This is a genomic window from Micromonospora sp. WMMA1363 (assembly GCF_030345795.1).
GTDB lineage: Bacteria > Actinomycetota > Actinomycetes > Mycobacteriales > Micromonosporaceae > Micromonospora.
Genome location: NZ_JAUALB010000001.1, coordinates 2621144 through 2678814 on the forward strand (window position 1 = coordinate 2621144; position 57671 = coordinate 2678814).

Annotated in this window: 54 protein-coding genes and 1 riboswitch (2 of these 55 running past the window's edge); of the genes, 19 read left to right on the forward strand and 35 right to left on the reverse strand. The window is 72.3% G+C overall.

What is annotated here, in order from left to right:
* The 5 genes from dnaG to QTQ03_RS11980 all read right to left on the reverse strand — a co-directional run.
* Positions 1-1053, reverse strand: the 5' portion of a protein-coding gene (gene dnaG / locus QTQ03_RS11960; protein ID WP_289280784.1) for a DNA primase. Its footprint begins 813 nt before the window's first position; only the first 1053 of its 1866 coding nucleotides appear in the window; its start codon is at positions 1051-1053; its stop codon lies beyond the left edge, outside the window.
* Between the two features lie 102 nt (positions 1054-1155).
* Complete coding sequence (locus tag QTQ03_RS11965) at positions 1156-2793, reverse strand: BCCT family transporter (RefSeq protein WP_289278072.1); 1638 nt, start codon at positions 2791-2793, stop codon at positions 1156-1158.
* Between the two features lie 123 nt (positions 2794-2916).
* Positions 2917-3747 (reverse strand): siderophore-interacting protein, encoded by an 831-nt coding sequence (locus QTQ03_RS11970; protein WP_289278073.1) that lies wholly within the window; start codon positions 3745-3747, stop codon positions 2917-2919.
* Between the two features lie 9 nt (positions 3748-3756).
* On the reverse strand, positions 3757-5040 hold the full coding sequence (locus QTQ03_RS11975; protein WP_289278074.1) for a deoxyguanosinetriphosphate triphosphohydrolase: 1284 nt from the start codon (positions 5038-5040) through the stop codon (positions 3757-3759).
* On the reverse strand, positions 5037-5390 hold the full coding sequence (locus tag QTQ03_RS11980) for a VOC family protein (RefSeq protein WP_289278075.1): 354 nt from the start codon (positions 5388-5390) through the stop codon (positions 5037-5039). Before QTQ03_RS11980 ends, QTQ03_RS11975 begins: the two co-directional genes overlap by 4 nt.
* Positions 5391-5587: 197 nt before the next feature.
* On the opposite strand from QTQ03_RS11980, the gene QTQ03_RS11985 reads away from it, so the two are divergent.
* Positions 5588-6064 carry a roadblock/LC7 domain-containing protein gene (locus QTQ03_RS11985; protein WP_289278076.1) on the forward strand — a complete coding sequence of 159 codons (477 nt, stop codon included), beginning with the start codon at positions 5588-5590 and terminating at the stop codon, positions 6062-6064.
* 47 nt (positions 6065-6111) lie between these two features.
* Here the strand turns inward: QTQ03_RS11985 and ppdK are convergent, their stop codons facing one another.
* Positions 6112-8874, reverse strand: coding sequence for a pyruvate, phosphate dikinase (ppdK, locus tag QTQ03_RS11990; protein WP_289278077.1), 2763 nt, complete (start codon positions 8872-8874; stop codon positions 6112-6114).
* 335 nt (positions 8875-9209) lie between these two features.
* On the opposite strand from ppdK, the gene QTQ03_RS11995 reads away from it, so the two are divergent.
* Positions 9210-10991, forward strand: a complete 1782-nt coding sequence (locus QTQ03_RS11995; protein ID WP_289278078.1) for a beta-N-acetylhexosaminidase — start codon at positions 9210-9212, stop codon at positions 10989-10991.
* 538 nt (positions 10992-11529) lie between these two features.
* A complete protein-coding gene (locus QTQ03_RS12000; RefSeq protein WP_289278079.1) occupies positions 11530-12159 on the forward strand; it encodes a C39 family peptidase in 630 nt (209 codons plus the stop codon).
* Positions 12160-12250: 91 nt separating this feature from the next.
* Here QTQ03_RS12000 and dusB read toward each other — a convergent pair whose 3' ends face one another.
* From dusB to QTQ03_RS12020, 4 genes are all read right to left on the reverse strand, one after another.
* On the reverse strand, positions 12251-13417 hold the full coding sequence (gene dusB, locus QTQ03_RS12005; RefSeq protein ID WP_289280785.1) for a tRNA dihydrouridine synthase DusB: 1167 nt from the start codon (positions 13415-13417) through the stop codon (positions 12251-12253).
* Positions 13418-13497: 80 nt separating this feature from the next.
* A complete protein-coding gene (locus tag QTQ03_RS12010) occupies positions 13498-14877 on the reverse strand; it encodes a glycine--tRNA ligase (RefSeq protein WP_289278080.1) in 1380 nt (459 codons plus the stop codon).
* A gap of 114 nt (positions 14878-14991) precedes the next feature.
* Positions 14992-15570, reverse strand: a complete 579-nt coding sequence (locus tag QTQ03_RS12015; RefSeq protein ID WP_289278081.1) for an Rv0361 family membrane protein — start codon at positions 15568-15570, stop codon at positions 14992-14994.
* A 24-nt stretch (positions 15571-15594) separates the two neighbouring features.
* Complete coding sequence (locus tag QTQ03_RS12020) at positions 15595-15936, reverse strand: antibiotic biosynthesis monooxygenase family protein (RefSeq protein ID WP_289278082.1); 342 nt, start codon at positions 15934-15936, stop codon at positions 15595-15597.
* 26 nt (positions 15937-15962) lie between these two features.
* Here QTQ03_RS12020 and QTQ03_RS12025 point away from each other — a divergent pair, with 26 nt between their 5' ends.
* The 6 genes from QTQ03_RS12025 to QTQ03_RS12050 all read left to right on the forward strand — a co-directional run bounded on the left by QTQ03_RS12025 (position 15963) and on the right by QTQ03_RS12050 (position 19955).
* The gene (locus tag QTQ03_RS12025) at positions 15963-16220 is read left to right on the forward strand and encodes a hypothetical protein (protein WP_289278083.1); all 258 of its coding nucleotides are present in this window, start codon (positions 15963-15965) and stop codon (positions 16218-16220) included.
* A gap of 54 nt (positions 16221-16274) precedes the next feature.
* Complete coding sequence (locus QTQ03_RS12030; RefSeq protein WP_289278084.1) at positions 16275-17234, forward strand: metal ABC transporter substrate-binding protein; 960 nt, start codon at positions 16275-16277, stop codon at positions 17232-17234.
* A complete protein-coding gene (locus tag QTQ03_RS12035) occupies positions 17231-17992 on the forward strand; it encodes a metal ABC transporter ATP-binding protein (protein ID WP_289278085.1) in 762 nt (253 codons plus the stop codon). The genes QTQ03_RS12030 and QTQ03_RS12035 overlap by 4 nt, the downstream gene beginning before the upstream one ends.
* A gap of 2 nt (positions 17993-17994) precedes the next feature.
* Positions 17995-18879 (forward strand): metal ABC transporter permease, encoded by an 885-nt coding sequence (locus QTQ03_RS12040; RefSeq protein ID WP_289278086.1) that lies wholly within the window; start codon positions 17995-17997, stop codon positions 18877-18879.
* 37 nt (positions 18880-18916) lie between these two features.
* On the forward strand, positions 18917-19243 hold the full coding sequence (locus QTQ03_RS12045; protein ID WP_289278087.1) for an ArsR/SmtB family transcription factor: 327 nt from the start codon (positions 18917-18919) through the stop codon (positions 19241-19243).
* Positions 19244-19349: 106 nt separating this feature from the next.
* Positions 19350-19955: a hypothetical protein gene (locus QTQ03_RS12050; protein WP_289278088.1), complete on the forward strand. Its 606-nt coding sequence runs from the start codon at positions 19350-19352 to the stop codon at positions 19953-19955.
* Between the two features lie 246 nt (positions 19956-20201).
* Here the strand turns inward: QTQ03_RS12050 and QTQ03_RS12055 are convergent, their stop codons facing one another.
* From QTQ03_RS12055 to QTQ03_RS12070, 4 genes are all read right to left on the reverse strand, one after another.
* Positions 20202-22205 carry an acyl-CoA dehydrogenase family protein gene (locus tag QTQ03_RS12055; protein ID WP_289278089.1) on the reverse strand — a complete coding sequence of 668 codons (2004 nt, stop codon included), beginning with the start codon at positions 22203-22205 and terminating at the stop codon, positions 20202-20204.
* 252 nt (positions 22206-22457) lie between these two features.
* On the reverse strand, positions 22458-23282 hold the full coding sequence (locus QTQ03_RS12060) for an alpha/beta fold hydrolase (protein WP_289280786.1): 825 nt from the start codon (positions 23280-23282) through the stop codon (positions 22458-22460).
* Between the two features lie 28 nt (positions 23283-23310).
* Positions 23311-24072 (reverse strand): TIGR03943 family putative permease subunit, encoded by a 762-nt coding sequence (locus tag QTQ03_RS12065; protein WP_289278090.1) that lies wholly within the window; start codon positions 24070-24072, stop codon positions 23311-23313.
* Positions 24069-25127 carry a permease gene (locus QTQ03_RS12070; RefSeq protein WP_502889748.1) on the reverse strand — a complete coding sequence of 353 codons (1059 nt, stop codon included), beginning with the start codon at positions 25125-25127 and terminating at the stop codon, positions 24069-24071. The genes QTQ03_RS12065 and QTQ03_RS12070 overlap by 4 nt, the downstream gene beginning before the upstream one ends.
* 165 nt (positions 25128-25292) lie before the next feature.
* A riboswitch (TPP riboswitch) is annotated at positions 25293-25397 on the forward strand.
* 77 nt (positions 25398-25474) lie between these two features.
* On the opposite strand from QTQ03_RS12070, the gene QTQ03_RS12075 reads away from it, so the two are divergent.
* The 4 genes from QTQ03_RS12075 to gnd all read left to right on the forward strand — a co-directional run bounded on the left by QTQ03_RS12075 (position 25475) and on the right by gnd (position 30410).
* Positions 25475-26062: an ECF transporter S component gene (locus QTQ03_RS12075; RefSeq protein WP_289278091.1), complete on the forward strand. Its 588-nt coding sequence runs from the start codon at positions 25475-25477 to the stop codon at positions 26060-26062.
* A 98-nt stretch (positions 26063-26160) separates the two neighbouring features.
* Positions 26161-27576 (forward strand): ABC transporter ATP-binding protein, encoded by a 1416-nt coding sequence (locus tag QTQ03_RS12080; protein ID WP_289278092.1) that lies wholly within the window; start codon positions 26161-26163, stop codon positions 27574-27576.
* Between the two features lie 31 nt (positions 27577-27607).
* Positions 27608-28408: an energy-coupling factor transporter transmembrane component T family protein gene (locus QTQ03_RS12085; protein WP_289278093.1), complete on the forward strand. Its 801-nt coding sequence runs from the start codon at positions 27608-27610 to the stop codon at positions 28406-28408.
* A 556-nt stretch (positions 28409-28964) separates the two neighbouring features.
* Positions 28965-30410, forward strand: a complete 1446-nt coding sequence (gene gnd / locus QTQ03_RS12090) for an NADP-dependent phosphogluconate dehydrogenase (protein WP_289278094.1) — start codon at positions 28965-28967, stop codon at positions 30408-30410.
* Between the two features lie 230 nt (positions 30411-30640).
* On the opposite strand, the gene QTQ03_RS12095 is transcribed toward gnd, so the two are convergent.
* Entirely contained in the window at positions 30641-31417 is a 777-nt protein-coding gene (locus QTQ03_RS12095) for an isoprenyl transferase (RefSeq protein WP_289280788.1), read from the reverse strand.
* A 32-nt stretch (positions 31418-31449) separates the two neighbouring features.
* Positions 31450-32271, reverse strand: coding sequence for a DNA repair protein RecO (gene recO, locus QTQ03_RS12100; protein WP_289278095.1), 822 nt, complete (start codon positions 32269-32271; stop codon positions 31450-31452).
* A 102-nt stretch (positions 32272-32373) separates the two neighbouring features.
* On the opposite strand from recO, the gene QTQ03_RS12105 reads away from it, so the two are divergent.
* The gene (locus tag QTQ03_RS12105; RefSeq protein ID WP_289278096.1) at positions 32374-33147 is read left to right on the forward strand and encodes a DUF4097 family beta strand repeat-containing protein; all 774 of its coding nucleotides are present in this window, start codon (positions 32374-32376) and stop codon (positions 33145-33147) included.
* Here the strand turns inward: QTQ03_RS12105 and QTQ03_RS12110 are convergent.
* The 11 genes from QTQ03_RS12110 to hrcA form a co-directional block, all read right to left on the reverse strand.
* Positions 33134-34276 (reverse strand): acyltransferase family protein, encoded by a 1143-nt coding sequence (locus QTQ03_RS12110; protein ID WP_289278097.1) that lies wholly within the window; start codon positions 34274-34276, stop codon positions 33134-33136. The two genes, QTQ03_RS12105 and QTQ03_RS12110, sit on opposite strands and share 14 nt — an antisense overlap.
* A gap of 425 nt (positions 34277-34701) precedes the next feature.
* On the reverse strand, positions 34702-35604 hold the full coding sequence (gene era / locus QTQ03_RS12115) for a GTPase Era (RefSeq protein WP_289278098.1): 903 nt from the start codon (positions 35602-35604) through the stop codon (positions 34702-34704).
* Positions 35601-35978: a cytidine deaminase-like protein gene (locus tag QTQ03_RS12120; protein WP_289278099.1), complete on the reverse strand. Its 378-nt coding sequence runs from the start codon at positions 35976-35978 to the stop codon at positions 35601-35603. The genes era and QTQ03_RS12120 overlap by 4 nt, the downstream gene beginning before the upstream one ends.
* Positions 35971-37383: a hemolysin family protein gene (locus tag QTQ03_RS12125; protein WP_289280789.1), complete on the reverse strand. Its 1413-nt coding sequence runs from the start codon at positions 37381-37383 to the stop codon at positions 35971-35973. Before QTQ03_RS12125 ends, QTQ03_RS12120 begins: the two co-directional genes overlap by 8 nt.
* Positions 37359-37832: an rRNA maturation RNase YbeY gene (ybeY, locus tag QTQ03_RS12130; protein ID WP_289278100.1), complete on the reverse strand. Its 474-nt coding sequence runs from the start codon at positions 37830-37832 to the stop codon at positions 37359-37361. Before ybeY ends, QTQ03_RS12125 begins: the two co-directional genes overlap by 25 nt.
* Positions 37833-37851: 19 nt before the next feature.
* A complete protein-coding gene (locus QTQ03_RS12135) occupies positions 37852-38844 on the reverse strand; it encodes a PhoH family protein (protein WP_289278101.1) in 993 nt (330 codons plus the stop codon).
* Positions 38845-39138: 294 nt separating this feature from the next.
* Positions 39139-40512 carry a serine hydrolase domain-containing protein gene (locus QTQ03_RS12140; protein WP_289278102.1) on the reverse strand — a complete coding sequence of 458 codons (1374 nt, stop codon included), beginning with the start codon at positions 40510-40512 and terminating at the stop codon, positions 39139-39141.
* Complete coding sequence (locus QTQ03_RS12145; RefSeq protein ID WP_289278103.1) at positions 40509-40871, reverse strand: histidine triad nucleotide-binding protein; 363 nt, start codon at positions 40869-40871, stop codon at positions 40509-40511. Before QTQ03_RS12145 ends, QTQ03_RS12140 begins: the two co-directional genes overlap by 4 nt.
* A 56-nt stretch (positions 40872-40927) precedes the next feature.
* Positions 40928-41662, reverse strand: a complete 735-nt coding sequence (locus tag QTQ03_RS12150; protein ID WP_289278104.1) for a 16S rRNA (uracil(1498)-N(3))-methyltransferase — start codon at positions 41660-41662, stop codon at positions 40928-40930.
* Positions 41663-41830: 168 nt separating this feature from the next.
* The gene (gene dnaJ / locus QTQ03_RS12155) at positions 41831-42976 is read right to left on the reverse strand and encodes a molecular chaperone DnaJ (RefSeq protein WP_289280790.1); all 1146 of its coding nucleotides are present in this window, start codon (positions 42974-42976) and stop codon (positions 41831-41833) included.
* Between the two features lie 69 nt (positions 42977-43045).
* Positions 43046-44068: a heat-inducible transcriptional repressor HrcA gene (gene hrcA, locus QTQ03_RS12160; RefSeq protein ID WP_289278105.1), complete on the reverse strand. Its 1023-nt coding sequence runs from the start codon at positions 44066-44068 to the stop codon at positions 43046-43048.
* Positions 44069-44292: 224 nt separating this feature from the next.
* Between hrcA and QTQ03_RS12165 the strand changes: the two genes are divergently transcribed.
* Positions 44293-44904, forward strand: coding sequence for a DUF4870 domain-containing protein (locus QTQ03_RS12165; protein WP_289278106.1), 612 nt, complete (start codon positions 44293-44295; stop codon positions 44902-44904).
* Positions 44905-44975: 71 nt separating this feature from the next.
* Here QTQ03_RS12165 and hemW read toward each other — a convergent pair whose 3' ends face one another.
* Complete coding sequence (hemW, locus tag QTQ03_RS12170; RefSeq protein ID WP_289280791.1) at positions 44976-46196, reverse strand: radical SAM family heme chaperone HemW; 1221 nt, start codon at positions 46194-46196, stop codon at positions 44976-44978.
* Positions 46197-46215: 19 nt separating this feature from the next.
* Between hemW and QTQ03_RS12175 the strand changes: the two genes are divergently transcribed.
* Complete coding sequence (locus QTQ03_RS12175) at positions 46216-46998, forward strand: enoyl-CoA hydratase-related protein (protein WP_289278107.1); 783 nt, start codon at positions 46216-46218, stop codon at positions 46996-46998.
* Positions 46999-47173: 175 nt separating this feature from the next.
* Positions 47174-48037, forward strand: coding sequence for a hypothetical protein (locus tag QTQ03_RS12180; RefSeq protein WP_289278108.1), 864 nt, complete (start codon positions 47174-47176; stop codon positions 48035-48037).
* Between the two features lie 62 nt (positions 48038-48099).
* On the opposite strand, the gene QTQ03_RS12185 is transcribed toward QTQ03_RS12180, so the two are convergent.
* From QTQ03_RS12185 to QTQ03_RS12200, 4 genes are all read right to left on the reverse strand, one after another.
* Positions 48100-48738: an MOSC domain-containing protein gene (locus QTQ03_RS12185; RefSeq protein ID WP_289278109.1), complete on the reverse strand. Its 639-nt coding sequence runs from the start codon at positions 48736-48738 to the stop codon at positions 48100-48102.
* A gap of 240 nt (positions 48739-48978) precedes the next feature.
* Positions 48979-49260 carry a GlsB/YeaQ/YmgE family stress response membrane protein gene (locus QTQ03_RS12190; RefSeq protein WP_289278110.1) on the reverse strand — a complete coding sequence of 94 codons (282 nt, stop codon included), beginning with the start codon at positions 49258-49260 and terminating at the stop codon, positions 48979-48981.
* Positions 49261-49576: 316 nt separating this feature from the next.
* Positions 49577-51454: a translation elongation factor 4 gene (gene lepA, locus QTQ03_RS12195; RefSeq protein WP_289278111.1), complete on the reverse strand. Its 1878-nt coding sequence runs from the start codon at positions 51452-51454 to the stop codon at positions 49577-49579.
* A 151-nt stretch (positions 51455-51605) separates the two neighbouring features.
* Positions 51606-52142 (reverse strand): DUF4240 domain-containing protein, encoded by a 537-nt coding sequence (locus QTQ03_RS12200; RefSeq protein ID WP_289278112.1) that lies wholly within the window; start codon positions 52140-52142, stop codon positions 51606-51608.
* Positions 52143-52501: 359 nt separating this feature from the next.
* Between QTQ03_RS12200 and QTQ03_RS12205 the strand changes: the two genes are divergently transcribed.
* Both QTQ03_RS12205 and rpsT read left to right on the forward strand, forming a co-directional pair.
* Positions 52502-53656: an aminoglycoside phosphotransferase family protein gene (locus tag QTQ03_RS12205; RefSeq protein WP_289280792.1), complete on the forward strand. Its 1155-nt coding sequence runs from the start codon at positions 52502-52504 to the stop codon at positions 53654-53656.
* A gap of 217 nt (positions 53657-53873) precedes the next feature.
* Positions 53874-54140: a 30S ribosomal protein S20 gene (rpsT, locus tag QTQ03_RS12210; RefSeq protein WP_289278113.1), complete on the forward strand. Its 267-nt coding sequence runs from the start codon at positions 53874-53876 to the stop codon at positions 54138-54140.
* A 173-nt stretch (positions 54141-54313) separates the two neighbouring features.
* Here rpsT and QTQ03_RS12215 read toward each other — a convergent pair whose 3' ends face one another.
* The 3 genes from QTQ03_RS12215 to QTQ03_RS12225 form a co-directional block, all read right to left on the reverse strand.
* Positions 54314-54775, reverse strand: a complete 462-nt coding sequence (locus tag QTQ03_RS12215) for a hypothetical protein (protein WP_289278114.1) — start codon at positions 54773-54775, stop codon at positions 54314-54316.
* The gene (gene holA, locus QTQ03_RS12220; protein WP_289280793.1) at positions 54772-55752 is read right to left on the reverse strand and encodes a DNA polymerase III subunit delta; all 981 of its coding nucleotides are present in this window, start codon (positions 55750-55752) and stop codon (positions 54772-54774) included. Before holA ends, QTQ03_RS12215 begins: the two co-directional genes overlap by 4 nt.
* 124 nt (positions 55753-55876) lie before the next feature.
* Positions 55877-57671 carry the 3' portion of a ComEC/Rec2 family competence protein gene (locus QTQ03_RS12225; protein ID WP_289278115.1) on the reverse strand. The gene runs 671 nt beyond the window's last position, so the window shows 1795 of its 2466 coding nt (coding positions 672-2466); its start codon lies off the right edge, out of view; its stop codon occupies positions 55877-55879.

Consider the following 57671-nt stretch of genomic DNA (forward strand, 5'->3'; position numbering starts at 1 on the left):
CGGGCTGACGGCGATGAAGGTACGCCCGACAAAGCGCTGGTCGTCGTCGAACGCGCGCAGCGCCGCCTTCTGCCCGGCGGCATCCCCGTCGAAGGTGAAAATGATCTCACCGGCGACCGCGTCGGTGTCGAGCAGCAACCGGCGCAGCACCCCGATGTGGTCGACGCCGAACGCGGTGCCGCAGGTCGCCACGGCGGTCGGCACCCCGGCCAGGTGACAGGCCATCACGTCGGTGTACCCCTCGACGACGACCACCTTGCCCTGCTTGGCGATCTCCCGCTTGGCCTGGTCGATGCCGTAGAGGACGTGCGACTTCTTGTAGATCGGTGTCTCGGGGGTGTTCAGGTACTTCGGGCCGTCGTCGTCGTCGAAGAGTTTGCGGGCGCCGAAGCCGATCACGCCACCGGTCAGGTCGCGGATCGGCCAGAGCAGCCGCCGGCGGAACCGGTCGATCAGGCTACCCGAACGGGCCGGGCGGGACAGCCCGGCAGTCACCAGCTCGTCGTGGCTGAAGCCCCGCTGGCGCAGGTGCTTCGTCAGCAGGTCCCACCCGTCCGGGGCGAAGCCGCAGCCGTACCGCTCGGCGGCGGCCCGGTCGAAGCCGCGGCGGGCCAGGAACTCACGGGCCGGCCGGGCACCGGGCGTGGTGAGCTGGGCCCGGTAGAACTCGACGGCGGCGGCGTGCGCGGCGACCAGCCGCTGCCGCTGTCCCTGCTGCGGGCGGGAGCGCGGGGTCGGAGTATCGGCCGCCACGTACCGCAGCTGGATGCCGGCGCGGGCGGCGAGCCGCTCGATCGACTCCACGAAGGTGAGGTGCTCGGCGTCCATCAGGAACTTGATCGCGTCCCCGCCGGCGCCGCAGCCGAAGCAATACCACACGTTCCGGGCGGGCGAGACGTTGAACGACGGGCTCTTCTCGTCGTGGAACGGGCAGAGCCCCTTCAGGTTGCCGCCGCCGGCGGACCGGAGGGTGACCGACTCGGAGATGACGTCGGCGATCGAGGTGCGCTCGCGGACCAGCGCGATGTCCTCGTCCCGGATCCGCCCCACCATCTCCGCCACCCCCTCGGTCTCCGCCACCCCCTCGGGTCTACATCCTGCCCTGTCCGGCCGACAACGCGCCGCCGGGGGACACGGGTGTGGTGCCCCGCCCGGTCAGTGGAGCCGGCGGCGCAGGTAGCGGCGGACCGGCGGCGGGTCCTCCTCCTCGTACGAACGGGCGGTGCGGACCGCGGCGGCCAGCCCGTAGCGGGGGTTGCGCGGCGGCGGACTGGCCGCCGGATCCCGGGACATGTCCTTGACCAGCGCGGCGGCCAGCCCCAGCATCACCACCACGAACGGCAGGGCCACCAGGATCGTGGCCTGTTGCAGGGCGCTCAACCCACCGGCCAGCAGCAGCACCCCGGCCACCGAACCGATCAGCACCCCCCACGTCACCACGAGCGCGCGGTGCGGGCGCAGGGCGCCCCGGGAGGTGAGCGACCCGAGCACCAGTGAGGCCGAGTCGGCGCTGGTCACGAAGTAGAGCGCGATCAGCGTCATGGCCAACACGCTGGTCAGCGCCGCCAGGGGCAACGCGTCCAGCAGGCCGAAGAGCGCCTGCTCGGAGCTGGCGTCCACGTCGGCGACCAGGTCCCGGACGCCGGTGGCCTGCACACGCAGCGCGGTACCGCCCATCACCGCGAACCACACCGCGCTGGCACCGCTGGGCACCAGGAGGACACCGACCAGGAACTGCCGGACGGTCCGTCCTCGGGAGATACGCGCGATGAAGGTGCCCACGAACGGCGCCCACGAGATCCACCACGCCCAGTAGAAGATCGTCCAGGAGCCCAACCAGGCGGGGTCGGAGAACGCACCGGTGCGGGTGGACATGAAGATCAGATTGGTGAGGTAGTCACCAACCGAGGCGGGCAGCACCTCCAGGGCGTAGATGGTCGGCCCGACCACGAAGACGAAGAGCATCAGCAGCACCGCCAGCACCACGTTGGTGGTGGACAGCCACTTGATGCCCCGGTGTAGGCCGGAGAAGGCGGAGAACACGAAGGCCAGGGTGAGCGCACCGATCACCACCAGCTCCACGGCGGTGGTGTTCGGGACGCCGGCCACCAGGTCCAGCCCGGCGGCGACCTGGAGCGCGCCCAGACCGAGGCTGGTCGCCGAGCCGAAGACGGTGGCGAAGACCGCCAGCAGGTCGATGGTGCGTCCGGCCGGCCCGTCGGCCCGGTCGCCGAGCAGCGGCCGGAAGGCCGCCGAGATCCGGTTCTCCCGTCCTTTGCGAAACGTCGAGTACGCCAGCGCGAGGGCCACCACCGCGTAGATCGCCCACGGGTGCAGCGTCCAGTGGAAGAGCGTGTACTGCATCGCCGCCGAACCGGCCGCACCGGTCTGCGGCTCGACCCCGGTGGCCGGCGGCGGCGTCGCGTAGTGCTGGATGGGCTCGGCCACGGCGAAGAAGACCAGGCCGATGCCCATCCCGGCGCTGAACATCATCGCGACCCAGGCCAGCGTGTTGAACTCCGGCTCGTCCGAGTCGGCGCCCAACCTGATCCGGCCGAACCTGGTCGCCGCGATCACCACCGCCAGCACCAGGAAGGCATCGGCGGCCAGCACGAAGAACCAGCCGAACGTGCTGATCGCCCAGGTCAGACCAGCCTCGCCGAAGCCGGCCAGGGAACCGCGGGCCAGCACGCCCCAGGCCACGACCGCCAGTACGCCCCCGACGCCGAGCGCCAGCACCACCCGGTCCACCCGGCCGGCGGTCCGCGACCCCTCCCCCACCCGCTCGCCCATAACCACCCCCTTGCCCATCCTGCTGCCGGTCGGGGGGACGTGCGGGTGAAATCGGTCGAGGCGCATTCCCCGGCCGGGAACGCGCGGGCCGGCGTGGCTGCCGGATTCGCCGGCGGCCGCCGGTCAGGACACCACCGTCTCCTCCGCCTCGAGCTGACGATTCCAATCCGGCTTGCTGGCCCGCCAGCCCTCGTCGTCCATGCCCCGCCGCCAGTAGCCGGAGATCGAAAGCCGTTCCCGGGGGATGCCCCGGTCGACGCGCAGCAGCCGGCGCAGTTCCCGGACGAAGGTCGCCTCGCCGTGGACGAAGGCGTGCACGTCGCCGGGCGGGAAGTCCAGCGCACGCACCGCCGCGACGAGCGCCTCGCCGACCGGCCGGTCACCGCGGTGCAGCCAGGTCAGGTCCAGCCGCCCCGGGCTGGGCAGGTGCTGCTCCTCCGTCGGGTCGCCGATCTCGGCGAGGACGATGGCCGGCGCGCCGGCCGGCAGCCGCTCCAGCGCGACGGCGATGGCGGGCAGCGCGCTCTCGTCGCCGACCAGCAGGTGCCAGTCGGCGTCCGGGTTGGGGGCGTACGCCCCACCGGGGCCGGTGAAGTGCACCGGGTCGCCGGGACGCAACGTCGCCGTCCACGGTCCGGCCAGCCCTTCGTCGCCGTGGTGCACCACGTCCACGGTCAGCTCGCCGGCGACCGGGTCGTACGCCCGCACGGTGTACGCGCGCAGCCGTGGCCACTGCGCGGGCGGCAGGTCACGGCGGATGCCGGCCAGATCGATCGGCTCCGGGTACGCCACCCCGGGCACCGGAAAGAGGATCTTGATGTAGTGGTCGGTGAATTCACCCACCGGCAGCTCGGCCAGCTCGTCGCCGCCGAACACCAGCCGGACCAGGTGCGGGGTGGGCCGCGTGATCCGGACGACCCGGGCGGACGTGACCTTCTTCGGACGCTCCGTCATCCGGTTAGGCTAACCTAAGTCACGCGGTCCGCCCATCACCGGTCGCGGAGCACCCGCGCGGGCGCCGCCGACCAGCCGGGCGTGCCAGTCCACCGCCGCCGGGTCGGTCAGCGACGCGACCTGGTCGATCACCACCCGCAGCCGGGCCACGTCGTCCGTGGCGGCGTGCCAGAGCGGCGCGAAGACCGGGTCCAGCCCGTCCGGCGCCCGGTCAGCCAGGACGCCCACCAGGCCGGCGAGGATCCCGCGCTGCCACTCGTAGCGGTCCCGGAAGCCGGGCCGGCGCATCACGTACCGCAGGGCGATGCCCTTGAGCAGCGCGCACCGCGCACGGATCCGGCGCGGCACAACCAGGTCGGCGGCGTACCGCCGGTGCGGGCCGGGACCGAACCGCTCCTCGGTGGCGGCCACCGCGCCGGAGACGAAACGCCCGGTCAGCACGCTGGTGGTCGCCTTCAGGGCGGACTGCGCCCGGTGACTGCCGTCGTAGTCGGCCAGCGGCGCGAGGACCGGATCGGCGAGGAGGTCGACCAGCACCTCCGCGAGGTCGGCAGGCGACTCACCGGAGTACGTCGCGGCGACGTCGGCGCAGAGCGCCGCCCGCTCGGCCGGGTCCACCAGCAGCGGCCGCAGCGTCAGGTACCCGCCGTGGATGCCGTCCTCGACGTCGTGCACCGAGTACGCGACATCGTCGGCCCAGTCCATCACCTGCGCCTCCAGGCAGCGCCGAGGCCCCGCGACGCCAGCCCGCAGCCAGTCGAAGACCGGCCGGTCGTCGGTGTACACGCCGAACTTGCGCTCGCCCGGCCGGCGGGGCCAGGGATACTTGCTGACCGCGTCGAGCGAGGCCCGGGTGAGGTTCAGCCCGGCGGAGGCGCCGTCCGGGCCGATGACCTTCGCCTCCAACCGGGTGAGGACGCGCAGCGTCTGGGCGTTGCCCTCGAAGCCGCCGCAGGCGGCGGCCAGCGTGTCCAGCACGTCCTCGCCGTTGTGCCCGAACGGCGGGTGCCCCAGGTCGTGGGCCAACCCGGCGGCGTCCACCACATCCGGGTCGCAGCCGAGCCGCGCCCCCATCTCCCGGGCGATCTGGGCGACCTCCAGCGAGTGCGTCAGCCGGGTGCGCAGAAAGTCGTCGGTGCCGGCCGTGTGCACCTGCGTCTTGACGGCGAGCCGCCGGAACGCCGCCGAGTGCAGCACCCGGGCCCGGTCCCGTTGGTACGGCGACCGGCCGTACCCGCTGTCCTTCGGCGGTTCCTCGACCCACCGCCGCAGGTCCGGCTCGGGCGCGGTCACCCCCCACCCGGCCGCAGGACGCAGAACTCGTTGCCCTCCGGGTCGGCCAGCGTTGTCCACGTCACGTCGCGCCGGCCGACGTCGACGTGCCGGGCGCCCATGTCCACCAGCCGCTCGACCTCCGCCTCCTGGTCGTCCGGGCGCAGGTCGAGATGGAGCCGGTTCCTGCCGTCCTTGCCGCGCGCGGCTGGCACGAAGACGATGCCGGGCGACCGGTCTGGCGCCTGCCGGATCTCCACCTCGCCCGGCCTCTCCGTGACCACCTGGTAACCCAGCGCCTCGGCCCACCAGCGGGCCAACCGAGCCGGGTCACGGGCGTCGACGGTGAGGCTCTCCCAGGCGCTGCTCATCCCGACAGGTTACGCCGGGCCACACCACGCGGCGTACCGACGACAGCGTCGCACCGGTGCCGCAACCCCCGTTCAGTCCGGAGTTGTCGGCCGATCGCCGACGGTTACGGGATCGCGGACGAAGGTGGGCCAGCGGTAACGTTCCCGACGCGGATCGTCACCAAACAGGCAGGGCCGACCGGTGGGAAAGGACGCTCGTGGACGTTGACACGATGGTGGGTACGGAACTGCTCCGGCTACGGCGCCGCCGCCCGGAGGTGACCGGCGGAGTACTCGCCGGCACCGACGGCATGGTCATCGGCAGCGACCTGCCGGGGACGGATGCCACCCACCTGGCGGCGCTCGCCGCGGCCGGCTTCGGGGTGGCCAGCCGGGTGGCGGCGACCGTGCGACGCGGCGAGTTCCGGGAGGCCATGGTGTGCACCGCCACCGGGACCGTGGTTACCTACCCGGCCGGGCAGGACGCGCTGCTCACGTTGGTCGCCGACAGCACCGATGATCTGGAGGGGCTGCACGCCGAGGCTCGCGCGGTCGCCCACCGGGCCGGCTCGGCGCTCGACGCGCGGCCCCGTGTCACGGCACCCGCGCTCGACGCGCGTGCCCCACACGTCGTGACGACCACGCTGCCGCGCCGAACCGGCGCCCCCACCTGGCGTCGCCCGCCGATCCGCTGAACCGGCGGCGGGCCCGCAAACCGGGCTCGCCGCCGTGCCGTGTTGCGTCAGCGGCTGTCGGAGCCGGCGGTCTCCACCGCCGCACGGCCCGCCTCCAGCCGGGCGACCGGCACCCGGAACGGCGAGCACGACACGTAGTCCAGACCCACGTCGTGGAAGAAGTGCACCGAGTCGGGGTCACCGCCGTGTTCGCCGCAGACACCGAGCTTCAATCCGGGTCGCGCCGCACGGCCCTCCTCGGCGGCGATCCGCACCAGCCGGCCCACGCCGTCGGCGTCGATCGACTCGAACGGCGAGATGCCGAAGATGCCCAACTCCAGGTAGCGCCAGAAGAACGCACCCTCCACGTCGTCCCGGGAGAAACCCCAGCCCATCTGGGTCAGGTCGTTGGTCCCGAACGAGAAGAACTGTGCCGCCTCGGCGATCTGGCCGGCGGTCAGTGCCGCCCGCGGCACCTCGATCATCGTGCCGATCAGCACCTCGACACCACTGCCCCCGACCACCTCGGCGATGATCTTCTCGGCCTCGGTGCGTACGGTCTCCAGCTCCTGCACCGCGCCGACCAACGGGACCATGATCTCCGGGCCGGACCCGAGGCCCTGCTTCGCGCACTCCACCGCGGCCTCGGCGATCGCGCGGACCTGCATCGCGAACAGGCCCGGGATGACCAGACCGAGGCGCACGCCGCGCAGGCCCAGCATCGGGTTCTGCTCGTGCATCCGGCGGACGGCCGCCAGCAGCGCCTCCTCCTTCGCCACGTCCTCACCGCGCTCCTGGGCGACCGCGACGTTCACGGCGAGCTGCTCGAGCGGCGGTAGGAACTCGTGCAGCGGCGGGTCGATCAGCCGGACGGTGACCGGCAGCCCGGCCATCTCCCGGAAGATCTTCACGAAGTCGGCCCGTTGCAGCGGCAGCAGCGCCCCCAGGGCGTCGTTGCGCTCGGTCTCCTCGCGGGCCAGGATCAGCCGCTCGACCAGTTCCCTCCGGTCGCCGAGGAACATGTGCTCGGTGCGGCAGAGGCCGATGCCCTCAGCCCCGAAGCGTCGGGCCCGCGCGGCATCCGCGGCGGTGTCGGCGTTCGTCCGGACGCGCAGCCGCCGCCGGGCGTCCGCATGCGTCATGATCCGGTGTACGGCCCGGACCAGCGCGTCGTCGGTCCGCTCCGGGTCCAGCTCGCCCTCGAAGTACTGCACCACCTCGGACGGCATCACCGGTACCTCGCCGAGGTAGACGTTGCCGGTGGTGCCGTCGATCGACACGACGTCACCCTCGCCGATGGTCTGCCCGGCGACCGTGAACCTCCGTCCCGGGATGTCGATGTCCAGCTCGTCGGCGCCGGAGACACAGGTCTTGCCCATGCCCCGGGCGACCACCGCGGCGTGGCTGGTCTTGCCGCCCCGGGAGGTGAGGATGCCCCGGGCCGCGATCATGCCGTTCAGGTCGTCGGGGTTGGTCTCCCGGCGGACGAGGATCACGGCCTCGCCCTCGCCGGCCAGCTCCACGGCGCGGGCGGAGGTGAAGACCACCTTGCCGACCGCCGCGCCCGGGGAGGCGCCGATGCCCCTGGCCACCGGCTGGAACTCGTGGTCGAGCTTGAAACGCGGGAACATCAGCTGCGCGAGTTGAGCACCGTTGACCCGGTGCAACGCCTCGTCCAGGTCGATGAGGCCCTCGTCGACGAGCTGCCCGGCGATCACGAACGCCGCCGCGGCGGTGCGCTTGCCGACCCGGGTCTGGAGCATCCACAGCTTGCCGCGCTCGATGGTGAACTCGATGTCGCAGAGGTCTTTGTAGTGGCCCTCCAGGCGGGCCATGTAGTCGAGCAGTTCGTCGTAGGACTTCTCGTCGACTCGTTTCAGCTCCTGAAGCGGCACGGTGTTGCGGATGCCGGCGACCACGTCCTCGCCCTGGGCGTTCGCCAGGTAGTCACCGTAGATGCCCTGGGCGCCGCTGGCGGGATCGCGGGTGAAGGCGACACCGGTGCCGGAGTCCGATCCGAGGTTGCCGAACACCATCGCCACCACGTTGACGGCGGTGCCGAGGTCGGCGGGAATGCGCTCCTGACGACGGTAGACCACGGCCCGCTCGGCGTTCCACGACTCGAAGACCGCCCGGATCGCGAGGTCGAGCTGTTCCCGCGGGTCCTGCGGAAACTCCCGACCAGTGTGCTCGCTGAAGATCCTCTTGTACGCGTCGACCAGGCCGCGCAGGTCGTCGGCGTCCAGGTCGAGGTCGTTGGTGGTGCCCTTGGCGCGCTTGGCGTCGTCCAGCGCGTGCTCGAAGGCTTCGCCCGGCACGTCGCAAACGGTCTTGCCGAACATCTGGATCAGCCGGCGGTACGAGTCCCAGGCGAACCGGTCCGCATCGCCGGAGGGGGTCGGATCGGCCGAGCCGCCGGAGGGGGTCGGATCGGCCGAGCCGCCGGCCTGTCGAGCGAGTCCCACGACGCTGCGGTCGTTGAGGCCGACATTGAGGACGGTCTCCATCATGCCGGGCATCGAGAACTTGGCCCCGGAGCGGACGGAGACCAGCAGCGGGTCGTCCGGGGCACCGAGCCGCCGGCCCATGGCCTGTTCCAGCCTGCCGAGGTGGACGCTGAGCTGTTCGGCCAACCCGGCGGGTTCCTCGCCGGTGGCGAGGAACGCCTTGCACGCCTCGGTGGTGAGGGTGAAGCCTGGCGGCACCGGCAGGCCGAGGTTCGTCATCTCGGCCAGGTTGGCGCCCTTGCCTCCGAGTAGGTCCTTCTGGTCCTTGTTGCCCTCGGCGAAGGCATAGACGTACTTGTGATCGACCGTTCCTTGCGCTGCCACCAGAGCCTCCCACGCGCGCCGGAATTGACACCTAACGAAGGTTCAGCTGACACGTACCCTCCGAGGTCGACCATCGGTAGTCCCAGGGCACATGCCGATCGGTGGGCGAAGGTTAAGCGAACATCGCGCGCCCTGGGACCGTTCGGTGACAATGGGCACAGGTATCACGACCATCCGCGTTCGCGACGTTCGTTGGGAACGCTTCCATGCGCACGATCACGCAATCGCCGACTCCCTCGTACTCTTGACGGCACCACCTGCTCATGACGGCACCACCTGCCGGTGGACCTCCCTTTTGCCATAACCGCCGCGAATACACCCCTCGGAGCCATCCCGTGCCCCCCACCGCCGCCACCCCGCAGCAGCAGCCGGAGTCCCGGCCCACCGGGCGACCGACGCCGGCCACGGACAGCACACCGGCCCTGGAAACCGCCGGCTCCGGGACGGAGCCCGACACGCCCACCCTCACGACCCAGTCCATCCCGACGCCGGACGTGACCAGCACCGAGCCGACGGTGGCCGAGTTGGCCCGGCTGGCGGCCCGCTCCGCCGGAACACGACTCACCCCGGCCGCGGTCCGACTGGGTGACGTGGTGCCCGTCCCCGAGCAGGTCCTGCCGGCGCCGGGCCACGACTTCACCCTGCCGCCCGACGCGGCGATCCGGGCCACCCCCGACCCGGCCGTGCGGGGCGTCGCCGAACGGCTCGCCCACCTGCTGCGACCGGCCACCGGATACCCGCTGCCGGTCGTCGACACGGCACACACCGAGCCCGCCGGCGGGATCTCGGTGGTGCTCCGCGACGACCCGACCCTCGGCCCGGAGGGCTACCGGCTCGACGTGACGCCCGCCGGGGTCCGGATCAGCGCCGCCGCCCCGGCCGGACTGCACCACGGGTCGCAGACGCTGCGCCAACTCCTGCCCGCCGCGATCGAGCACGGTACGCCGGTCGACGCCAGCTGGACGATGCCCGGCGGGTCGATCATCGACCGGCCCCGGTTCGGGTACCGGGGTGCGATGCTCGACGTCGCCCGGCACTTCTTCGGCGTCGACGACGTGCTGCGCGTGATCGACCACCTCGTCCGGTACAAGCTCAACCACCTGCACCTGCACCTCACCGACGACCAGGGCTGGCGGATCGCGGTCGACGCCTGGCCCCGGCTGACCACCGTCGGCGGGACGACGGCAGTGGGGGGCGGCCCGGGCGGCTGGTACACCAAGGCAGACTACCGGCGGATCGTCGCGTACGCCGCCGAACGGCACATCACGGTGGTACCCGAGATCGACCTGCCGGGGCACACCAACGCCGCGCTGACCGCGTACCCGGAGCTGGCCCCGGACGGGGCGACGCCGCCGCCGTACACCGGCACCGACGTCGGCTTCAGCTACCTGGACCCGGCCAACCAGCGGACGTACGACTTCGTCGCCGACGTGCTCGGCGAGATCGCCGCCCTCACTCCCGGACCGTGGCTGCACGTGGGCGGCGACGAGGCGTTCAAGGTGAAGGGAGCGGCGTACACCGGATTCGTCGAGCGGGTGCAGCGGATCGTGGCCGGGCTCGGCAAGACGGTCGTGGGGTGGCACCAGCTCGCCCCGGCGGCCCACACCGAGGGACGGGTGCTCCAGTGGTGGGGCACCGACGCCGCCGACCCGGTCACCGCACAGGCGGTACGCCGGGGCGCCCGGCTGATCCTCTCCCCCGGCGACCACGCGTACCTGGACATGAAGTACGCCCCGGACACGCCGATCGGACACGACTGGGCCGGCCTGATCGACGTACGCCGCGCATACGACTGGGACCCGGCGACGCACGTCGCCGACGTGCCGGCGGAGGCGGCGCTCGGCGTCGAGGCCCCGCTCTGGACCGAGTCGGTCAGCTCCCTGGCCGAGATCGAACTCATGCTCCTGCCCCGGCTGCCCGCCCTCGCCGAGCTGGGCTGGTCGACGCGGGCGAGCCACGACTGGGCGGCGTTCCGCGAGCGGCTCGCGGGGCACGGGCCGCGCTGGACGGCAGCCGGCATCACCTACCACCGCTCCCCCGAGGTCCCCTGGCCGACGGACGAACCCACCACCCCACACATCCCGGCCCAGACCGGCGTCAGCACCCCGACCACCTGACGCTCCCGTGCGTCCCGCGGCACCGGCCGAGCCACTCCCGGCGGCGACTGCCACCCCGTCCGAGATCTTGGACCGTCTGATCCGTCTGCCGGGCAGGTCCGTCCAGGATCTCGACGTGCTGGTCGCCACGCCGTCGGTAGGTGTGACCCTGTCTGGGCGGGATGTCCGGTCCGGTGATGGCCTCGCTGGCGCGGATGTCGGGTCGGGGGTGGATGTCGTGTGGCCGGGGTCTCGGTGCGGGTGGAATGGCCGGGTGGGCCCGGTCGTTGTGCCTACCGTGACCGCAGGGCGTCGGCGCGTGCGCGTCGGGGTTCTGGACGTCGCCCGCGTCGGGTGGCCGTGAGCCGGAATGGTTCCGGGCCCGGCTCGGTTACACATCCCGGACCCCCCGAGCGGCACGCCGGGTCGGTCCCCGCCGGACGCCCGAGCGGGCGCCGTTGCCGAAACACCTTGTTGCCGAAACACCTTTCCTACCGCGCCGGGCGCATCCCCCATGCGCGCCGCGGCGTGTCCCCCGAGCGAAAGGGCTTCGATCATCATGCGTACCGATCTTCTGCGTAAGACCGCTCTGACCGCTGCCGGCCTGATCGTCACCGGCGGTGCCGTCGCCGGCCCGATCAGCACCGCGTACGCCGCCGAGAAGCCGGCCGAGCGCACCGGCCAGCGGGAACTGGGCGTGGCCTACGAGGCGCAGCCGAACTTCTACTACTGTGGTCCGGCCGCCGCCCGTAACGCCCTGTCGGTGCAGGGCAAGAACATCGACATGGACGCGATGGCCGAGCGGATGCGCACCACCGAGGCCGGCACCGACTCGATCAACGACATCACCCCGGTGCTGAACACCGAGACCGGCGAGGACGTCTACCGCAGCGTCGAGATCAGCGACGCCGAGGCCGACGACAAGCAGACCGACAAGCTGCGTGACGACGTCGTGCGCACCGTCGACGAGGGTCGCGCCGTGGTCGCCAACATCGCCGGCACCACCACCGACACCGACGGCGGCGTGCACTCCTTCGAGGGCGGCCACTACGTCTCGGTCACCGGCTACCGCCACGACGGCGACGAGGTGAAGATCGCCGACTCGGCGAACCCGAACACCGCCGAGTACTGGGTGACCACCGGCGCCCTGGCCGACTGGATCGCCACCCGCGGCTACTCCACCAGCTGACCCACCACGAACGGGCCGGCCCCCACCGGGGCCGGCCCGTTCGCCGTCCCCGACGACGGTGGCCGGTCAGGGTCGGCGCCCGAGTCAGGGGTCAGCCGCCGGAGTCGGCCAGCTCCGCGCCCTCGGGGACGGTGTCGTCGTCCCGGCTGGCCAGCCAGCCGTCGGGCAGGAAAACCTTGCCCGGCGAGTTGGTCCGGCCGCGCGGCTGGCCCAGTGTCGCAACTGGGAACGGCACCGCCGGGTCGAGCCGGCCGAGCAGATCGTCGAGCTGGGCCAGACTCTCGATCATCGCGAGGGACCGACGCAGCTCGCTGCCGACCGGGAACCCCTTGAGGTACCACGCGACGTGCTTACGGAAGTCGGTGCAGCCGTCCCGCTCGCCCCGGGCCGAGTTCCGCGCACCCGCGGTGAACTGGTCGACCAGCAGCTCCGCATGCCGGCGCATCGTCACCGCCACCTCGCCCAGGGTCGGCAGTCGTCGCTCCGGCGAACCGTTGAATGCTGCCTCCAGGTCGGCGAAGAGCCACGGGCGGCCAAGGCAGCCCCGCCCCACGACGACCCCGTCGACGCCGGCGTGCGCCACCATCCGCAGCGCGTCCTCCGCCTCCCAGATGTCGCCGTTGCCGAGGACCGGCACGTCCAGCACCGCCTTGAGGGCGGCGATCGCGTCCCAGTCGGCGGTGCCCGAGTAGCGCTGCGCCGCCGTACGCCCGTGCAGGGCGACCGCCGCGACGCCGGCGTCCTGCGCGGCAAGGCCCGCCTCGACGTACGTCAGGTGGTCGTCGTCGATGCCCTTGCGCATCTTGACCGTGACCGGCACCCCGGCGGGCGACGCGGCGTCCACCGCCGCCTTGACCAGCCGGGCGAAGAGGCGGCGCCGCCACGGCAACGCCGAGCCGCCGCCCCTGCGGGTGACCTTGGGAACCGGGCAGCCGAAGTTGAGGTCGATGTGGTCGGCGAGATCCCGCTCGACGACGATCCGCACGGCGGCGGCGGTGGTCTCCGGGTCGGTGCCGTAGAGCTGGAGGCTGCGGGGCCGCTCCTGCTCGCCGAAGGCGATCATGCGCAGCGTCTTCGGGTTCCGCTCGACCAGCGCGACCGTCGTGATCATCTCGCAGACGTAGATGCCGCCGCCCTGCTCCCGGCAGAGCTGGCGGAAACCGACGTTGGTGATGCCCGCCATCGGCGCGAGCACCACCGGCGGCCACACCCGGTGCGACCCGATCGTCAGCGGGCGCAGCGCCGGAGCGGTCGTCATCGTCACCGCACAAGTGTACGGAGGGTGTCCTTGTTGACGTCGCTCCGGTAGCGCGGGGAGCCGCAGCCCTTCGTCACACCTCAGCAGCCGGGAAGATGATCGATGAGGTAACGCTCGATCTGGTCCAGGGGGATCCGCTCCTGGGCCATGGTGTCCCGGTTCCGCACGGTAACCGCGTTGTCGTCCAGCGTGTCGAAGTCGACCGTCACACAGAACGGGGTGCCGATCTCGTCCTGACGGCGGTAGCGGCGGCCGATGGCCTGCGAGTCGTCGAACTCCACCACCCAGCGCTTGCGCAGCTGCGCCGCGAGGTCCTTCGCCTTGGGCGACAGCGCCTCGTTGCGCGACAGCGGCAGCACCGCCACCTTGACCGGGGCCAGCCGCGGGTCGAAGCGCATCACGGTGCGCCTGTCCACGCCACCCTTGGTGTTCGGCGCCTCGTCCTCGTCGTACGCCTCCAGCAGGAACGCCAGCACCGCGCGGGTGAGCCCGGCGGCCGGCTCGATGACGTACGGCATCCACCGCTCGCCCTTGGTCTGGTCAAAGTAGGACAGGTCGACGCCGGAGTGCTTGCTGTGCGTGGACAGGTCGAAGTCGGTGCGGTTGGCGATGCCCTCCAACTCGGCGAAGTCGGTGCCACCGAACCGGAACCGATACTCGATGTCGACGGTGCGCTTCGAGTAGTGGGAGAGCTTCTCCTGCGGGTGCTCGTAGAAGCGCAGGTTGGTCTCGGAAAGTCCGAGATCGAGATACCAGTTCCAGCGCTCCCGCAGCCAGTACTCGTGCCACTGCTCGTCGGTCCCCGGCTCGACGAAGAACTCCATCTCCATCTGCTCGAACTCGCGGGTCCGGAAGATGAAGTTGCCCGGGGTGATCTCGTTGCGGAACGACTTGCCGGTCTGCGCGATGCCGAACGGCGGCTTCTTGCGGGCAACCGTCTCGACGTTCTTGTAGTTGACGAAGATGCCCTGCGCGGTCTCCGGGCGCAGGTAGTGCAGGCCCTCGTCGCTCTCCACGGGGCCGAGGAAGGTCTTCATCAGGCCGTTGAACATCTTCGGCTCGGTGAAGGTGCCCTTGTTACCGCAGTTCGGGCAGTTGATGGCCGTCAGCGAGGCGAGCGGCTTGCCGTGCTTCGCCTCGTACGCCTCCTCCAGGTGGTCGGCGCGGAAGCGCTTGTGACAGGACTGACACTCGGTCAGCGGGTCGACGAAGGCGTCCAGGTGGCCGGAGGCGGCCCACACGTCCCGGGCCAGGATCACCGCGGAGTCGAGGCCCACGACGTCGTCGCGCTGCTGGACCATGGTCTTCCACCACTGCCGGCGGACGTTCTCCTTCAGCTCCACGCCGAGCGGACCGTAGTCCCACGCCGAACGGGTGCCCCCGTAGATCTCACTCGAGGGGAAGACGAAGCCCCGGCGCTTGGCGAGGCTGACGACGGCGTCGATACGGTCGGCTGGCATGTTTCTCCTCGTACGCCGGCTGGTTGTCGGCGGGACACGGTGGGATGCACGGTTCGGTTCGGGACAACGGTACGACCAGCGGGGCCCCGGGCCCAGCACAATACCGGTGGCGGGTCAGTTGACCCCGCACACCTCCAGTTCGCCGGTCTGCCGGTCCTGTTCGAGGGTGACCTGCTGGCGGTCGCGGTCCCCACCGGTGAACCTGACCTCGACCGGCACGGTCAGGGTGTTCGGGTCGACATCACCGACCCGGAAGGACGCGATCTGCGGCTCGCCGGCCGCCCGCTGCTCGAACTCCCGCCGCGACTCGCGTCGCTGGGCCTGGTCACACAACTGGTCGTAGGCGGCACCGTACTTCCGATCCGCCAATGCCCGGTAGTAGTCGGTGGAGACGGCGCGCCCCTGCTCGTCGATCGCCCGCACGCCGGTCACGGCAAGCCCGATCACGGCCGCGCCTCCGCCACCGCAGCACAGCAGCAGGGCGAGCGCGCCGGCGCCGAGCCCCAGCCAGAGACGGGTGTTACGCCCTTCGACAGGAGGCGCGGCGAACGGCGGGGCGACGCCGGGACCGGCCGGCGGGGTGGGGACGCCCGGGTCCGCCGGCGAGCCGGATACGGCCGGCGGTTGCGCGCCGCCCTCCCGCCCGGGCACGGAGGGGTACGGCGAGGAAGCAGCCGGTCCGGGAGCGGTCATAAGAGCAATGTAGTGCCCGCAGGCTCACCGGTAAGGACCGGCAGCCCGATCGCTCGCCGCCACGACCACCTCGCCGCCGGGCGTGGCGTCGGCCAGCGCCTCGTACGCCGACGGCTCGTCCACCGATTCGGCGAGCAGCGGAATCGCGGTGATCTTGACGTCGAAGTCCCCGAGTGCCCGCCGGTAGGTACCGACCGACTCCCACTCGGTGAGCAGGCACCAGTGCCGGGGGTCGTCCAGGGCGCGGACCAGTTGGCCCCGCAGGTACCCCGGACGGGCCGCGAGCGCGGCGAGGGCGGCGTGCGCCCGGGCGGTGAAGTCGTCGGCGACATCGACCTCGACCACGAAGCGGTTGGTCACCAGCACCGTTTCCTCCTCGTAGAGTCTGTGGGATGCAGCGTACGCAGAGCCGGTTCGCGGCCCGGTTGGCTCGGGCGAACCCGACGGCGGTGTTCCTGGTCACCCTGGTGCTGGTGCTGGTCGCGTTCTTCACCCCGGGCGTGGTCGGTGGACTGCTCACGCTGGCGCTCGCGTCGGCGGTGGTCGCCCTGCTGGTCACCACGTGGGCGGTGCAGACACCGCAGACCCGGGCGATCCGGTTGCTGGTGTTGACGCTGCTGGTCACGGTGGCCCTGGTGAAGCTGCTCTGACATGCACTCATGCGTTTTTGACAATCATTATCGTTGTTGCGGACAGTTGAGTTCATGAACTTCCGCTCCGCTCCACGCACCCTGGCGGCCACCGCGACCGCCCTGTTGGCCCTCGGCGGCGTCGCGGCCTGCTCCGACGACCAGGCCGGCGCCGACCCGCAGCGGGTCGACGTGGTGTCCGCGTTCTACCCGCTGCAGTTCCTCGCCGAGCAGATCGGCGGGGACGCGGTGACGGTGAGCAACCTGGTCAAGCCCGGCGTCGAGCCGCACGACGCCGAACTCAACCCCAGCCAGGTCGGCGAGGTGGCGCGCGCCGAGCTGGTCGTCTACCTCAAGGGATTCCAACCGCAGGTCGACCAGGCCGTGGCGCAGAACGCCGCCGACCGCGCCTTCGACGTGGCCACCGTCGCGCCGCTGCTCGACGCCGCCGCCGGCGGACACGACCACGAGGGCGAAGAGCACGAGGAGGAGCCCGGCCACGAGGAGGAGACCGGCGGCAAGGACCCACATCTGTGGCTGGACCCGACCCGGCTGGCGGCGGTCGGCGACCAGCTCGCCGAGCGGCTCGGCACGGCCGACCCGGAGCGGGCCGGCGACTACGCCGCCCGGGCGACGGCGCTGCGCGCCGAGTTGGAGAGGCTCGACGCCGAGTTCGCCGGCGGTCTGAAGACCTGCCAGCGGCGGGAGATCGTGGTCAGCCACACCGCCTTCGGGTACCTGGCCGAGCGCTACCACCTGGAGCAGATCGGCATCACCGGGCTCAGTCCGGAGAACGAGCCGTCGCCGCAGCGGCTGGCCGAGGTCGCCGCGGAGGCCCGGGAGCACCAGGCCACCACGATCTTCTTCGAGACGCTGGTCAGCCCGAAGGTGGCCGAGACCATCGCCGGCCAGGCCGGCGCGCAGACCGCGGTGCTGGATCCGCTGGAGGGACTGTCCGCCGACGGCGGCGCGGACTACCTTTCGGTGATGCGCGACAACCTGGCAGCCCTGAGGACGGCGTTGGGCTGCTCGTGACACCCTCCGTTCTCACCGTCACGCGCGGGGTGGTCGGCTACGACGCCCGCCCCGTCCTGCGTGACGTCTCCCTGACCGTGACCGCCGGTGAGGTCGTCGCCGTGCTCGGCGCCAACGGCACCGGCAAGTCCACGCTCATCCGTGCCGTGCTCGGGCTGGTCCCGCTCAGCTCCGGCTCGGTCACCCTGTTCGACCGCCCGCTGCGGCGCTTCCGGCAGTGGCACCGCATCGGGTACGTGCCGCAGCGCCTCGGTGCCGGCGGCGGCGTGCCGGCCACCGTCCGCGAGGTGGTGTCCGCTGGCCGGCTGGCCCGGCGGGGCGTCCTGCGCCCGCCGGGGCGCGCTGACCGGGCCGCGGTGGACGCGGCGCTGGCGTCCGTTGGTCTCGCCGACCGGGCCGGCGACCCGGTCGCCACCCTCTCCGGCGGCCAGCAGCAGCGGGCACTGATCGCCCGCGCGCTGGCCGGCGAGCCGGAACTGCTGGTCCTCGACGAGCCGACCGCCGGGGTCGACGCGGCAAGCCAGGAGGCGTTCGCCGGGGCACTCAAGGACTTCGTGGCCCACGGCGGCACGGTGCTGCTGGTCGCACACGAGCTGGGGCCACTGCGGCCGCTGATCTCCCGGGCCGTCGTCGTGCACGCCGGCGGGATCGCCCACGACGGCCCGGTGCCGGAGCCCGCCGGCCATCACGCCGACCCCGACCACGACCACGTGCACCCACACGGTCCCGACGAACCCGCCGGGCTCTGGAGCAGCTGACCATGGAACTCTTCCAGTACCCGTACATGCAACGCGCCCTGATCGGCGCGCTGGTCATCGGCCTGGCCGCCCCGGCGCTCGGCATCTACCTGGTGCAGCGCCGGCTGGCGCTGATCGGCGACGGGGTCGGGCACGTGGCACTCACCGGTGTCGGCGCCGGCCTGCTGCTCAACCGCTCCCCGGTGCTGGTGGCGGTGATCGTGGCGAGCCTCAGCGCCGTCGCCATCGAGATGGTGCGGGCGCGCGGACGCACCTCCGGCGACCTGGCGCTCGCGCTGCTGTTCTACGGCGGCATCGCCGGCGGGGTGATGCTCGTCGGGCTCTCCGGCAGCACCAGCGCAGACCTCAACGCGTACCTCTTCGGTTCGTTGATCACCATCTCTCCCGGCGACCTGACCACCATCACCGTGCTCGGCGCGGCGATCCTGGTCACCATGCTGGCGCTGCGCCCGGCGCTCTTCGCGGTCTGTCACGACGAGGAGTACGCCCGTGTCTCCGGCCTGCCCGTCCGGGCGCTCAACCTGCTGATCGCCGTCGCGACCGCGGTGACGGTGACGATCGCGATGCGCGCGGTCGGCGTCCTGCTGATCAGCGCGCTGATGGTGGTGCCGGTGGCCACCGCCCAACAGGTGACCCGGGGGTTCCGCAGCACGATGGGGGCGGCGATGGCGCTCGGCCTGTTCGCCGCCGGGTCCGGCGTGTACGTGGCCGCCAACGCCGACACCGCCCCCGGCGCGTCGGTCGTGCTGATGGCGATCGCCTCGTTCGCGGTGGTGGCGCTCGGCGGCGCGGGCTGGCGGGTGCTGCGGCGCCGGAGGCTGGCCGCCGGTACGCCGGTCGCCGCGCCGGAGACCGAGCCACACGAGGTCGTGCTGCACCGATCCTGATCAGCGGTACGCGCCCGGAATTGGTTACCGTTACACGGTGAACAGCGGATCGGGCTACGACGCCTTCGAGGGTGCGAGTGAGCTGCTGCGCGCCCTCTCCGCACCGATCCGACTGGCCATCGTGAACGAACTCGGCGACGGCGAGCGGTGCGTGCACGAGCTGGTCGACAAGCTCGGCGCACCGCAGCCGCTGGTCTCCCAGCACCTACGGGTGCTGCGCGGCGCGGGCGTGGTGCGCGGCTCACGGCGGGGGCGCGAGATCGCGTACGCGCTGGTCGACGAGCACGTCGCGCACATCGTGGCGGACGCGGTGAGCCACGCCGGCGAGGGCACCGTCACCGCCGCGCCGACCACCCACCCCTGAGCCGGCGCTCCTCTCCCACCACCGCCGGTCACGTCGTCGTCCGCGCCCAGCCGCCCGTGACGTTCACGGGGTGCCCCGGGCACGGCGACGTGGCACGCTGGCCGACGTGAAAATCTATGCCGATCGTTCTTCGACCGCCACCCGTCAGTTGCTCACCGACCTGCTCGTCGTCGCCTGGGTGTACCTGTCGGTGCGCGGCGCGCTCTGGCTGCACGACCTGGCGCGGGCGCTCGCCGTACCCGGGCAGAAGCTGGCGGACGCCGGCGACGGCCTGGCCGACAACCTGGCCGAGGCCGGCGGTGCGGTCGGCCGGGTCCCGTTGGTCGGTGACGAGCTGACCGCGCCGTTCGCGCGGGCGGCTGGCGCCGCGGGGTCCCTCGCCGAGGCCGGTCGGGAACAGCAGGAGTTGGTCGACCAGCTCGCTCTGGCGCTCGCCGTCGCTGTGCTGATCTTCCCGCTCGGGGTGGTGCTCCTCGGCTGGCTGCCGCTGCGGGTGCGCTGGATGCGCCGTGCCAGTGCCGCCGCCAGACTGGCCACCGCGCCCGCCGGCCGAGACCTGCTCGCCCTACGGGCCCTGGCCACCCAGCCGCTGGGCCGGTTGACCCGGATCGCCCCCGACGTGGCCGAGGCGTGGCGGCGCGGCGACGACGAGGCGGTCGAGGCCCTGGCCGCCCTGCAGCTGCACCACCTCGGCCTGCGTGGGAAACGCTGACCGTGCCCGCTCCGGCCACCGCCTGCCCTGGTTCTCGCCGTGATTCGCGCCGTGATTCGCGCCGTGCTGAACGGCCTGATCCTCGCGGGGTACCGACCGGCGCCACCACTGACGCTGGACCAAGCCACTGAGGACAACCTGTTTGGGGAGCGGTATTCCTGAGAGGCATAAATATGCCTCTCAGGAATACCGCTCCCCACCGACATCACGAGCCCACCGGATGACGAGCGTCTGCGGCAGTAGACCCTAGTTCGGTGGCGGGATGCGGCGACGGACGTCCGTGGCGGTCGACGGGCCGGGCCGCCAACGGGCCACCCACGGTAGGTCGGCCGCGGGCGTGATCACACCGTCCTCGAGGGCGGTGTAGCGACCGGCGACGATCCGCTTCGCGGCCGCCACGTCGATCGAATCGGTGTTCTCCCAGAGGGCGGTGAAGAGTGCCTCCACCCGGACCCGCGCCTGCCGGCAGAAGAGGTCGGCCAGCTCGACGTTCTCCGGGCGGGTGTCGCGTTCGGCCGTCGCACGGACGCACACCGCCGACATCGCGAAAAGCTCCGCGCCGATGTCCACCACCCGGCCGAGGAACGCCTGCTTACGCTCCATCTTCCCCTGCCATCGGGACATCGCGTAGAAGGTCGACCGGGCCAGCTTCCGCGAGGAGCGCTCCACCTGGCGCAGGTGACCGGCGAGCGGACCGAACTCGGCGTACGCCCCGGGCGCCTGCCCGCGACCGACCGCGAGGGTCGGCAGCCACTTCGCGTAGAAGGCGCCGGCCCGGGCACCGGCGCGAGCCTTGCGGCCGAGCCCCGCATCCGGGTCGATGATGTCGCCCGCCACGGACAGGTGCGCGTCCACCGCCTCCCGGGCGATCAGCAGATGCATGATCTCGGTAGAACCCTCGAAGATGCGGTTGATCCGCAGATCGCGGAGGAGTTGCTCGACGGCGGCCGGACGCTCACCGCGGGCGGCGAGGGAATCGGCCGTCTCGTACCCGCGCCCGCCCCGGATCTGGATCAGTTCGTCGGCGATCCGCCAGGCCATCTCGCTGGCGTAGAGCTTGACCAACGCAGCCTCGATCCGGATGTCGTTCCGATCGTCGTCGGCGAGCAGGCAGCACAGGTCGAGCATGGTCTCCATGCCGTACGTGGTCGCGGCGATGAACGCCAGCTTCTGGGCAACGGCCTCGTGCTCGCCGAGCGGCCGGCCCCACTGGACCCGCTCGGCCGTCCACTCCCGGGCCACGTTCAGTGCCCACTTGCCGGCGCTGACGCACATCGCGGGCAGCGACAGACGTCCGGTGTTCAGCGTGGTCAGGGCGATCTTCAGGCCCTTGCCCTCACCGCTGATCACGTTCTCCTTCGGCACGAACACGTCGTGGAAACGGGTGACGCTGTTCTCCAGGCCGCGCAGGCCGAGGAAGGCGTTGCGCCGCTCGACGGTGATGCCCTCGGAGTCACCCTCGACGACGAAGGCGGTGATTCCGCCCCGCCGCCCCTCGCCGGCCGGCACCCGGGCCATCACCACCAGCAGAGTGGCCACCGTACCGTTGGTGGCCCAGAGCTTGACGCCGTTGAGCCTGTACCCGGTGCCGTCCGGGGTCGGCTCCGCGGTGGTGGCCAGCCGCGCCGGGTCACTGCCGACGTCCGGCTCGGTGAGGAGGAAGGCGGAGACCTCGCCGGCGGCCAGCCTGGGCAGGAAGCGCTGCTTCTGGTCGGCGGTGCCGAACATCTTCAACGGCTGGGGCACACCGATGGACTGGTGCGCCGAGAGCAGCGCGCCGATCGCGGGACTGACCGAACCGGCCAGCGTCAGGGCGTGGCAGTAGTGCAGATTGCTCAGTCCGAGCCCACCGTACGACCGGTCGATCTTCATGCCGAACGCGCCGATCCGGCCCAGCCCTTGGAACACCTGGTCGGGGATGCTTGCGTCCCGCTCGATGGCTCCACCGTCCACGTCGGAGGCGAGGAAGCCGCGGAGCCGGCCCAGAAACTCGTCGGCTCGTGCGACGTCCTCCGGCGCCGACCGCGGCCAGGGGTTGATGAGGTCGAGCCGGAACCGGCCGAGAAACAGCTCCTTGCCGAAGCTCGGACGATCCCAGGAGGACTCCCGGGCCGCCTCGGCGACCCGGCGCGCCTCCTTCTCCGAGACCTGCCCGGCCTCGCCGGGCAGCGGGCCGGTCCCGCCGGACTCGGTGGACTGCTCGGGGCCGGTGTCTCCCGGCGTGGGGCGGTTGTCCTGCGTCGTGGTCACGGCTGCCTCCTCGAACCTCGGTCCGGATGCGTCGACGTGCTCGACATCTGTCACGCTACCCTCGCGTGTTACCCAGGGGTAGCGTTCCGTAAAGATCGAATTCCATGGACCGGGAGCGTTCGGTCACCGACCAGCGACGGCGGGCCGTCGTCCACGTCGATCGGACGCTGATGCCCCACCGCGCCTACCCTCAGGCGCCGCGGCGGATCCGGCGTCACCCGTTGACCGGGACGTCAGTCGTTGACCGGGACGTCAGTCGTTGATCCGGGCGAGGATCGCCTCGGTCAGCGGCGCGGGCGCCTGATCGGGGATCCAGTGGCTCACCCCGGTCAGTTCGACGAACCGGTAGTCGCCGGCCACCTGCGCGGCGCAGGCTTCGGCAGCGGTCCGGCCGATCGCGACGTCCCGATCGCTCCACACGTACGTGGTCGGCACCGACACCGGGCCGACGGCTGCCAGGTCGCTGCGGGACATGGCCCGGTACCAGTTCAACGCGCCGGTGAGTGCGCCCGGGTCGCGCATCGGCCTGGCGTACCGGGCGACCCGGTCGGCGCCACCGACGCCGGACAGCAACCACCGCAGCCCGGTCGCGTGGAACGCCAGCAACGCCTTCTCCGCCTTGCCGGGCTGCCGGAACAGCAGCATGTAGGCCGAGCGGGCCTTCTGCCGCGGGTCGGTGGCGAGCGCGTGCGCCATCGCCGCGGGATGCGGCACGGAGACCGCGGTCAGCGTCCGCACCCGCTCCGGATGACCGGCCGCCAGGGCCCAGCCGACGACGGCCCCCCAGTCGTGCCCGACCACGTGCGCCGCCTCGACGCCGAGCGCGTCCAGCCCGGCCACCGCGTCGGCGACCAGCTCCGCCAGCCGGTACGCCTCGACCGCCGCCGGCCGGGCGCCAGGCGAGTATCCGCGCTGGTCGAGTGCGTACGCTCGCAACCCGACGGCGTGCAGGGCCGGTACGACGTCGTCCCACTCCCCGCCGTGCTGCGGGAAACCGTGCAGCAGGAGCACGGCCGGACCGTCCGCCGGGCCACCGGAGCGTACGTCGAAGGTGAACCCCCGGGCGTCGAGCCGAATGATCGACATGCCTACCCGCCCCGGTCGATCACTCGTACTGCCGCTTGGGGGCGGGCACCTGCCGCCACGACTCGACGTCGAGGTACGGGATCTCGGCGTCGTTCACCGGGTCGCGCACGACCCGGTCGCTGTAGCGACCGGTCACCTCGACCCAGCTGTCGTCGGCCAGGCCGCTGGGCGCGTTACCGATCATGCCCAGTTTGACCGGACGGCCGTCGGCGGCGCAGCAGGAGAGAACCATGCGCGCGAGGATCGGCTGCCCGTCCGGGCCAGTGGTGATGAAGCCGATGAGCTGGACCCGCCGGTCCCCGATGGACGCACCCTTGTCGAACAGCGCCCGGGAGGCGTAGTCGAGTACGCTCACCCGCGCCGGGTCGCCGTCGGGCAGCGGCGGGTAGTCGGAGGGCTGCTGCTGGCTGGAGAGGGCGGTGCCGGCCTGGCCGGCCGCGTAGGAGCCCAGTGCCGGCGGGGCTACCAGCAACAGACCGAGCACCGGCAGGATGAGCAGCCAGCCCACCCGCGGCTCGTGGTGCCCGTGCCCGTCGTGGTCGGGCCCGTCGTGCGCGCCGCCACCCCCGGTCGGGGCGACGGTGGCGTTGGCGACCCGGCGAGCCGGGCGCAGCTCGTACCAGAGGGTCATGACCGCGACGGCGACCAGCAGCGCCCCGGCGGCGACCAGAAAGGGGCGCAGCCCCTCCTTCACGTAGTTGAGGTAGAGGTCGGTGAGGCTGGCCCGGATCACCGCGCCGCCGAGCAGCAGCAGGACGACGGCCTGCGCCTGGCGGTTCACAACAGCACCGCCCCGACGCCGACGGCGACCGCCACCGCCACCACGAAGGTGGCCGGCGCGAACCGCAGCGCGAACCGCCGGCCGAACACTCCGGCCTGCATCGAGATGAGTTTGAGATCCACCATCGGCCCCACCACCAGGAACACCAGCCGGGACGTGAGCGAGAACTGCGACAGCGAGGCCGCGACGAAGGCGTCCGCCTCGGAGCAGATGGAGAGCAGAACGGCGAGCACCGCCAGCGCCAGCACCGACAGCACCGCGTTGTCGGCGAGGGTCTGCAACCACCGCTCGGGCACCAACACGTTGATGCTGGCGGCGGCCATCGCGCCGAGGACGAGGAAGCCGCCGGCGTGCGTGACGTCGTGCCGGACCGCCGCCCAGAACGCCCGGCCCCGGGAGGCGTCGTCCAGCTCCGGCCGACGCGGTAGCCGGATCCAGTCGGTACGGCCGAGCCGCAGCCAGAGCCAGCCCATCACCATCGCGACGACCAGACTGGCCAGACCTCGGGCGACGACCATCTCCGGGTTGTTCGGGAAGGCGACCGCGGTTGCGGTGAGCACGATCGGATTGATGGCCGGCGCGGCGAGCAGGAACGCCAGGGCGGCGGCCGGGGTGACGCCCCGTCGGATCAGTGACCCGGCGATCGGCACCGATCCGCACTCGCAGCCGGGCAGCACCACGCCGGCCGCGCTGGCCACCGGCACCGCTGCGGCGGGATGCTTCGGCAGCGCCCGGGCCCAGAACGACCGGGGTACGAAAACCGCGATCACCGCGGAGAGCAGCACGCCGAAGACCAGGAACGGCACCGCCTGCACCATGACCGAGACGAAGACCGTGGTCCAGGTCTGCAATCGGGGCGTGGCGAGCGCTCCGGCGAGCGACTCCCGGGCGATGATCAAGAGCACCAGCAGCGCGGCGAGGATCTCGACCGATCCGATCCGGTCCCCCAGCCACCGTCGCGGCCGGTCGCCGGCCGGCGCCGGCCCCGTCGCTGGCGGTGCCTCCGGTACGGCCAGGCCGACCGGTGCGGCGTCGTCGGGTTTCTCCGGTGTCACGTGCCCTTCCCTCTGCCAGGTGGCGGACCGGCGGCCTGAGACTACCGGCCCGCAACAGGGTCCGTCGATGGAATCCACGAGGTGACCCCCCACCCGGGCGCCGGCCTGCCGGAAGATCACTTTGCTGGGTGATCTTCAGGGGTGTTAGCGTCGGCGGGACAACGTCACATCCGACAGGGGAGCGCACGTCGCTGAGAGTGCGGGCACGCCCGCAGACCCTCGAACCTGATCTGGGTAATGCCAGCGCAGGAAGTTCGGTCGACCTCCAGCCGCGCCGCCGTCCGGCCAAGCCGGGCGCGGCGTGCGTCGTCTCCTGGTTCGCGGCAGCAGGACTGGGAGGAACCACCATGAAACCCGCCGACACCCGGTGGCGGACCGTCGACATCGTGGTCGCCTCGGTGATCGCCGTCGCCTTCGGCGTCATCTTCTGGGCCTGGGGCTTCGTCTGGACCGCCACCGAGGGCGCCTTCGCCTTCTTCCCGCCGGCGCAGTCGGTCCTCTACGGCCTCTGGCTGCTCCCCGGCGCACTGGGTGGTCTGGTGATCCGCCGGCCCGGCGCGGCCTTCTACTGCGAGTTCCTGGCCGCGTTCGTCTCGGTCCTGCTCGGCAGCCAGTGGGGCACCATGGCGATCCTCCAGGGGGCGTTCCAGGGCGTGGGTGCCGAGCTGGGCTTCGCCGCCTTCCGGTACCACTCGTTCCGGCTGCCCGCCGCCCTGCTCTCCGGCGCCCTCGCCGGCCTGGCGGCGGCGATCTTCGACCAGATCCGGTACTACGCCGCCCTCGACCTGTGGAACGTGCGACTGCCAATCTTCGTGATCACCGTCCTCAGCGCCACCGTCGTCGCGGGCATCGGCGCCTGGTCCCTGACTCGCGCCCTCGCCGGCACCGGAGCACTGGACCGCTTCCCCGCCGGCCGCGACCGCGCCACCATCTGACCGCCCACACCATTGATCATGAAGTTGACGGCGATCTGGGCCCCCCTCGGCACAGCAGACTTCACGATCAGTGAGGTGGGGTGGGGACTGGGATGGCCATGAGCGCCGTCACGCTGCGAGGGTTCGGGTGGCGGCACGCCGGGCGGCGACGCTGGGCGGTCCGCGGGGTCGACCTGCGGATCGGGCACGGGGAACGGGTGCTCCTGCTGGGTCCGTCGGGGGCGGGCAAGAGCACCCTGCTGGCGGCGCTGGCCGGGCTGCTGCCGGAGGACTCGGGCGAGCAGGAAGGCACCGTCGAGATCGACGGGCTGGACCCGCGCAAAGCCAGGGAGCGGGTCGGCGTCGTCTTCCAGGACCCGGAGAGCCAGTTGGTGATGGCGCGCTCCGGCGACGACGTCGCGTTCGGGCTGGAGAACCGCGGGGTGCCCGCCGACGAGATCTGGCCCCGGGTGGACGAGGCGCTGCGCCGGGTCGGCTTCCCGTACCACCGGGACCGCCCCACGGCCGCGCTCTCCGGCGGCGAGCAGCAGCGCCTCGCGCTGGCCGGGGCACTCGCCCTGCGACCCGGGCTGCTGCTGCTCGACGAGCCCACCGCCAACCTGGACCCGACCGGCGCGAACCTGGTCCGCAGTGCCGTGGCCCAGGCACTCGACCAGGACACCAGCCTGCTTCTCGTCGAGCACCGGGTGGCCGACGCCCTGCCCCTGGTGGACCGGGTGGTCGTCCTGGAACCGGGGGGCGGCGTCCGCGCCGACGGCACGCCGGAGACCGTCTTCGGCGCGCACGGCGACGCCCTCGCCGAGGACGGGGTCTGGGTGCCCGGCCGCCCGGTGCCACCCCGACGGGCCACAACGCCGGCCGGCGACCTACTGCTCACCGCCGAACGGCTCGGCCTGCCGCCCCGGCTCGGCACCGTCGACCTGGCGGTACACGCCGGCGAAGTACTCGCCGTCCGCGGCCCCAACGGCACCGGGAAGTCCACCCTCGCACTCCTGCTGGGCGGGCTGCTCAAGCCGGGCCGGGGACGGGCCACCGCCACCGCGGCGCTGGCCGGCGACGACGCCGCCACTCCCCCGCACCGCTGGCGGGCAGCGGCGCTGGCCCGCCGGATCGGTTCGGTCTTCCAGGACCCGGAGCACCAGTTCGTCACCAGGACGGTGTTCGACGAGCTGGCACTCGGCCCTCGCCGCACCGGCCGGCCCGAGCCCGAGGTCCGCGCCACGGTCGACGGCCTCCTCGACCGGCTGCGGCTGACGTCGTTGGCCGCGGCGAACCCGTACACCCTCTCCGGTGGCGAGGCACGGCGACTGAGCGTGGCGACCGCCCTGGCCACCGCGCCCCGCCTGGTGATCTGCGACGAGCCCACCTTCGGGCAGGACCGGAGGACCTGGCGGGAACTGGTGGACCTCCTCGCCGAACTACGGGACACCGGGCACGCCGTGGCCGCGGTGACGCACGACATGGACTTCGTGGCGGCCCTGGCCGACCGCCAGGTACTCCTGGAACGCCGATGACCCGTCCGACGGCAACACGCGAGGAGAGGTCGTGACCGATCTCGAACCCGTCGCCCGACCAGGCGCGCCCCTGGCCCGGCGGAACCCGGTGGCGAAGCTCGCGGCGGCGTTGGTCTTCTCGACCGCCCTCATCGCCACCCTGGACCCGGTGGCACCAGCCATCGCCATCGCCGTCGAGCTGGCCGTGCTACCGCTGTTCGGGGTACGCCTGGGAACGCTCACCCGGCGAGCGTGGCCGCTGCTGGCGAGTGGCGGCGGCATCCTGGCCACGATGGTGCTCTTCGCCGCCGAGCGATCCGGCCGCGTCCTCGTCGAGGCGGGGCCGGCGGTGGTGACCACCGGCGTGCTGCTGACCACGCTCGGCTTGGTGCTGCGCATGTTCGCGGTAGCCCTGCCCGGGGTGATCGTGGTCGCCACCACGGACCCGACCGACCTGGCCGACGCGCTGGTGCAGAACGCGAAGGCGCCCGCCCGGTTCGCCTACGGCGCGCTGGCCGCGTTCCGGCTGGTGCCGCTGCTCGGCGAGGAGTGGCAGACGATCAGCATGGCGCGGCGGGCCCGGGGCGTGGACGCCGGCCGTGACCCGCTGGCCAGGCTGCGCCTGTTCGCCTCGACCGCGTTCACGCTGCTGGTCGGCGCGATCCGGCGGGGCACCCGACTGGCGGTGGCGATGGACGCCCGCGGCTTCGACGCCGCCACCGGCCGTACCGTGGCACGGCGCCAGCACTTCGGACTCGCCGACGCGTTCCTGGTCGCCGGCGCGGCTGCCCTGGCGGGTGCCGCGCTGACCGCCAGCGTCCTGCTCGGCACCTTCCGTCCGCTGGTCGGCTGACCGGCCGAGTCGAGGTTGACCGGGGTCAGGTCCGCCACCGGCGGGGTGGGTCGGGTGGTATGGGGCTTCTTCGGATTGCGCCTGGCAGCCATCCGGTGCCTCCTTGATCTGTGAACCTCGATCCGCGGTCCACGGGTCGGGACCGTCGCGGGGACGGTCGGTCGGATTCGGAACTGCTGCCCGGGTCGACGGCGGACACCGCCGTCACGGCGGAGGGTGAATGCGGACGCCCGGGAGCACGCGGACCGCGGCGCGGGGCGGCGGACCGGCTCGACAGATGGGGCGTCAGATGCGCATGCCCGCACGCTACCCGGCCGGACCGACCGCCGCACCCGATTTGGTCCGGCGGTGCGACCGCCTTCCCGTCCCGCGCCGCCGGGCGGTCTCCAGGACTCCTCCGGGGCCGACAGCGGAGCGCGACGGCACCGGGTTCGGCCCGCCGCCAGCACCGGACGCGTGCCCAGGGCTACCGGCTGTCGACGACCCTGCACCGGTCGGCGGGCACCGCGATACGGTCGCAACGGCAGGATGTTGACGGCGAAGGGCGGCAGAGCGGATGGTCGAACAGGCAAGGGCCCAGATCGGGGTGACCGGGCTGGCGGTGATGGGCCGCAACCTGGCCCGGAACCTGGCCCGCAACGGATTCACCGTGGCGGTGCACAACCGGTCGCCGGAGCGTACCCGCAGTCTCGTCGCCGAGCACGGGGACGAGGGGCGGTTCGTGCCCGCCGAGTCGCTGGCCGACTTCGTCGCCGCGCTGGAGCGACCCCGGGCGGTGATCGTCATGGTCAAGGCCGGCGGGCCGACCGACGCGGTCATCGACGAGATCGTCCCGCTGCTCGACGCCGGCGACATCATCGTGGACTGCGGCAACGCCCACTTCGCCGACACCCGGCGGCGCGAGGAGGCGCTACGCAAGCAGGGGCTGCACTTCGTCGGCACCGGCGTCTCGGGCGGTGAGGAGGGGGCGCTGCGCGGGCCGAGCATCATGCCCGGCGGATCGGCCGAGTCGTACCGCAAGCTCGGGCCGATCTTCGAGCGGATCGCCGCGCAGGTCGACGGCGAGCCGTGCTGCCGACATGTCGGGCCGGACGGTGCCGGGCACTTCGTGAAGATGGTCCACAACGGCATCGAGTACGCCGACATGCAGCTCATCGCCGAGGCGTACGACCTACTGCGGGCGGGTCTGGGCGCCGAGCCGGCGGAGATCGCGGAGATCTTCCGGGAGTGGAACACCGGGGAGCTGGAGTCCTTCCTCATCGAGATCACCGCTGACGTGCTCGGGCACACCGACGCGAGCACCGGCCGGGCATTCGTCGACGTGGTGCTCGACCAGGCCGAGCAGAAGGGCACCGGTCGCTGGACCGTGCAGAGCGCACTCGACCTGGGCATCCCGATCACCGGCATCGCCGAGGCGACGTTCGCCCGGTCCCTCAGTGGTCACGCCGGCCAGCGGGAGGCGGCCCGCCAAGCCTTCCCCGCCGACGGCACCGCATGGCGGGTCGACGACCGGGCGACCTTCGTCGAGGACGTGCGGCGCGCACTGCTGGCCAGCAAGATCGTCGCGTACGCCCAGGGCTTCGACCAGATCCGTGCCGGCAGCGCCGAGTACGACTGGGACATCGACCTGGGCGGCACCGCCACCATCTGGCGAGGCGGGTGCATCATCCGGGCGCGCTTCCTGGACCGGATCCGCCAGGCGTACGACGACCAGCCGGACCTGACCACCCTGCTGGTGGCGCCGTGGTTCGCCGACACGGTCCGCGACGGCGTGCCGAGCTGGCGGCGGGTGGTCGCCGAGGCGGCCCGGGCCGGGGTGCCGGCACCGGCGTTCGCGTCGTCCCTGGCCTACTTCGACGCCCTGCGCGCGGAGCGCCTGCCGGCCGCGCTGATCCAGGGCCTACGCGACAACTTCGGTGCCCACACGTACCGCCGGGTGGACCGCGACGGTTCCTTCCACACCTTGTGGGCCACGCCCGACCGCCGCGAGGTCGACGCCTGAGCGCGCCGCCCCGCCAGGTGTCTGTCCGGCCGCCGGCCCGAGCCGGCGGCCGGACACCTGACGGCACCAGGTGCTCTGCTTCGACCCACGCCACAAAGCGGCGCGGATCTCGCCGCGCCGCGGGTCACCAGGCGCGCTGCCCAGTCTCGGTGGACGCCCAGGCCGGTACGGGCTTCCCGGCGGCCAGCGCTCCGATCTCTCGCCCAGGCGCACCCCGCGGGGCGGGTACGTCAGGTGGTGGGTGCCACCGGGTTGGGCAGCGCGCCGCCGAACCGGCGGTCCCGCTGGGCGTACAACTCGCAGGCGTACCAGAGGTGCCGGCGGTCGAAGTCCGGCCAGAGGGTGTCCAGGAAGACCAGCTCAGCGTACGCGGTCTGCCAGAGCAGGAAGTTCGACGTGCGCTGCTCGCCGGAGGGGCGCAGGAAGAGGTCCACGTCGGGGAGTTCGGGGTGGTAGAGGTACTTCGCGATGGTCTTCTCGGTGACCTTCGCCGGGTCCAGCCGACCGGCCACGGCGTCCCGTGCGATGGCGGCGGCGGCATCGGCGATCTCGGCCCGCCCACCGTAGTTGACACAGAACTGCAGGGTCAGCGTCGAGTTGCCCCGGGACATCTCCTCGGCGATCTGCAGTTCGGAGATCACACTCTTCCACAGCCGGCCGGCCCGCCCGGACCAGACGACGCGGACGCCGAGGTCGACGAGCTGGTCCCGGCGGCGGCGGATCACGTCCCGGTTGAAGCCCATCAGGAAACGCACCTCGTCCGGCGATCGCCGCCAGTTCTCGGTGGAGAACGCGTACGCCGACAGGCACGGGACACCCAGTTCGATCGCGCCCTCGATGGTGTCGAAGAGGGAGAACTCGCCCGCCTCGTGTCCCTTCGTGCGGGGCAGGCCCCGCTGCTTGGCCCACCGGCCGTTGCCGTCCATCACCACCGCGACGTGACGCGGCAGCGCCTCCGGCGGCAGCGCCGGCGGGCGGGCGCCAGACGGGTGCGGGGTCGGCGGCACCGGCTCGCGCCGGGTGCTCCTCGTCGGTCGGATCACTCCACTCTCTTTCTGCTCGCGTCCGATGGCGGTGCAGCGGCCCCGGCCGCCGGAGCACCCCGGTCGACCAGTGGCAGCGAGCGTAACGCGCGTTCCAGGTGCCACTGCAGGTGCGCCGCGACCAGGCCGCTGCACTCCCGCCGTACGCCGGTCTCGGCCGCGTCGGCGACCCGCCAGTCGCCGGTGGCCAGCGCGGACATCAGGTCGATCGTGGCCGGCGCCGGGTGGGCGGCGCCGGGCGGACGGCAGTCCGGGCAGACCGCGCCCCCGGCGGGGACGGAGAAGGCCCGGTGCCGTCCCGGCGTGCCGCAGACCGCGCACGCGCCGAGCGCCGGCGACCAGCCGGCCAGAGCCATGCCGCGCAGCAGGTACGCGTCCAGCACCAGCGTGGTGGCGTGCACCCCGCCGGCCAGGGCCCGCAGGGCACCGAGGGTGAGCTGGAACAGCCGCGGCGACGGCTCCCGTTCCACCGGGGTGAGCCGCTCGGCGGTCTCGCAGATCGCGCTGGCCGCCGTGTAGCGGGGGTAGTCGCCGAGGAGGCGCTTGCCGTACAGTTCGATCCCCTCGACCTGGCTGACCGTGTGCAGCGAGCTGCCCTGGTTTCCCGTGGGGTCACCGGCGAGCTGGAGATCGACGTGGCCGAACGGCTCCAGCCGGGCCCCGAACTTGCTGGTGGTACGCCGCACCCCGCGAGCCACCGCCCGCAGCCGCCCGTGCCGGCGGGTGAGCAGCGTGATGATCCGGTCGGACTCGCCGAGCTTCTGCACACGTAGCACCACCGCGTCGTCGCGGTAGAGCTGTCGGCGGTACCCGGCCATCGGGTCATTCTCCCTCGGGGTGGGAAATCAGGGTCGGTTCGGGGTGGACGCGCGGACGACCCCCGATGCGGGCAGCCGGCGTGCGGCCGTAGCGTCCTCGCCATGGCACTGCACCGGAGCACCGCCACGCTGGCGGCCGCCGCACTGATCGTCGTCGCCGGATGCGACAACCTGTCGTTCCGCCGCCTCGACTTCGACGCCACCGAGACGGTGGAGATCACCACCGTGCGGGTCCTGCCCGGTTCGGGTGACGTGGTCGTCCGGGCCACCGGCCCCGCCGGATCGGTGCGCGTCAAGCGGGTGATGCGCTACCAGGGTGCCCAGCCGGAGACGACGTACCGGATCGACGACGCGGAGCTGGTGCTGGACACCGGCTGCGGTCCCCGGTGCAGCCTCTCGTACGAGGTGGTCGCCCCGCCGGGCGTCGCGGTGCAGGGCAAGACCGGTTCGGGGAACGTCGACGTGACCCGGACCGGCGCGGTGGACCTGAAGGTCGGCTCCGGTGACGTCCGGGTCGCCGGAGCCGGGGGCCCGGTCCGGGTCGAGACCGGCTCCGGCGACATCGAGGTGGTCGACGTGGCCACGCCGGTGACGCTGCGGGCGTCGTCCGGCGACATCACGGCCCGCCGTATCGGGGCCGTGGTCGACGCCGAAACGAGTTCCGGCCAGGTGACCGTGGAGCTGGCCACGCCGGCGTCGGTCCGGGCGCACTCCTCCAGCGGAGACGTCGAGCTGGTCGTCCCGGCCGGTAGCTACCAGGTGCGCTCCGAGATCGGCTCGGGCCGCGCAGAGCTGGACGTGCCGGACACGCCGACCGCGACGCTGATGCTCGACGTCGCCACCGGCAGCGGGAACCAGCGGATCAGCCAGCGTTGATCTCGGCCCGGCCGGATTCCGGCGTCCGCTGCGCCGGCACCGCCGCCCGGCGTGCCCGCCCGCCGGATCGCTCGGCCGGAACCGGTTCCGCCGGCCGCTCCGACGTTCCTGGGCCGGCCGGAGCCGGACGCCGCGCGCCCGGGATCAACTCCGGCCGGCGCCGGGCGGCGATGTCCTCCACCCACCCGAAGAGTACGGTGACGACGCCGACCAGGAGGAAGACCAGCACCACCCGGATCGTCAGGCCCAGCGGATCCTGGTGCGACCAGCCGACCACGTTCACCAGCGGGGTGAGCGCAACGACGAACGCCATGTGCCAGAGGTAGATGGTCAACGCCCGCCGGTTGAAGATCGTCACCACCCGGCCGACCAACGCGCTGCGATCGACCCATGCCGCGCTCGCCGGCGCCCGGCCGAGCGTGGCCAGGATGAAGCCGGCCGACCAGAGGGCGTTGCCGAGCGGGATGTCGTTGATGTCGTAGCCGCGCGGCCCGTGGTGGGTGAAGATCCACGTCCCACCGGCCGCGACGAGCCCCGCGGCAGCGGGCCAGAGCACCCGGTTGGCGAGTCGACGCAGCATTCCGTCCTCGTGGGCGAAGCCGAGCAGCCAGGCGCCGAAGTACAGCCCGAACTGCTGGACCGCCACCGGCGGGTTCGGGTACACGCCGAGTTCGATCGCCAGCAGCAGGGCGTACGGAGCGAGCAGGGTGGGCAGCGGAGCCCGCCGGAACAGCCACAACGCGGCCGGCGAGGCGAGTACGAACCACAGGTAGTCGCGCAGGTACCAGATCGGGCTGAGCGCCAGGGCACCCCAGTGGTTGGCCGGTGGGTCGGCGACCGGGAACAGCCAGAGCAGTACCTTCGGGGTCAACGGCAGCCCGGTGAGCACCATGGCCGGGACGAAGACCGCGGCGAGCACCCACAGCGACGGCAGCAACCGGCGCAACCGGCGGCCGACCGCCGGCGTCCCGGACCGCCGCAGCGACGCCGCCATCAGCGAACCGGCCAGGGCGAACATCACCGACATCGCCGGGAAGACGAGGGTCAGCGCCGCCCAGCCGGTCACGTGGTAGACGACGACCCGCACGATCGCCAGGCAGCGCAGCAGGTCCAGGTATCGATTCCGCATCAGGGGGTCACATCTGTGTCCAGGGGTGGGGGGAGGACAAGCGCTCCTACCCTCCGACACGTACCTGGGAACCAGCTGAGAAACCCGGGTCGACGTGAAACTTTCCACACGCCCGGGCGTAACGGGGTCGGACGACCGGCACGGGACTTCGCGTTCCGGGACGAGGCACGCACCACGCCACTGGTCGTTGCGGCCGGACCAGCCGGGTCAGCGCCACGCTGGTCAGTGCTGCGGCGGGGCCGCGACGAAGGAGCGCCATCGCGGCTCGGTCATCACTCGTCCACCAGCTTCCTGATCAGATCGCCCCCTCGGCCCGGACAGCCTCGCACGTGCGTACCAGCACGGCAAGATGTCCCCGGGCCGGCGCGTATCCCGCTCCCCCCAGTCTCCGAACGTCACGGCGGGCCGCCACGCCCGTCCCGAGTTCAGAAGCCGAGCTTGCGCAGCTGCTTCGGGTCGCGCTGCCAGTCCTTCGCCACCCGGACGTGCAGGTCGAGGTAGACCCGGGTGCCGAGCAGTTCCTCGATCTGCCGCCGCGCCCGGGTGCCCACGTCCTTGAGGCGGCTGGCCCGATGGCCGATCACGATCGCCTTCTGGCTCGGCCGCTCGACGTAGACGTCGGCGTAGATCTTCATGACCTGCCCCTCAGGGATCATCTCCTCCACCACCACCGCGATGGAATGGGGCAGTTCGTCGCGGACGCCTTCCAGCGCCGCCTCCCGGATCAGCTCCGCGACCAGCACCTGCTCCGGGTCGTCGGTGAGCATGTCGTCCGGGTAGAGCTGCGGCGACTCCGGCAGATGACCGGTCATCACGTCCACCAGCGTGTCGAGCTGATGCCCGGAGACCGCGCTGACCGGCACCACGTCGGCGAACTCGCCCAGCTCGCTCACCGCAAGCAGCTGCTCCGCCAGCCGCTTGCGGTCCACCAGGTCGGTCTTGGTGACCACGGCGAGGACGGTGGCCTTCAGCTCGGCCAACTCGCCGGTGATGAACCGGTCGCCCCGACCGATCGGCTCGTCGGCCGGGATGCAGAGGCCGATCACGTCTACCTCGCTCCAGGTCTGCCGGACCAGGTCGTTGAGGCGTTCGCCGAGCAGCGTACGCGGGCGGTGCAGGCCCGGGGTGTCCACCAGCACCAGCTGCGAGTCGGGCCGGTGCAGCACCGCCCGGATGACGTGCCGGGTGGTCTGCGGCTTGTTCGACGTGATGGCGATCTTCTGCCCGACGATCGCGTTGGTCAGCGTCGACTTGCCGGCGTTCGGCCGCCCCACGAAGCAGGCGAACCCGGCCCGGTACGGCCGCACCTGCAACTCCTCCGGCCTCACTCGACCACCGTGCCGAGGACGCTGCCGTCGGGCGCCGCCAGGTGGATCGGCGCGTCGGCGGCGAGGTCGCGGACCGCGGCGTGCCCGGCGCCGTCCAGCGTCGACGCCTCGGTCACCACCACCGCGGCCTCCAGCCGGCTGGCCCCGGCCGCAGCCGCCGAAGCGACGGCGAGCTGGAGTGCGGTCAACGCCAGCGACGGCAGCGCGACGCTGGCCGCGGCGTAGGTCCGGCCGTCCTGGTCCCGGACCGCGGCGCCCTCGACGGCGCCGGTCCGGCCCCGCGCGCCACGCGCCAGGACCACCAGCTTGGCGTCCTCGGCGCTCAGCTCCACCGGGATCGACGACTCGGTCGGTGCGGCAGGTGACTCAGGCATCGGCGGGTTGCCTCTCCTCGGCTCGGTCGGTGGTGTCCCGGGTCTCGGCCGGCTCGTCGCGGCCCGGGTCGCCCTGCTGGCCGGCCGGTTCCACCCGGCGCACCAGCACGGTGTCGATCCGGTTACGCCGACCGGTGGTGCCCTCGGCAAGGAGCCGCAGGCCAGCCACCTCCACCTCGGCGCCGGGGATCGGGACCCGGCCCAGGGACTGGGCGAGCAGGCCGCCCACCGTCTCCACCTCGTCGGCGGGCAGGTCAGTGTCGAACAGCTCGCCGAGATCCTCCACGGGCAGCCGCGCGGTGACCCGCACGGCGCCGTCGTCGAGGTGCTCGACGGGCGGTCGCTCGACATCGTACTCGTCGGTGATCTCGCCGACGATCTCCTCCAGGATGTCCTCGATGGTGACCAGGCCACCGGTACCGCCGTACTCGTCGACGACGATGACCAGGTGGTTGCGGGCGGCCTGCATCTCGGAGAGCAGGTCATCGACCGGCTTGGACTCCGGCACGAAGGTGGCAGGACGCATCAGCTCGGCGACCGCGACCTGCCGGTCGGCCTGTGCGCCACCCTGGGTACGCCGAATCAGGTCCTTGAGGTAGAGCACGCCGAGCACGTCGTCGACGCTCTCACCGATCACCGGGATCCGGGAGAAGCCGGAGCGCAGGAAGAGCGCCAGGGCCTGGGAGAGGGTCTTGTGCCGCTCGATCCACACCATTTCGGTACGCGGCACCATCACCTCTCGGGCGATGGTGTCGCCGAGCGCGAAGACCGAGTGGATCATCTGCCGCTCGCCGTGCTCCACCACACCGCGCTGCTCGGCAAGATCCACCAGTTCACGCAGCTCCACCTGGGTGGCGAACGGTCCCTCCCGGAAGCCGCGCCCGGGCGTAACCGCGTTGCCGATGAGGATCAGCAGCGAGGCAAGCGGGTTGAGCGCCCGCCCCAGCCAACGCACCAGCGGGGCGACCGCCCGGCCGACCGCATAGGCGTGCTGGCGGCCAAGGGTACGCGGTCCGACGCCGACCACGACGAAGCTCACCACGGTCATCGCCCCGGCGGTGACCAGCGCGGCGCGCCCGCCGGCGCCGAAGGTGTCGACCGCGACGAGCGCCACCAGGGTGGTCGCGCTCAACTCGGCGAGCAGCCGCAGCAGTAGCAGCAGGTTGAGGTGACGGACCACGTCACCGGCGACGGCCTGCAGGGCACGAGCGCCGCGCGCGCCGTCCCGGGCCAGCTCGGCGGCCCGTGCCGGGGAGACGGCGGCGAGCGCCGCCTCGGTCATCGCGATCAGGCCGGCGAGCACAACCAGGCCGGCCGCGAAGAAGATCAGTTGCAGGTCGGGCAGGCCGGTCGCGCCGGCCGCCGCGGCGTGGGTGGACATCACCGGGAGCGGGTCGACCGCCAGCTGGCCAGCAGCCGGGCCTGGAGCGCGAACATCTCCCGCTCCTCCTCCGGCTCGGCGTGGTCGTAGCCGAGCAGGTGCAGCACCCCGTGCACGGTGAGCAGGTGCAGCTCGTCGGCGGCGGAATGCCCGGCGGTGGCCGCCTGCTTGGCCGCCACCTCGGGGCAGAGCACGATGTCGCCGAGCAGCGCGGGCTCGGCGCCGGGGGCGGCGTTCTCCCCCGGCCCGTGGTCGACGCTGCCCTCGTCCATGGGGAAGGCGAGCACGTCCGTGGGGCCGTCCCCACCCATCCACCGGTGGTTCAACTCGGTCATGTAGTCGATGTCGACGAGCAGCACGGACAGCTCGGCGAGCGGGTTGACCCCCATCTCGTCAAGGGCGTGCCGGGCGACGGCGAGCACGGCGTCGGTGTCGACGTCGACGCCGGACTCGTTGGCGATCTCGATGGACAACTGTCTTCCTTCGCAGTCGTTAGCGGCGCCGGCCGGCCCGGCCGCCGCCCTGGGCGGACCGCCCGGGCACGGCGTGCACGCTCTGCGCCTGCTGGTTGTCGCGCTCGGCGTCCCAGCGGGCGTACGCGTCGACGATCTCCCCGACCAGCCGGTGCCGAACCACGTCGGAGCTGGACAGCTGGGCGAAGTGCACGTCCTCCACGTTGCTGAGGATCTCCCGGACGACCCGTAGACCGCTGGTCGTCCCACCGGGAAGGTCCACCTGCGTGACGTCACCCGTGACGACGATCTTGGAGCCGAAGCCGAGTCGGGTGAGGAACATCTTCATCTGCTCGGGCGTGGTGTTCTGCGCCTCGTCCAGGATGATGAACGCGTCGTTGAGCGTACGACCACGCATGTACGCCAACGGCGCCACCTCGATCGTTCCCGCCGCCATCAGCTTCGGGATCGAGTCCGGGTCGAGCATGTCGTGCAGTGCGTCGTAGAGCGGCCGCAGGTACGGGTCGATCTTCTCGTTGAGGGTGCCGGGCAGAAAGCCCAGCCGCTCACCCGCCTCGACCGCCGGCCGGGTGAGGATGATCCGGTTGACCTGCTTGGCCTGCAGCGCCTGGACCGCCTTCGCCATCGCGAGGTAGGTCTTGCCGGTGCCGGCCGGGCCGATGCCGAAGACGATGGTGTGCGCGTCGATCGCGTCGACGTAGCGCTTCTGCCCGAGCGTCTTGGGGCGGATGGTGCGACCGCGCCGGGAGAGAATGTTGAGTGTCAGGACCTCGGCGGGCCGCTCGGCGCTGCCCTGCTCGAGCATGCCGACGGTACGCCGGACGGCGTCAGTGGTCAGGGTCTCACCTTTCTCGATGAGTTCGAGCAGTTCGCCGAAGAGCCGCTCGGCGAGGGCGTTGTCCGCGGGCACGCCGGTGATCGTGATCTCATTGCCCCGGACGTGCACGTCGCTGTTGACCGAACGCTCGACCAGTCGCAGGATCTCGTCACCCGCGCCGAGGAGATTGACCATGATCTTCGAATCAGGAACGGTGATCCTGGTCTGCGCCCGGGGCGGGCCGGGAGGTGAGGTGCTGGTCATAGGTCGGGCCGAGTGGCCCTGAGCCACCTGCTCTCGTCTCGGCGCCGGGCCGGGCGGCACGGCGTGCGGGCGTTGCTCCCATCGTATCCGTTCAACAGCGCCGACACCGCGCCCATTTCCCGGGCCACCACCCCACCATGCCCCAACCCCGCGATCTTGCACTTCTGGTCGCCTGCGCGTCGCCCCTCCCGACGGAACCGCAAGATCGACGAGGTGGGGTGCGGGTCACGGGACGCGGAAGGTGTGACGATCGAAGGTCTCCTGGGTCCGGGTGAAACGGTAGGTCGCCCAGTGCAGCCGGACCACTGTCCCGTTCCCGTCGCGGGTGAGCCGCAGCAGCTCACCCACCTCCCGACCGGAAACCGTCCGGTAGACCTCCGGGCGGTCCGGTAGCGGGGCGAAGACGGCCGGCGGCTTGCCGGCCGGATCATCCGCCGCCCGAGCGCGCAGCGCACCGTCATGCCAGCTGAACACATACTCGAAGCCCTCGCCCCACCAACGGCCGAGCAGACCGCGGACCTCCGGCGGGGCCGGCGGACCGGGCCGCCAGGGAGCGATCTCGGCCGGGTCGTGCTCCGCGGCGGCGGCGAGTAGCCGGTGCGGCAGCTCGAACAACTCGCCGGCGGTGCCGGAGGAGCCGAGTACCGCCGCACCCATCGCGCCGGCGGTGCCCTCGCCGCCCCGGCGGCCGTATACTCCGGCGAGAAAACCGGGCATAGCGCCGTCGTGGCCGACATGCATGATCCGCTGGCCCTGCGGCACCATGATCAGCCCCAGCCCGAACCCGCCGGCCCAGAGCGTCTCGTCGGTGACCGTCGCCGGCCAGCGCATCTCCTCCAGGGTGGCGGGCGAGAGCACCCGGCCAGCCACGTCGAGCGCCGCCGGGTCGGCCAGGAAGGCCGCCCAACGGGCCATATCGCCCGCTGTGCTCCACAACTGTGCGGCCGGGCCGACCGCGCCGAAGTCGGTGGGCGGCTCCGGGTGCGCCTCGTCGGAGTACTCGTCGACCAAGAACCCGGTCGCGGCCCGACGACCGGGTTCCGCCGTGGTCGCGGTCAGCCCCAGCGGCGTCAGCACCCGCTCGGCGAGGACTTCCGTCCAGGTCCCGCCGCGCAGCGTGCCGGCCAGGTGGCCGAGCAGCGCCATGCCGAGGTTCGAGTAGTGATAGCGGCGACCGTTGGGCAGCACCCGTTCGGCCCGGGAAAGATCAGCCATGAGCTGGTCGATGTCCGGCGCGCGCAGGGTGTCCCAGACATCGCCGTACGGCTCGCGCTGCAGGCCCGAGGTGTGCGACAGCAACCGCCGGATGGTCAACTCGCCGTGGGCCGGCAGATCCAGGTGCCGACTCAGCGGGTCGTCCAGGTCGAGCAGGCCGTCGTCGCGGCACTGCATCGTCAGGACGGCCGTGAAGGTCTTGGTCACCGAGCCGATCCGGAACCGGGTCTGCGGATCCAGCGCGGTGTCGTTGCCGGTGCCACCGACCGTGCACGTCCACAACGGACGATCGGCACGGTGCAGGGCCGCCGCGACCGCCGGCACCCGGGCCCGCGCCTGGACCCGCCGTACCATCCGGTCGAGCCGGTCACCGACCGGTGTCACGCAAGATCCCGGGCCAGCATCGGGCCGAGCGGAGCGCCACCGAGCAGATGCGCGTGCACGTGGAAGACCTCCTGGCCGCCATACGCCCCGGTGTTGAACATCAGCCGGAAGCCGTCGCCGAGCAGCCCCTCGTCCTCCGCCACCGCGGCGGCGGTGGCGAGCACCTGGCCGGCGAGCCCCGGGTCACCCTGGGCGAGGGTGGCCACGTCGGCGTAGTGCTCCTTCGGGATCACCAGCACGTGCACCGGCGCCTTGGGGCCGATGTCACGGAAGGCGAGCGTACTGGGCGTCTCCCGGACGACGGTGGCCGGGATCTCCCCGGCGACGATGCGGCAGAACAGACAATGAGGTGTGCTCACCGGGGCAGTGTAAGGAAGGGCCCCCATCGGCGCGACGAATTCCAGGGGTGCTCGGGTCACCAGCGCAAGAGGCGGGCGGCGAGCAGGGACAGGGCGGCGATGCCGGCCGTCGAGGTACGGAGCACGGTCGGGCCGAGGCGGACCGGGCGGGCGCCGGCTTCGACGAAGACGCCGACCTCAGCGTCGGTGATGCCGCCCTCCGGGCCCACGACCAACACGATCTCACCGGCATCGGGCAACTCGGCCATGGTCAGCCGATCCTCGGCCGCCTCGTGGAGGACGAACGCGGCGGCGGCACCGGAGAGCCGCCGGGCCACGGTCTCGGTCGATTCGTCCGGCGCCCCGGCCACCACCGGTAGCCACGGCCGGCGGGCCTGCTTGGCCGCCTCCCGGGCGGTGACGGCCCACTTCTCCCGGGCCCGGACGCCCCGCTCGCCCCGCCACCGCACCACTGATCGGGAAGCCGACCAGGGCACGACTTCGTCCACCCCGACCTCGGTCATCGCCTGCACCGCCAGTTCGCCCCGGTCTCCCTTGGCGAGACCCTGCACCACGACGAGACGCGGGACCGGCGCGTCGACGTACCCCCGCGAGGTGACCCGGAGGTCGAGGACGCCCCGGCCGACGGCGGTGACCACTGCGGTGGCCGTACCACCGTGCCCGTCGGCGAGCAGGAGTTCCTCGCCGACCCGCAACCGCTGGACGGTGGCGGCATGGTGCCCCTCGGGGCCGCCGAGCGTCATCGCGTCGGCGATGGGCAGCGACTCGACCAGGAACAGCGGCGCGGACACGATCAACAGGCTAGCGGCCCCGGGCGGTCACAGGTACGCCGGCCACCCGGCACACCGCCGCGCAACAGCCGCGCCGCACCCACTGCACCCGGCACACCGCCGCGCCGCACGCCACCACGGTGGCGACCCGGACAACCCGCCAAACGTCCCGGGCGGCGTCCGGACCGTTCAGGCGTGGCCGTTGAAGGCGTCGCGCATCCGGGAGAAGAAGCCGCCCTGTTTGGTCAACTCGGCGACCTCCTCGCCGCGGGTCTTGGCGAACTCGCGCAGCACCCGCTCCTGGTCCGCGTCGAGCTTCGTCGGTGTCCGCACGTCGAGGTGAACGTAGAGGTCGCCCCGGCCGGTGCCACGCAGATGCGGCACGCCGCGGGCGCGGAGCCGCAGCGTGCTGCCCGGCTGGGTGCCCGACTTCACGTCGACCGGCTCCTCGCTGTCGAGCGTCTTGATGGTCAGTCGGGTGCCCAGCGCGGCCGCCGTCATCGGGACGGTCACCCGGCAGTGCAGGTCGTCCCCCTTCCGGGAGAACACGTCGTGTGGCCGCTCGTGGATCTCCACGTAGAGGTCGCCGGCCGTGCCGCCGCCGGGGCCGACCTCGCCCTGCTGGGCCAGCCGGATCCGCATGCCGTCCTCGACACCGGCCGGGATCTTGACGGTGAGCGACCGGCGGGTACGCACCCGGCCGTCGCCGGCGCAGGTCGGGCACGGCTGCGGAATCGTGGTCCCGAAGCCCTGGCAGGCGGTACAGGGCCGGGCCGAGACCACCTGGCCCAGGAAGGTACGCTGCACCGACTGCACCTCGCCCCGACCACCGCAGGCCTCACAGGTGGCCAGGTGGGTGCCGGCGGCGGTGCCGGCGCCGGAGCAGGTGGTGCAGAGCACAGCCGTGTCGACCGTGATCGGGGCCTCGACGCCGAACGCGGTTTCGTGCAGGTCCAGTTCGAGGCGCAGGATCGCGTCGGCGCCGGGCCGGGTACGCGGACGCGGACCCCGGGCGCCGCCGGCGGCGCCGCCGAAGAACGCGTCCATGATGTCCTGGAAGCCGACGAACGGGCCCGCCCCGCCGGGGCCGCCGGGACCGCCGGGCCCTCCGCCGCCGGGTGCGAGCGGGTCACCGCCGAGGTCGACGATCTGCCGTTTCCGATCGTCGGAGAGGACCTCGTATGCGGCGTTGATGTCCTTGAACTTCTCCTGCGCCTCCGGGTCCGGATTGACATCCGGGTGGTACTGGCGCGCGAGCTTCCGGTAGGCACGCTTGATCTCGTCGTCGGAGGCCTCCCGGCTCACGCCGAGGATGCCGTAGTAGTCCCTGGCCACTGCGTTCCGTGTCCTCATGTTCGTCTCGCGTTACGCCGGCCGCCGGCCCGGACGGCCGGACGGTACTGCCTAGTTCTGGGCCAGCAGGTCGCCCACGTAGCGTGCCACGGCGCGAACCGTGGCGATGGTCCCGGGGTAGTCCATCCGGGTCGGTCCCAACACACCAAGACCACCGACGATGGTGACCCCCGGACCGTAACCGGTACTGACCACCGAGGTGGCGCGGAGGTTATCGATCTCGTTCTCGTCGCCGATCCGAACGCGCATCGCGCTCGGCTCGATTTCTCCGATGAGTTTGAGGAGCACGACCTCCTCCTCCAGCGCTTCCAGGATCGGACGCAGCGAACCCTGGAAGTCGAGCAGCCCGCCCCGGGCGAGATTGGCGGTGCCGGCCAACGCGATCCGCTCCTCGTGCCGCTCGACCAGTGTCTCCAGCAGCACCGTGGAGAGGGCGGTCATCGCCGGGCGCCGCTCGGCCGTGGCCTCGTCGACCAGCGACTGCACCAGCGGCGGCGTGTCGGACAGCCGGGCGCCGACCAGCTTCTCGTTGACCAGCTGGCGCAGGTCGGTGACGTCGCCGGCGGGGATCGGCCCGGGCAGCTCGACCAGACGCTGCTCGACGCGACCGGTGTCCGCGATCATGACGAGCATCAGCCGGGTGCTGGAGATGGGCACCAGCTCCAGGTGGCGTACCGAAGAGCGGGCCAGGCTCGGATACTGCACGACGGCGACCTGCCGGGTCAGCTGGGCCAGCAGCCGCACCGTGCGGTATACCACGTCGTCCAGGTCGACCGCGCCGACCAGGAATCGCTCGATCGCCCTGCGCTCGGCCGGGCTGAGCGGCTTGACCCGGGACAGCCGGTCCACGAAGAGCCGATATCCACGGTCGGTGGGCACCCGGCCGGCGCTGGTGTGCGGCTGCCGGATGTAGCCCTCCTCCTCCAGCACCGCCATGTCGTTCCGGACGGTCGCCGGGGAGACCCCGAGCTGGTGCCGCTCGACCAGTGACTTACTGCCGACAGGCTCCTGCGTGGCGACGTAATCCTCGACGATCGCACGCAGTACCGCCAGCTTCCGGTCGTCGAGACCCAACCTCCCCACCTCCTTGTCGCGCGTCGGTCGCCGGTTGCCGGGCGGCGGCCTGGCACTCGACTGTAACGAGTGCCAGTCTACGTCGGCGCGTCCGCCACCGCGATGATCAACGAAGGACGAGTGGTGTGTCCGGACACCCGTGGTGGTGGCAGGGCCGATCATCCGGACATCCGGGGCGGTGTCGCTCTGGTGCACCGTTGCGGTCTCCCCCTACGGTGATCCTCATGACTGAACCGCCTCGCCCTCCGGGCGCCGGAGAGCCCGGCCCGCAGGGCCCCGACGAGCCCACCGCACCACTGTCCGGGGCACCCGGCCCCGGTGGCTATCCGCCGCCCGGCGGCTATCCGCCCCCCGGCGGGCCTGGTGGCTACCCACCACCCGGCGGCTACCCACCCCCCGGCGGGCCTGGTGACTACCCACCACCCGGCGGCTACCCACCCCCCGGCCCCGGCTACCCGGCCGGCGGCGCCTACGGCGCCCCCGCCGGCTTCGCCAACAACGAGGACAAGACCTGGGCTCTGATCGCGCACTTCGGCGGCGCGCTCGGAATGTTCCTCGGGGGCGGCGTCTTCGGCTGGGTCGGCCCGCTGGTCGCCCTCATGGCTCGCGGTAACCAGTCGCCGACCGTCCGGGCCCACGCGGTCGCCGCCCTGAACTTCCAGATCCTCTGGTCGGTGATCGCTGTGATCGGGTGGATCCTCACCTGCGTCATCATCGGCTTCCTGGTCGGCATCGCCGCGATGATCATCGGCATCATCTTCGGTGTGATCGCCGGCGTCAAGGCCAACGAGGGCATGCTGTACCGCTACCCGATGTCCGCCAACTTCATCAAGTGAGCCTCGACCGGCCGCTCCCGCGGCCGGTCGACACGGCTCCCGGCCCGCTGGCACCGCTGGCGGCCTTGCCGTCAGGGCAGCAGGTCACGCACCACGGCATCGGCCAGCAGCCGGCCGCGCAGGGTGAGCACGGCCCGGCCGGCGGCGTACTCCGCGTCGGCCAGCAGGCCGACGGACCGCGCACGCTCGGCACCCGCCCGGCCGGCGGGGTCCAGCACCTCCAACGGCAGGCCGGCGGCGAGCCGCAGGCACAGCATGACCTCCTCCAGGTGCGCCTCGTCGGCGGTCAGCACCTCCCGGGCCAGGCCCGGGGACTCCCCGGCGGCCAGCCGCTTGGCGTACGCCGTGGGGTGCTTGACGTTCCACCAGCGCACGCCGCCGACGTGGCTGTGCGCCCCCGGGCCGAGGCCCCACCAGTCCCCGCCGGTCCAGTAGAGCAGGTTGTGCCGGCACCGGGCGGCCGGCGTCCGCGCCCAGTTGGAGACCTCGTACCAGGAGAAACCCGCTGCGTCGAGGACGGCCTCCGCGGCAAGGTAGCGGTCCGCGGCGACGTCGTCGGAGGGGTACGGCAGTTCGCCGCGCCGCACCCGGGCCGCCAGCCCGGTCCCCTCCTCCACGGTCAGGGCGTACGCGCTGACGTGGTCCACGTCGGCAGCGACCACCTGGTCGAGCGAGGCGGCGAAGTCCGCCGCCTCCTCGCCCGGCGTGCCGTAGATCAGGTCCAGGTTGACGTGGTCGAACCCGGCGTCGCGGGCCTCCCGGGCGGCAACGACGGCCCGGCCGGCACTGTGCTGCCGGTCGAGGACCGCCAGCACCCCCGGCGACGCGGACTGCATGCCCAGCGAGATCCGGGTGTAGCCGGCGGCCCGCAACGCCTTCAGCGACTCCGGCGACACCGATTCCGGGTTCGCCTCCGTCGTGATCTCGGCGTCGGCGGCCAGCCCGAACGTGTGGTCGATCCCGTCGAGGATCCGGGCCAGGTCGTCGGCGGGCAACAGGGTCGGGGTGCCGCCGCCGACGAAGACCGTGTCGACCCGGGGCGGCGGGCTGCCGCGCAGCACCCGGGCGGCCAGCGCCAGCTCGGCCCGCACCGCGTCCGCGTACCCCGCCCGGCCCCCGCCGCCCAGCTCAGCCGCCGTGTACGTGTTGAAGTCGCAGTAGCCGCAGCGGCTGGCGCAGAAGGGCACGTGTACGTATACACCGAAGCCCCGCGCGCCGACCGAGGTCAGGGCGGTGGCGGGCAGCGAGCCGTCGGCGGGGACGATCTCGCCTGCTGGAAGGATGCCGGGCATGGCCACTAGTGTGCCCGGCATGACCACTCCCGATGTGCTCGTGCGGGTCGCCACGGCCCGTGGGGTGACCACCCTCACCCTGGACAGCCAGCACAACCGCAACGCGCTCTCCACACCGCTGATGACCCAGCTGCTCGACGGCCTCGCCGCCGCGGTCGCCGACGACGCGGTCCGCGTTGTCGTGCTGAGCCACACCGGTCCGGTCTTCTGCTCCGGCGCCGACCTGAAGGAGACCGCCGCCGCGTACGCCAGCGGGACCGTGCCCGCCGGAATGCTGGGTGACGTGCTGACCGCGGTGTGGGAGTGCCCGAAACCGGTGGTGGCGCGGGTCGCGGGGCCGGCGCGCGCTGGTGGGCTGGGGCTGATCGCAGCGGCTGACCTGGCGGTCTGCGCACAGGAGGCGACGTTCGCGTTCACCGAGGTTCGGATCGGGGTGATCCCGGCGGTAGTATCGGCGACCGTGCTGCCTCGGCTGCACCCGCGCGCCGCGGCCGAGCTGTACCTGACCGGGGACACCTTCGACGGCCGGCGCGCCGCTGAGACCGGGCTGGTCACCGCTGCGGTGCCAGCGGTGGAGCTCGACGCGGCCGTGGCCCGGTACTGCGACTCGCTGGTCCGGGGGGCGCCGGGGGCGTTGGCCGGGGCAAAGCGGCTGCTGCGCCGCCCGACCGCCACCGACCTGCACGCCGAGATCACCGATCTGGCCGCCCTGTCCACCGGCTACTTCCTCTCCGACGAGGGGCGCGAGGGCGTACTGGCGTTCCGGGAGAAGCGGCCCGCGCGCTGGGTGCCGGGCGAGTAGTGAGGGTTTCCGCCGCCGGAGACGAGGGAACGCCGGGTCCGCCTGACGGGCCCGGTCCCGCACCCACCGCGGACGTCCCGACCGCCGCCGCCACGCCCGGTGGACGGTCTGGACCGGTCGGACGACTTGAGGAGAGCGGTGGGGGACGTACGCTTGTCGAAGTGTCGAGCTGGGGGTGCAGGTGCGAACTCGGGCAGTCGTCGCCGGTGGTGTGGCCCTCGTTCTCGTCGCCGTGGTCGGGCTGTTCATCGTTTTCCGGCAGGTCGGCGAGCGACTACGGCTGCCGTTCGCCAGCCGGGTGTGCACGGTGCAGGCAAACGGCCGGGTCGCCCTGGACGTCGACCAGATGGCCAACGCGGCGACCATCGCGGCGATCGGGATCCAGCGCGGGATGCCCGAACGGGCCGTCGTGGTGGCGCTTGCCACCGCCTACCAGGAGTCGGGCCTGCGCAATCTGGCCGGCGGCGACCGGGACTCGGTGGGTTTGTTCCAGCAGCGACCGAGCCAGGGCTGGGGCACCCCGACCCAGATCCGCGACCCGAGGTACGCCGCCAACAAGTTCTACGCGGCGCTGAGCAAGGTACGCGGCTGGGAGCAGATGCGGGTCACCGAGGCGGCCCAGAAGGTGCAGCGGTCGGCGTTCCCGGAGGCGTACCAGAAGTGGGCCGCCGAGTCGGAGGTGCTGACTCGGGCGCTACTCGGGCACGTCACCGGCGCGGTCGCCTGCACGGTCGGCGGCGACCCGCTGCTGCGTGGCGCGGCGGCGACCGCCGCCCTGACCCGAGGCCTGGCCCTGGACTGGGGGCTCGCCGCGACGGCCGCCGCGGCCGACCTGACCAGCCTCACCGTGACCGCCGACACCGAGCGCGGCGGCTGGCGGTACGCGCACTGGCTGGTCTCACACGCCCATGACAACGGGGTCCGGCTGGTCCGCTTCGGCGACCGGCAGTGGACCGCCGAGCAGGGCACCTGGGACCGCGTGGCGGGTGAGGAGCCGTCGGCGGCCCGGGTGGTGGCCGAGGTTTTCGCCGCGGCCTGAGCCCGCTGGCGGCGCGGGCGATGACGCGGGCCGGGTGGTCAGCCAACGGCGTGGCCGCGTGATCAGCCGGCGGTGAGCCGCCGACGGGCCTTCTCCCGGACCCGCTCCGGCAGGTCGTCCGCGTCGAGCAGTCGGGGCAGCAGCTCCGCCTCCAGGTTCAGCGCTCGGAACACCTCGCCGATCGTCACCCCGTGCCCGGGTCGGTCCGCCACCTCGATCAGGTCACCCACGCCGATCTCGCCCGCGTGCAGCACCCGCAGATACGCCCCCGGATGGGCTCGCACGGTGAACCGCTTGATCAGATCCGGGACTCCCCAGAATCCGGCGAACGTGGTGCACGGCGTGCGGGGCATGCTCACCTGGAGCACCGCCGAGCCGATCGTCCACTGTTCCCCGATCACGGCGCCGGTCACGTCGACCCCCCGGGTGGTCAGGTTCTCGCCGAACCCACCCGGGTCGATTCGACGCCCCAGCTCGGCCGCCCACCATGCGGCGTCCTCCTCGGCGTACGCGTACACCGCCTTGTCCGGACCGCCGTGGTGGGCACGCTCCCCGATGAAGTCGCCGGCGAGCCCGTCGGCGTCCACCCGTACCGCCCCGCCCGCCGGGCGCTTGTCGATGCCACTCCGGCCGCTCGCGTCACTCGCCCACGCCGCCTCGGTCACGATGCCGAGGTTCACCGATACCAGCCTGCCCGTCATGGCGGCCAGCCTAGCCGGGTGCGGCGCGCGGGCGATCTCCGCGCCGGCGCCCCGCAGAAACGAGTAGCAGGCAACTCGGAGTTGTCTGGCAGGGCGATGCCGCACGTGCCGGGCTTGATCGCCTGCACGGCTTTGGCGGCGGCGACCCGGTCGTCCCAGGTCTCCGGCGGCTGCACCTACGAACGGGCGCCCGACCTCATCGTCGGGTGCCCGTTCGAGATTCAGCCGTCGGCGTCGGTATCAACCGATGCTGCGCCGCCGGCCCACACCGGCTACCAGAGCTACGGCGATGGCGGCCAGCGCGACCTGGACAAGCAACTCACCCCAGTCGATGCCAGCGGTCGAGGTCGCGATACCAATGGTTCGTGCCAGAGCGGTGCCGAGCAGGGCGGCTCCGACACCGATCAGCATGTGCAGCCACATTGGCATGTCCTGCCGACCCGGCACGACCAGGCGGCCCAGCGCGCCGACGATCAGACCGACGATCAGCGCGGTGATGATGCCCCAGACGGTCAGTTCCACGGTCGCCCTCCTTCACGAAGCGATCCCCGGGGGTATGGTGTTCCGGTCACACCTGAGCAGTGCCCGATCGGCCGGAACCCCAAACACAGCGGGCGCCTGATTCAGGCGCTGACCGGCCCCGCCGATCCCGATTCGGACTCGCCGACGGTGGCGCTCGGACCGGCCGAGGTTCCCGGCGCCGGGGCCAACGAGCCAGCCACCACCGCGGGCCGAAGGCCGCCGCCGGTGTCCATTTCGTAACGGACCCCCACGCCCCGGCCCCGCTGCGTGCCCTGGCCGGCAACGCCCTCCGTCCGGCCCGACACCCCGGCCGTGGTCACTTCTTACCGGGGGCCTTCCCGTCGCCGGAGTCGGAGGAGAGGGCGGCGATGAATGCCTCCTGGGGGACTTCCACCCGGCCCACCATCTTCATCCGCTTCTTGCCCTCCTTCTGCTTTTCCAGCAGCTTGCGCTTACGGCTGATGTCACCGCCGTAGCACTTCGAGAGGACGTCCTTGCGGATGGCCCGGATCGTCTCCCGGGCGATCACCCGGCTGCCGATGGCCGCCTGGATCGGCACCTCGAACTGCTGGCGCGGGATCAGGTTGCGCAACTTCGCGGCGATGGAGGTGCCGTAGTTGTACGCCTTGTCCTTGTGCACGATCGCGCTGAACGCGTCGACCGGCTCGCCGTGCAGCAGGATGTCGACCTTCACCAGGTCCGACGCCTGTTCGCCAGACGGCTCGTAGTCCAGCGACGCATACCCCTTGGTGCGACTCTTCAACTGATCGAAGAAGTCAAAGATGATCTCCGCTAGGGGGAGTGTGTAGCGCAGCTCCACCCGGTCGGCGGATAGGTAATCCATGCCGAGCAGGCTGCCTCGCCGACCCTGACACAACTCCATCACCGCGCCGACGTAGTCGTTCGGAGTCAGCACAGTGGCCCGCACGGTCGGCTCGTACACCTCGGCGATCTTGCCGGTCGGGTACTCGCTCGGGTTGGTCACCACGATTTCCTGGCCGTCCTCCTGGACGGCCCGGTAAACCACGTTCGGCGCGGTGGAGATCAAGTCGAGATTGAACTCCCGCTCCAACCGCTCCCGGATGATCTCCAGGTGCAGCAGGCCGAGGAACCCGCAGCGGAACCCGAAGCCGAGCGCGCCCGAGGTCTCCGGCTCGTACGTCAGCGCGGCGTCGTTGAGCTTGAGCTTGTCCAGTGCGTCGCGCAGGTTCGGGTAGTCCGACCCGTCGATCGGGTAGAGGCCGGAGTAGACCATCGGTTTCGGGTCCTTGTAACCGCCCAGCGCCTCGCTGGCCGGACGGCCGTTGGTGGTTACCGTGTCACCGACCCGCGACTGGCGGACGTCCTTCACACCGGTGATGAGGTAGCCCACCTCGCCGACACCCAACGCCTCGGCCTTCTGCATCTCCGGTGAGATGACCCCGATCTCCAGCAGTTCGTGCGCCGCGCCGGTGGACATCATCTTGATCCGGTCCCGGGCACCGATCCGCCCGTCGACCACCCGTACGTAGGTGACCACGCCCCGGTAGACGTCGTACACCGAGTCGAAGATCATCGCCCGAGCCGGCGAGTCGGCCTCACCGACCGGCGGGATGAACTGCCGGACGATCTCGTCGAGCAGGTGCGGAACGCCCTCGCCGGTCTTGCCCGACACCCTGATGCAGTCCGCCGGGTCACCACCGATCAGGTGCGCCAGCTCCTCGGCGTACTTCTCCGGCTGCGCCGCCGGCAGGTCGATCTTGTTGAGCACCGGGATGACGTGCAGGTCGTTCTCGAGCGCCAGGTACAGGTTCGCCAGGGTCTGCGCCTCGATGCCCTGAGCGGCGTCGACCAGCAGGATCGCGCCCTCGCAGGCCGCCAACGAGCGGGACACCTCGTACGTGAAGTCGACGTGCCCCGGAGTATCGATCATGTTGAGGACGGCGCACTCGCCGACCCGGTCGCCATCCCGGATCGTCCACGGCATCCGGACGGCCTGGCTCTTGATCGTGATTCCGCGCTCGCGCTCGATGTCCATCCGGTCGAGGTACTGCGCACGCATCTGGCGGGGGTCGACCACTCCGGTGAGCTGCAGCATCCGGTCGGCCAGGGTCGATTTCCCGTGGTCGATGTGGGCGATGATGCAGAAGTTCCTGATGCGCGCCGGGTCGGTTGCACCAGGAGCGTTCGCGCCGGGATCGAGCGTCGGTGGCACAGTGGTCCGTTCTGGTCGGCTGACGTTGAGCAGGCCGGCACGCCGCCGACCCCCTCCATGCTCCCACGCCGCCCGGCCACGCCCGCTGCGCGGGCGAACCCCGCTGGCACCGCGGTCGCCGGTTCCGCCGGCGGGCCGGCGCGGGCCACCCTCACTCGCCGGGCGGTTCCACGAAGAGGGCGGCCAGCTTCGGCAGCCTGCAGCGGGCCTCGTCCTCGTCGTCGAAGTCCCAGAAGTCGTTCAGGTCCGGCGCCGGGGCCGGGTCGCGGCCCGTCGGCAGGTCGACAGCGGTCGCCTCCCGGTACGCGTCCCACGGCACGGCCAGCATCTCCGCGCAGGCGAACTCCTCACCGGAGAGCGACGCGGCTCGCACCCGGGGCAACTCGGCCAGCGAGTCCGGCTCGGCGACCGCCCGGGCGAAGACCACCCGACCCTGGGTCATCAGCCAGCCCCGGAAGTGATGGAAGCCGTCGTCGGAGACACCACCGTTGATCAGGTACGCCGCTCCCCACAGATCCACCCGGTGCGACGCGGCCAGCACGCGCGCCTGGTGGCGTGCGTACCCGACGATCTCCTCCGGATCCCGTCGCGCGAGCAGCGCGACCGCCCGAGCGGCGACCGCGGGCGGCTCTCCCCCACCGCCGGCTCGGGCCTGGTCGACCAGCTGCCAGAAGTCGTCGGTCCTCATGGCCTGGCAGTCTCCCAGACGCCCCCGCCGCTTTCGGTGGGCGGCAGCGCCGCGGGGGGCGGGGCGCCGGTCGCGGTGCCGCCGCTCCGCCGCTCCGCCGGTCGTCCGGCTCCCGCGGCTCGTCGGCCGGCTCCCGACTGCTGCTCAGCCCGGTCAACCGGGCGAGCGCGGTCCGGATCGCCGGTGGTCGTCACCGACGCTGCGATCAGCGGACCAACGGCGATCAGCGCGTCAGAAACCAACGGCGATCAGCGCGTCAGAAACCAACGGCGATCAGCGCGTCAGAATCCATCAGTCCCGGGTGCGGTGTCCCCGTCGCGTACGACACTGAGAGGATGTCGACCTCACCGTCGTACCCCGTGACGGCCGGCCGCCCCGGCTGGTCGGAGCTGCCGGTGGGCCTGCGGGCCGCGCTCGCCGACCGGCTCGGCGCTCCGGTGGTCTCCGCCGACGCCGCCACCACCGGCTTCACCCGCGGCTTCGCCGGGGTGCTGACCGCCGCCGACGGCGCCCGGGTCTTCGTCAAAGCCGCGCCCGCCACCTCGTACCTGGCCGACTGGTACGCCCGGGACGCCGCGATCCTCGACCGGCTCCCGCCCGGCCTGCCGGTGCCCCGCCCGCGCTGGACGCTGCACGATTCGGGTTGGTTCGCGCTCGGGCAAAGCGTCATCGACGGACGCCAGCCCCGACACCCCTGGGATCCGGTGGAGTTGGCCGCGACCCTGGCGGCATACGCGGACGTCGCCGCCGCCCTGGCCGACCCGCCCGGTGACCTCGCCGCGCTCGGCCTGCCCCACCTGACCGACCTGGCCCGAAACGACATCCTCCGGTGGGGTGACGTGGTCGCGGGCCGCGAGCCCACGCCGCCGCTCCCGGCTCACCTGGTGCGGCGGCTGCCCGAGCTGGTCGCGCTGGAGTCGCGCCTTCCGGCGTACGCCGCCGACGCAAGCGGGCTGATCCACGGTGACCTGCGGCCCGACAACGTCCTGCTCGACGTGGCCGGGCGGGTGTGGTGGTGCGACTGGACCTGGCTCTGCCACGGGCCGGCCTGGTTCGATCTGGTCACATTGCTCCTGGGCGGATACGCCGAGACGGAGGAGGTGCTTCTCGGCGGGCCGGGTGTGCTCCTCGCCGAGCCGGACGTGCCCGCCGGTGGGCCGGGCCCCGCCCTCGACGACGTGGTCGTGGCCGGCGGCAGTTCGGATGCGGCCCTCGACTCGGGCGCAACATTCGACGGGCCGCACGCGGCTGCCATCGGCCCGGACGCGGCCTTCCTGGGACCGGACGGCGACGGGCCGGACGGCGACGCGCTGGATGCCGCCTTCGAGGCCCACCCGGCCGCTGCCGGCGCACCGCCGGACGCGCTGGACGTGACACTGGCCGCCCTGGCCGGATACTTCCTCACCACGGCGTCGGTGACCACGCCGACCGCCACCGCGCAGCTGGCCGTCCACCAGCAGCGCAGCGGCGGACGGGCGCTCGCCTGGCTCGCCCGCCGACAGGGCTGGGGCTGAGGAACCCGTCCCGCTGCCGTTACGGTGACGCTCACCGACGTCGGGTCGGTCCGGTCACGCCCCAGCTCGGCCAGGCGCAGCACGGTGAGCGGGTCAGGTGGGAGGCGTTTTGGTCTGGCACCAGGCGACCTGGTAGCCTGGCTCTTCGCGCAGCGATGACGCATGCTCGCCGCGTGAGGAAGCAGACCAACCCGAGCTATCAAGACGAGGCTGTCGCGTGGCGAACATCAAGTCCCAGATCAAGCGCAACCGGCAGAACGAGAAGCGCCGGCTGCGTAACAAGTCGGTCAAGTCGTCGCTGAAGACCGCCATCCGCAAGTTCCACGAGGCCGCCGAGGCCGGCGACGTCGAGAAGGCCACAACTCTGATGCGAGACGCCTCCCGCAAGCTGGACAAGGCCGTCAGCAAGGGTGTGATCCACACCAACCAGGCCGCGAACCGCAAGTCCGCCATCGCCAAGCGCGTGGCGTCTTTCTCCGCCTGACGCGGCTGCCGGAGACCTGACCGCGAGCCCCGGGCCGCCCGCCCGGGGCTCGCGTTTGTCTGCGCGCGCACCAACGGTGCCGTCGCGGCCGCTGCAGACTTCGAAAGATCTCGACTCGACGGGACCTACCGTTCCTGGCTCTCCCGCCGGATCCGGTGGCATGAGCGGCCGGGTCAGGTGGTGCCGCCGTTCTGGCGCGCCGGTCTCTGGACCACGGGCGGCAGCGGGTCGACTGGCGAGTCCGGTGTCGGGTGAGACGAGACGACGACGCCGGGCACGCTGTGCCGGATCCAGTCGACCCGCGCAGTGCCCACCACCGGCTCCATCTGCTGCCGGAAGCGATCCCGCTCCTGCTCGGGCACGAGTGCCGCAGAGCGGACGACCCGTGCCACCACCAGGTCGTTGAGCTTCACCATCACGGCCACCACCGCGGGCAGGACCAGCACGGCCCACCAGGTGACCAACTCGGCGAGGGCCAACAGCGCGGCGAGGGCGATGGCGCCCTCGAAGAAGACGAAGCAGAGCACGCCACCCGGGTTGACGAACCGCAACCCGAGGACGCGGGCGTAGAGCGGCCGGTAGCGATCCTCGTCGGCCACGACGGTGGCCCACGATCCGCGGGAGACTCCGGTCACCGGGCGCCGCCCTGACGCGCGGTCGCGACCGAGAAGACGGCCCGCTCGAGGGCGTACGCCCGGTTGTCCGAGCCGCCCTTCACCGCGGCGTTGCACGCGGCAGCCGCCCGCATGGCGTCGACCAGCCCCTCCGGCGTCCAGCCGCGCGCCTGCCGCTGGGCGCGTTCGATCTTCCACGCCGGCATGCCGAGGGTACTCGCCAGTTGGTACGGACTCCCCCGCCCGGCGGAGGCGACCCGCGCCACGGTGCGTACGCCGTCGGCGAGGGCGTCCGCGATCGGCACCGGGTCCACGCCGACGTGCAGCGCCCACCGGAGCGCCTCCAGCGCTGCCGGCACGTCGCCCACCATCGTGGCGTCGGCGACCGTGAAGCCGGTCACCTCGACCCGACCCCGGTAGTAGCGCGACACCGTCTCCGGGTTGATCTTCCCGTCGGTGTCGGCCATCAGCTGGGAGCAGGCAGCGGCCAGCTCGCGCAGATCAGCCCCGACCGCCGCGATGAGCGCCTCGGCGGCGTCGTCGGAGCACCGACCGCCCGACCGACGGATCTCGTACCGGACGAACGCCACCCGTTCACGATGCCCCTTCAGTCTGGCCGCCGGTACGACGGTAGCGCCGGCTGCCTTCAGACCGTCAGCGAACGCCTTGCCTTTGGCGCCACCGAGGTGCAGCACGACCAGGTGTACATCCGGATCGGGATTCCTGGCGTACGTCAGCAGCGCGGACGTCAGATCCTTGCGCGCGTCCTGGCCCGAGCGGAGGACGAGCAGCCGGCGCCCGCCGAAGAGCGACGGGCTGAGCATCTCCGCGATCTCACCCCCGGTCAGCGAGCCGGCCTGGTATTCGCGGACGTCCACGTCCGGATCCTCGCCACGCGCGCGGGCGACCGCCTCGGCGACCGCTCGCGTGGCGAGCAGTTCCTCGTCGCCGAGGACGAGCACAATGGGGGCGAGGCTGGCGGCGGTCACGCCGCCCATATTCGCACGGCCGGCCGCCGCAGCCAGCCTGGTGGACCGCACTCCGGCGGTGAGCCCCGCACTCAGCGCAAATCCAGACATTCATCTCGGTTGCCGCACAGCTCCCGCAGCCGTCATCGATCTCCTAGGTAGGTCCGAGCGGGTCCGGACCACGGGTGACGGTCGCGAGACCCGACGGCTCGACCACCGCCGCTACGTCGCCATCGGCGTCGGTCCGCAGCACCCGGGCACCGCCCCGCGCCAAGCGGCCCAGCACCGCCGGGTTCGGGTGTCCGTAGGTGTTGCCCGTCCCGACCGGGACGAGGGCAACCACCGGCCGGACCGCGTCGAGGAACGCCGGGTCCTGGTAGGCCGAGCCGTGGTGGGCGACCTTCAGCACGTGCGCCTGAAGACCGCCCGGCGGAGGGCGGTCGAGCAGCGCCCGCTGCTCCTCGGCCTCCGCGTCGCCGGGCAGCAGGATCCGCACCCCCGCGACCGTCGCGAGCAGGATGAGGGAGTTGTTGTTCGGGTCGGACCGGGTGCCTCGCAACGGGTACGGCGGGCCGACCACGGCCAACTCCACCGCACCGGCGTGGTACCGCCAGCCCGCCGGGGCGGAGACGAGGTCGGCGGAGCCCGCCGCCGCCTCGGCCCGGACCACGTCCCACCCGGCCGCCGGCTCCGGCCATCGGGGCGTCAGGACGGTGGCGACGCGACGGCCCCGGAACACGCCCGCGACGCCGCCGATGTGGTCGGCGTGGAAATGGCTGACCACCAGCAACGGCACCTCGCGGATACCAAGCCCGCGCAGGCAGCGGTCCGCCGCCCCGGGGTCCGGTCCGGCGTCCACCACCACGGCCCGGCCGGGGCCAACCGGCAAGACCACCGCGTCACCCTGCCCGACCGCGCACGCGACGACCACCCAGCCCCGCGGTGGCCACCCGGACGCCACCAGCCGCACCGGCAGGGCACCGACCACTGCGGCGACGGCGACCACCGCCACCAGCCGGCGGACCAGCGGGCGCCGGACGGCCACCAGCAGCACGAGGGTCAGCCCGGACAGCAGCGACGCCCCGGCCAGCCCGTCCGGCCAGGGCAGTGTCCCCGCTGGCACACGCGCACCGTGGTGCGCGACCGTGACCAGCCACCACGCCGGCCAACTGGCCAGCCAGGCGAGGAACCCGGCGCCGGCCGGCCAGAGCGGTGAGAGCCCCGCCGCCACCACACCGAGCACCGTGGCCGGTGCGATGGCCGGCACCACCAGCAGGTTCGCCGGAACCGCCACCAAGCTGACGGTGCCGGAAAGGCCCGCCACGACCGGCGCGCAGGCGAGCTGCGCCGCGGCGGGCACGGCCAACGCCTCGGCGAGACCGGCCGGCACCCGACGGCGGCGCAGCGCGTCCCGCCACCGCGGGGCGAGCAGAAGCAGCCCGCCGGTGGCCAGGACGGAGAGGGCGAAGCCGGCATCACCAGCCAGTTCGGGGTCAACCAGCACCAGCACCGTCACCGCTGCGGCCAGCGCGGGCAGCGCCGCCCGGGGCCGACCGGCCGCCAGCGCGGCGAGCCCGATCGCCCCCATGGTGGCCGCCCGCACCACACTCGGCGATGGTCGGACCAGGATCACGAAGCCCACCAGCGCGACCCCGCAGAGCCCGGCCGCCAGCCAGGGACCGACCCGAGCCCAGCGGGCGAGCAGCAGCACCGCACCGACGATGATCGCCACGTTGGATCCGGACACCGCCGTGAGGTGCGTCATGCCGGTGGCGAGGAAGTCCTCCTCCACCGTGGATGGCAACCGACTCGTGTCCCCCACCACCAGCCCAGGCAGTAGGCCACCCTGCTCGTCTGGCAACGGGTCGCAGACCTCCCGCAGGCCGGAACGGAGCGTGCCGGCGGCCCGCTGGAACGGCGGAGAGGGGCCGTGCACCGCCGGTGGCCGG

Coding starts and splice junctions, on each gene's coding strand:
- QTQ03_RS12185 (WP_289278109.1), bottom strand. CDS start 48,738: ATGACGGGCAGGCTGGTATCGGTGAACCTCGGCATCGTGACCGAGGCG.
- QTQ03_RS12010 (WP_289278080.1), bottom strand. CDS start 14,877: ATGCCAGCCGACCGTATCGACGCCGTCGTCAGCCTCGCCAAGCGCCGG.
- QTQ03_RS11980 (WP_289278075.1), bottom strand. CDS start 5,390: ATGAGCAGCGCCTGGGAGAGCCTCACCGTCGACGCCCGTGACCCGGCT.
- QTQ03_RS12105 (WP_289278096.1), top strand. CDS start 32,374: ATGGCACTGCACCGGAGCACCGCCACGCTGGCGGCCGCCGCACTGATC.
- QTQ03_RS11965 (WP_289278072.1), bottom strand. CDS start 2,793: ATGGGCGAGCGGGTGGGGGAGGGGTCGCGGACCGCCGGCCGGGTGGAC.
- QTQ03_RS12030 (WP_289278084.1), top strand. CDS start 16,275: ATGAACTTCCGCTCCGCTCCACGCACCCTGGCGGCCACCGCGACCGCC.
- QTQ03_RS12075 (WP_289278091.1), top strand. CDS start 25,475: ATGAAACCCGCCGACACCCGGTGGCGGACCGTCGACATCGTGGTCGCC.
- hemW (WP_289280791.1), bottom strand. CDS start 46,196: ATGCCCGGCATCCTTCCAGCAGGCGAGATCGTCCCCGCCGACGGCTCG.
- holA (WP_289280793.1), bottom strand. CDS start 55,752: ATGGGCGGCGTGACCGCCGCCAGCCTCGCCCCCATTGTGCTCGTCCTC.
- QTQ03_RS11970 (WP_289278073.1), bottom strand. CDS start 3,747: ATGACGGAGCGTCCGAAGAAGGTCACGTCCGCCCGGGTCGTCCGGATC.
- QTQ03_RS12000 (WP_289278079.1), top strand. CDS start 11,530: ATGCGTACCGATCTTCTGCGTAAGACCGCTCTGACCGCTGCCGGCCTG.
- QTQ03_RS12135 (WP_289278101.1), bottom strand. CDS start 38,844: ATGGTCAATCTCCTCGGCGCGGGTGACGAGATCCTGCGACTGGTCGAG.
- QTQ03_RS12165 (WP_289278106.1), top strand. CDS start 44,293: ATGACTGAACCGCCTCGCCCTCCGGGCGCCGGAGAGCCCGGCCCGCAG.
- gnd (WP_289278094.1), top strand. CDS start 28,965: ATGGTCGAACAGGCAAGGGCCCAGATCGGGGTGACCGGGCTGGCGGTG.
- QTQ03_RS12025 (WP_289278083.1), top strand. CDS start 15,963: ATGCAGCGTACGCAGAGCCGGTTCGCGGCCCGGTTGGCTCGGGCGAAC.
- QTQ03_RS12110 (WP_289278097.1), bottom strand. CDS start 34,276: ATGCGGAATCGATACCTGGACCTGCTGCGCTGCCTGGCGATCGTGCGG.
- QTQ03_RS12080 (WP_289278092.1), top strand. CDS start 26,161: ATGAGCGCCGTCACGCTGCGAGGGTTCGGGTGGCGGCACGCCGGGCGG.
- QTQ03_RS12175 (WP_289278107.1), top strand. CDS start 46,216: ATGACCACTCCCGATGTGCTCGTGCGGGTCGCCACGGCCCGTGGGGTG.
- dusB (WP_289280785.1), bottom strand. CDS start 13,417: ATGACGACCGCTCCGGCGCTGCGCCCGCTGACGATCGGGTCGCACCGG.
- QTQ03_RS12120 (WP_289278099.1), bottom strand. CDS start 35,978: ATGCCTGAGTCACCTGCCGCACCGACCGAGTCGTCGATCCCGGTGGAG.
- QTQ03_RS12015 (WP_289278081.1), bottom strand. CDS start 15,570: ATGACCGCTCCCGGACCGGCTGCTTCCTCGCCGTACCCCTCCGTGCCC.
- QTQ03_RS12200 (WP_289278112.1), bottom strand. CDS start 52,142: ATGAGGACCGACGACTTCTGGCAGCTGGTCGACCAGGCCCGAGCCGGC.
- QTQ03_RS12040 (WP_289278086.1), top strand. CDS start 17,995: ATGGAACTCTTCCAGTACCCGTACATGCAACGCGCCCTGATCGGCGCG.
- recO (WP_289278095.1), bottom strand. CDS start 32,271: ATGGCCGGGTACCGCCGACAGCTCTACCGCGACGACGCGGTGGTGCTA.